This window comes from Streptomyces sp. NPDC051218, from assembly GCF_044455475.1.
Classification (GTDB): Bacteria; Actinomycetota; Actinomycetes; order Streptomycetales; family Streptomycetaceae; genus Streptomyces.
Map to the genome: position 1 here is coordinate 1 of NZ_JBITEU010000011.1, position 56113 is coordinate 56113.

General features: G+C 70.9%; 50 protein-coding genes and 1 pseudogene (1 of these 51 cut by a window edge). 23 read left to right on the top strand and 28 right to left on the bottom strand.

The features are described from left to right. Positions 1-309 precede the first annotated feature (309 nt). The 5 genes from ACIBCK_RS30160 to ACIBCK_RS30180 form a co-directional block, all read right to left on the bottom strand. Positions 310-960, bottom strand: a complete 651-nt coding sequence (locus tag ACIBCK_RS30160; protein WP_399395353.1) for a hypothetical protein — start codon at positions 958-960, stop codon at positions 310-312. Between the two features lie 103 nt (positions 961-1063). Beyond that, entirely contained in the window at positions 1064-3514 is a 2451-nt protein-coding gene (locus tag ACIBCK_RS30165) for a glycosyltransferase (protein WP_399395355.1), read from the bottom strand. After that, positions 3511-4224 carry a GntR family transcriptional regulator gene (locus ACIBCK_RS30170; protein WP_399395356.1) on the bottom strand — a complete coding sequence of 238 codons (714 nt, stop codon included), beginning with the start codon at positions 4222-4224 and terminating at the stop codon, positions 3511-3513. The genes ACIBCK_RS30165 and ACIBCK_RS30170 overlap by 4 nt, the downstream gene beginning before the upstream one ends. Positions 4225-4502: 278 nt before the next feature. Next, positions 4503-5870, bottom strand: a complete 1368-nt coding sequence (locus ACIBCK_RS30175) for an aspartate aminotransferase family protein (protein ID WP_399395358.1) — start codon at positions 5868-5870, stop codon at positions 4503-4505. Between the two features lie 174 nt (positions 5871-6044). After that, positions 6045-6539 (bottom strand): hypothetical protein, encoded by a 495-nt coding sequence (locus ACIBCK_RS30180; RefSeq protein WP_399395360.1) that lies wholly within the window; start codon positions 6537-6539, stop codon positions 6045-6047. A gap of 72 nt (positions 6540-6611) precedes the next feature. On the opposite strand from ACIBCK_RS30180, the pseudogene ACIBCK_RS30185 reads away from it, so the two are divergent. Together ACIBCK_RS30185 and ACIBCK_RS30190 are read left to right on the top strand one after the other, a co-directional pair. Continuing rightward, a pseudogene (locus tag ACIBCK_RS30185) lies at positions 6612-7295 on the top strand (response regulator transcription factor); the annotation flags it as partial. Positions 7296-7741: 446 nt separating this feature from the next. Further along, positions 7742-9082, top strand: coding sequence for a sensor histidine kinase (locus ACIBCK_RS30190; protein ID WP_399395362.1), 1341 nt, complete (start codon positions 7742-7744; stop codon positions 9080-9082). On the opposite strand, the gene ACIBCK_RS30195 is transcribed toward ACIBCK_RS30190, so the two are convergent. Further along, complete coding sequence (locus tag ACIBCK_RS30195) at positions 9024-9827, bottom strand: VTC domain-containing protein (protein WP_399395363.1); 804 nt, start codon at positions 9825-9827, stop codon at positions 9024-9026. The genes ACIBCK_RS30190 and ACIBCK_RS30195 overlap by 59 nt on opposite strands. Further along, complete coding sequence (locus tag ACIBCK_RS30200; protein WP_399395365.1) at positions 9824-10489, bottom strand: DUF4956 domain-containing protein; 666 nt, start codon at positions 10487-10489, stop codon at positions 9824-9826. The genes ACIBCK_RS30195 and ACIBCK_RS30200 overlap by 4 nt, the downstream gene beginning before the upstream one ends. A gap of 151 nt (positions 10490-10640) precedes the next feature. On the opposite strand from ACIBCK_RS30200, the gene ACIBCK_RS30205 reads away from it, so the two are divergent. The 3 genes from ACIBCK_RS30205 (at position 10641) to ACIBCK_RS30215 (ending at position 13754) form a co-directional block, all read left to right on the top strand. Continuing rightward, the gene (locus tag ACIBCK_RS30205; RefSeq protein WP_399395367.1) at positions 10641-11237 is read left to right on the top strand and encodes a DJ-1/PfpI family protein; all 597 of its coding nucleotides are present in this window, start codon (positions 10641-10643) and stop codon (positions 11235-11237) included. Then, entirely contained in the window at positions 11234-11731 is a 498-nt protein-coding gene (locus tag ACIBCK_RS30210; protein WP_399395369.1) for a MarR family winged helix-turn-helix transcriptional regulator, read from the top strand. Before ACIBCK_RS30205 ends, ACIBCK_RS30210 begins: the two co-directional genes overlap by 4 nt. A gap of 79 nt (positions 11732-11810) precedes the next feature. Then, a complete protein-coding gene (locus ACIBCK_RS30215; RefSeq protein WP_399395371.1) occupies positions 11811-13754 on the top strand; it encodes a serine/threonine-protein kinase in 1944 nt (647 codons plus the stop codon). A gap of 83 nt (positions 13755-13837) precedes the next feature. Here ACIBCK_RS30215 and ACIBCK_RS30220 read toward each other — a convergent pair whose 3' ends face one another. Beyond that, entirely contained in the window at positions 13838-15121 is a 1284-nt protein-coding gene (locus ACIBCK_RS30220) for an adenylosuccinate synthase (protein WP_399395373.1), read from the bottom strand. A 131-nt stretch (positions 15122-15252) separates the two neighbouring features. Here ACIBCK_RS30220 and ACIBCK_RS30225 point away from each other — a divergent pair, with 131 nt between their 5' ends. After that, on the top strand, positions 15253-16113 hold the full coding sequence (locus ACIBCK_RS30225) for a diacylglycerol kinase family protein (protein WP_399395375.1): 861 nt from the start codon (positions 15253-15255) through the stop codon (positions 16111-16113). Positions 16114-16136: 23 nt separating this feature from the next. On the opposite strand, the gene ACIBCK_RS30230 is transcribed toward ACIBCK_RS30225, so the two are convergent. Beyond that, the gene (locus ACIBCK_RS30230) at positions 16137-16673 is read right to left on the bottom strand and encodes a GbsR/MarR family transcriptional regulator (RefSeq protein WP_399395377.1); all 537 of its coding nucleotides are present in this window, start codon (positions 16671-16673) and stop codon (positions 16137-16139) included. Between the two features lie 93 nt (positions 16674-16766). Here ACIBCK_RS30230 and ACIBCK_RS30235 point away from each other — a divergent pair, with 93 nt between their 5' ends. The 5 genes from ACIBCK_RS30235 to ACIBCK_RS30255 all read left to right on the top strand — a co-directional run bounded on the left by ACIBCK_RS30235 (position 16767) and on the right by ACIBCK_RS30255 (position 22621). Continuing rightward, the gene (locus ACIBCK_RS30235) at positions 16767-17687 is read left to right on the top strand and encodes an ATP-binding cassette domain-containing protein (protein ID WP_399395378.1); all 921 of its coding nucleotides are present in this window, start codon (positions 16767-16769) and stop codon (positions 17685-17687) included. Continuing rightward, the gene (locus ACIBCK_RS30240) at positions 17684-19294 is read left to right on the top strand and encodes an ABC transporter permease (RefSeq protein WP_399395380.1); all 1611 of its coding nucleotides are present in this window, start codon (positions 17684-17686) and stop codon (positions 19292-19294) included. The genes ACIBCK_RS30235 and ACIBCK_RS30240 overlap by 4 nt, the downstream gene beginning before the upstream one ends. 84 nt (positions 19295-19378) lie before the next feature. Further along, the gene (locus ACIBCK_RS30245; protein WP_399395382.1) at positions 19379-20707 is read left to right on the top strand and encodes a sensor histidine kinase; all 1329 of its coding nucleotides are present in this window, start codon (positions 19379-19381) and stop codon (positions 20705-20707) included. Beyond that, positions 20704-21372 (top strand): response regulator transcription factor, encoded by a 669-nt coding sequence (locus ACIBCK_RS30250; RefSeq protein ID WP_367043861.1) that lies wholly within the window; start codon positions 20704-20706, stop codon positions 21370-21372. Before ACIBCK_RS30245 ends, ACIBCK_RS30250 begins: the two co-directional genes overlap by 4 nt. Before the next feature lie 40 nt (positions 21373-21412). Next, the gene (locus ACIBCK_RS30255; RefSeq protein WP_399395384.1) at positions 21413-22621 is read left to right on the top strand and encodes a cytochrome P450; all 1209 of its coding nucleotides are present in this window, start codon (positions 21413-21415) and stop codon (positions 22619-22621) included. Between the two features lie 8 nt (positions 22622-22629). Here ACIBCK_RS30255 and ACIBCK_RS30260 read toward each other — a convergent pair whose 3' ends face one another. The 10 genes from ACIBCK_RS30260 to ACIBCK_RS30305 form a co-directional block, all read right to left on the bottom strand. Beyond that, the gene (locus ACIBCK_RS30260; RefSeq protein WP_399395386.1) at positions 22630-23508 is read right to left on the bottom strand and encodes an alpha/beta hydrolase; all 879 of its coding nucleotides are present in this window, start codon (positions 23506-23508) and stop codon (positions 22630-22632) included. Positions 23509-23631: 123 nt separating this feature from the next. After that, a complete protein-coding gene (gene kynU / locus ACIBCK_RS30265; RefSeq protein ID WP_399395388.1) occupies positions 23632-24843 on the bottom strand; it encodes a kynureninase in 1212 nt (403 codons plus the stop codon). Then, positions 24836-25657: a tryptophan 2,3-dioxygenase family protein gene (locus ACIBCK_RS30270; protein WP_399395390.1), complete on the bottom strand. Its 822-nt coding sequence runs from the start codon at positions 25655-25657 to the stop codon at positions 24836-24838. Before ACIBCK_RS30270 ends, kynU begins: the two co-directional genes overlap by 8 nt. Before the next feature lie 167 nt (positions 25658-25824). After that, entirely contained in the window at positions 25825-26238 is a 414-nt protein-coding gene (locus ACIBCK_RS30275) for a DUF3151 domain-containing protein (RefSeq protein WP_361829148.1), read from the bottom strand. Positions 26239-26316: 78 nt separating this feature from the next. Further along, positions 26317-27348 (bottom strand): class II fructose-bisphosphate aldolase, encoded by a 1032-nt coding sequence (fbaA, locus tag ACIBCK_RS30280; protein WP_399395392.1) that lies wholly within the window; start codon positions 27346-27348, stop codon positions 26317-26319. Positions 27349-27462: 114 nt separating this feature from the next. After that, positions 27463-28017 carry an orotate phosphoribosyltransferase gene (gene pyrE / locus ACIBCK_RS30285; protein WP_249588748.1) on the bottom strand — a complete coding sequence of 185 codons (555 nt, stop codon included), beginning with the start codon at positions 28015-28017 and terminating at the stop codon, positions 27463-27465. 30 nt (positions 28018-28047) lie between these two features. Then, positions 28048-28836 (bottom strand): aldose 1-epimerase, encoded by a 789-nt coding sequence (locus ACIBCK_RS30290; RefSeq protein WP_399395395.1) that lies wholly within the window; start codon positions 28834-28836, stop codon positions 28048-28050. 207 nt (positions 28837-29043) lie between these two features. Then, positions 29044-29808 carry an SRPBCC family protein gene (locus ACIBCK_RS30295; RefSeq protein WP_399395396.1) on the bottom strand — a complete coding sequence of 255 codons (765 nt, stop codon included), beginning with the start codon at positions 29806-29808 and terminating at the stop codon, positions 29044-29046. A gap of 46 nt (positions 29809-29854) precedes the next feature. Then, entirely contained in the window at positions 29855-31423 is a 1569-nt protein-coding gene (locus tag ACIBCK_RS30300; RefSeq protein ID WP_399395398.1) for a polyamine aminopropyltransferase, read from the bottom strand. A gap of 107 nt (positions 31424-31530) precedes the next feature. Then, a complete protein-coding gene (locus tag ACIBCK_RS30305) occupies positions 31531-32049 on the bottom strand; it encodes a DUF2617 family protein (protein WP_399395400.1) in 519 nt (172 codons plus the stop codon). Positions 32050-32807: 758 nt separating this feature from the next. On the opposite strand from ACIBCK_RS30305, the gene ACIBCK_RS30310 reads away from it, so the two are divergent. Continuing rightward, positions 32808-34016, top strand: coding sequence for a pyridoxal phosphate-dependent aminotransferase (locus ACIBCK_RS30310; protein ID WP_399395402.1), 1209 nt, complete (start codon positions 32808-32810; stop codon positions 34014-34016). 93 nt (positions 34017-34109) lie between these two features. Here the strand turns inward: ACIBCK_RS30310 and ACIBCK_RS30315 are convergent, their stop codons facing one another. Both ACIBCK_RS30315 and clpB read right to left on the bottom strand, forming a co-directional pair. Further along, positions 34110-34652 carry a YbjN domain-containing protein gene (locus tag ACIBCK_RS30315; protein WP_399395404.1) on the bottom strand — a complete coding sequence of 181 codons (543 nt, stop codon included), beginning with the start codon at positions 34650-34652 and terminating at the stop codon, positions 34110-34112. Between the two features lie 83 nt (positions 34653-34735). Beyond that, positions 34736-37333 carry an ATP-dependent chaperone ClpB gene (clpB, locus tag ACIBCK_RS30320; RefSeq protein ID WP_399395406.1) on the bottom strand — a complete coding sequence of 866 codons (2598 nt, stop codon included), beginning with the start codon at positions 37331-37333 and terminating at the stop codon, positions 34736-34738. A 198-nt stretch (positions 37334-37531) separates the two neighbouring features. Between clpB and ACIBCK_RS30325 the strand changes: the two genes are divergently transcribed. Continuing rightward, complete coding sequence (locus ACIBCK_RS30325) at positions 37532-37969, top strand: pyridoxamine 5'-phosphate oxidase family protein (protein WP_399395408.1); 438 nt, start codon at positions 37532-37534, stop codon at positions 37967-37969. Between the two features lie 111 nt (positions 37970-38080). Here ACIBCK_RS30325 and ACIBCK_RS30330 read toward each other — a convergent pair whose 3' ends face one another. Continuing rightward, complete coding sequence (locus ACIBCK_RS30330; protein WP_399395409.1) at positions 38081-38455, bottom strand: hypothetical protein; 375 nt, start codon at positions 38453-38455, stop codon at positions 38081-38083. Between the two features lie 322 nt (positions 38456-38777). Between ACIBCK_RS30330 and ACIBCK_RS30335 the strand changes: the two genes are divergently transcribed. The 5 genes from ACIBCK_RS30335 to ACIBCK_RS30355 are packed head-to-tail and all read left to right on the top strand — an operon-like array spanning position 38778 to position 43246. Then, the gene (locus tag ACIBCK_RS30335; RefSeq protein ID WP_399395941.1) at positions 38778-39743 is read left to right on the top strand and encodes a helix-turn-helix transcriptional regulator; all 966 of its coding nucleotides are present in this window, start codon (positions 38778-38780) and stop codon (positions 39741-39743) included. 27 nt (positions 39744-39770) lie between these two features. Then, complete coding sequence (locus ACIBCK_RS30340) at positions 39771-40544, top strand: helix-turn-helix transcriptional regulator (protein WP_399395411.1); 774 nt, start codon at positions 39771-39773, stop codon at positions 40542-40544. 56 nt (positions 40545-40600) lie between these two features. Further along, positions 40601-41377, top strand: a complete 777-nt coding sequence (locus tag ACIBCK_RS30345) for an ATP-binding cassette domain-containing protein (RefSeq protein ID WP_399395413.1) — start codon at positions 40601-40603, stop codon at positions 41375-41377. Continuing rightward, positions 41371-42621, top strand: coding sequence for an ABC transporter permease (locus tag ACIBCK_RS30350; RefSeq protein WP_399395415.1), 1251 nt, complete (start codon positions 41371-41373; stop codon positions 42619-42621). The genes ACIBCK_RS30345 and ACIBCK_RS30350 overlap by 7 nt, the downstream gene beginning before the upstream one ends. Continuing rightward, complete coding sequence (locus ACIBCK_RS30355) at positions 42608-43246, top strand: hypothetical protein (RefSeq protein ID WP_399395417.1); 639 nt, start codon at positions 42608-42610, stop codon at positions 43244-43246. The genes ACIBCK_RS30350 and ACIBCK_RS30355 overlap by 14 nt, the downstream gene beginning before the upstream one ends. A 5-nt stretch (positions 43247-43251) precedes the next feature. Here the strand turns inward: ACIBCK_RS30355 and ACIBCK_RS30360 are convergent, their stop codons facing one another. The 6 genes from ACIBCK_RS30360 to dnaK all read right to left on the bottom strand — a co-directional run bounded on the left by ACIBCK_RS30360 (position 43252) and on the right by dnaK (position 48617). Then, complete coding sequence (locus ACIBCK_RS30360; RefSeq protein ID WP_399395943.1) at positions 43252-43728, bottom strand: nucleoside deaminase; 477 nt, start codon at positions 43726-43728, stop codon at positions 43252-43254. Then, positions 43728-44231 carry a hypothetical protein gene (locus ACIBCK_RS30365; protein ID WP_399395419.1) on the bottom strand — a complete coding sequence of 168 codons (504 nt, stop codon included), beginning with the start codon at positions 44229-44231 and terminating at the stop codon, positions 43728-43730. The genes ACIBCK_RS30360 and ACIBCK_RS30365 overlap by 1 nt, the downstream gene beginning before the upstream one ends. Before the next feature lie 91 nt (positions 44232-44322). Beyond that, positions 44323-44787, bottom strand: coding sequence for a heat shock protein transcriptional repressor HspR (locus ACIBCK_RS30370; protein WP_367043844.1), 465 nt, complete (start codon positions 44785-44787; stop codon positions 44323-44325). Position 44788: 1 nt separating this feature from the next. Next, positions 44789-45994, bottom strand: a complete 1206-nt coding sequence (dnaJ, locus tag ACIBCK_RS30375; RefSeq protein ID WP_399395421.1) for a molecular chaperone DnaJ — start codon at positions 45992-45994, stop codon at positions 44789-44791. A 41-nt stretch (positions 45995-46035) separates the two neighbouring features. Next, positions 46036-46752, bottom strand: coding sequence for a nucleotide exchange factor GrpE (grpE, locus tag ACIBCK_RS30380; RefSeq protein WP_399395423.1), 717 nt, complete (start codon positions 46750-46752; stop codon positions 46036-46038). After that, a complete protein-coding gene (gene dnaK, locus ACIBCK_RS30385) occupies positions 46749-48617 on the bottom strand; it encodes a molecular chaperone DnaK (RefSeq protein WP_399395425.1) in 1869 nt (622 codons plus the stop codon). Before dnaK ends, grpE begins: the two co-directional genes overlap by 4 nt. 323 nt (positions 48618-48940) lie before the next feature. Here dnaK and ACIBCK_RS30390 point away from each other — a divergent pair, with 323 nt between their 5' ends. The 5 genes from ACIBCK_RS30390 to ACIBCK_RS30410 form a co-directional block, all read left to right on the top strand. Next, positions 48941-51223, top strand: coding sequence for a (Fe-S)-binding protein (locus ACIBCK_RS30390; protein WP_399395427.1), 2283 nt, complete (start codon positions 48941-48943; stop codon positions 51221-51223). A gap of 184 nt (positions 51224-51407) precedes the next feature. Then, on the top strand, positions 51408-52745 hold the full coding sequence (locus tag ACIBCK_RS30395) for an FG-GAP repeat domain-containing protein (RefSeq protein WP_399395429.1): 1338 nt from the start codon (positions 51408-51410) through the stop codon (positions 52743-52745). A 176-nt stretch (positions 52746-52921) separates the two neighbouring features. Continuing rightward, positions 52922-54295 carry an FG-GAP repeat protein gene (locus ACIBCK_RS30400; protein ID WP_399395431.1) on the top strand — a complete coding sequence of 458 codons (1374 nt, stop codon included), beginning with the start codon at positions 52922-52924 and terminating at the stop codon, positions 54293-54295. Between the two features lie 72 nt (positions 54296-54367). Further along, entirely contained in the window at positions 54368-55837 is a 1470-nt protein-coding gene (locus ACIBCK_RS30405; RefSeq protein WP_399395433.1) for an FG-GAP repeat protein, read from the top strand. Between the two features lie 113 nt (positions 55838-55950). Beyond that, a protein-coding gene (locus tag ACIBCK_RS30410) for an FG-GAP repeat protein (protein ID WP_399395435.1) crosses the window boundary here: on the top strand, positions 55951-56113 show its start. The gene runs 1313 nt beyond the window's last position; 163 of the gene's 1476 nt are visible here — the first part of the coding sequence; it begins with the start codon at positions 55951-55953; the stop codon falls past the right edge of the window.

Consider the following 56113-nt stretch of genomic DNA (forward strand, 5'->3'; position numbering starts at 1 on the left):
CCCGAAACTGGGGCTCCGCCCCAGACCCCGCTCCTCAAACGCCGGAGGGGCTGAAAAATCACCCCCGGCTGCCGGGTGCCGGGTGGGTGGGTGGGAAAGGGGCGGGCCAGCCGGGCGGGGCTGGGCTGCTGCCGGGCCGGCTCAACGCGGAGGGCTGCCGCCGGGTGTCGGGTGGGTGGGTGGGAGAGGGGTGGGCCTGCCGGGGAGGGCGAGACGGCGCTTCCGGCAGGCCCGCGGTCCAGGGCCCAGGGCCAGATGCCAGCAGGCCCGAGGTCCAGGGCCCGCGGTTCAGGGCCCAGGGGCCAGGAGTCAGCTGTAGATGATCATCGAGCCCTGCGCCAGGCTTCGGGTGGTCGCCGCGTGCAGGCCCAGCCATACGTGGCGCTCCCTCGCGAAGGGGCTGTCGTCCGGCGGAGCCGGAGCCGCCGGCTCCTCCAGGGACGTCGGCGCCTGAGGCGGAGTCGGCGGGCGAGGAGGGTTGGACGCGTCGATACCGATCGACGGAGCCACGAACTCCAGTTCCCGCAGCAACGCCTGGGAAGAGCCCAACGGCCCACCGCCCGACAGAAGTTCGTCGTTCGAGAGCGGCGCGGGGAAGTCGACAGGAACGTACGCCCCGGCATGGTCGTAGTGCCAGACCAGGTGCGACTGCTGAGCAGTCGAGTCGAACATCTCCAGCAACTGCTCGTAGTCCCCGCCCAGTTCGTCCACCGGCGTGACCTCGAGGCCGCAGACCTGGAGCAGATACGCCCGGCGCAGGAAATGCAGCGCGTCGTAGTCGAAGCCCGCGACCGGGGCCACGTCCCCGGAGAGGCCCGGCATGTAGGCGAAGACGGGGACGGGGGGCAGTCCTGCCTCGTGCAGTGCCTTGTCGTACGCCGCGATCTCCTCCGCAAAGGGATTGTCGGGGCTGTGGCACAGCACGTCGACGAGCGGGACCAGCCACAGATCACAGGCCAAGGGTGCTCCTCAGGTCGGGCTCATAAGCGGTCTCGTACCGGGACGGCATATCGGACGTCGGATGTGCCTCGCGTTCAGGCAGCGTAGTGCGGGCGGAGGGCCCCTAGCTCCCCTTGTGCAGATCCCAGATCCACACCCCGTCTACCCACTTTCCGGGGCGGTCAAGGAGTTCCTGCACTGTCACCCGCAGTTCCGCGTCATGCTCCTGCGGCGCGAGGACCACGACGCCCGCGTTCCAGTGCGCCAGGTCCGCCCGCGCCGCCCTGCGCCACGCGTCCGTGATCTGCGGGGCGCGGCCCGCCGAGCGGACGTCCCGCAGGAGGGTCGACAGATTGCGGGGCGGCGCCCCGTAGATGCCCACGCGGTCCGGGCCCCACGGCCCGTTGAAGTAGCCGCCGGGCAGGGAGAAGCCCAGGTCGGCCGTGGTCTGCCAGTGCAGGGCCTCGGCGCCCGCCGGGTCCGGCAGTGGTACCGGTACGAGCGACTCGCCCTCTCCCAGGTACTGCCGCCAGGTCCCGTCGGCGATGAACTCGGGAGGCTCGGCCCGCTCCACCGCCCGCAGCGGCGCCGGCACGATCGGCAGCAACGCGAGGACGACCGCGGCCACGCCCGCGTACCGCGCGGCCGTCATCCCGCGCGCCGGAGCGACGAGCCCGGCCAGCGCGAGCGCCACCAGCATGCCGAGCGCCGGGGCGCACACCATCGCCACCCGCGACTCGATGACCGACTCGAAGAGCGGGGCATGCGAGAGGGGCGCCCAGGGGCCGGGCAGCACGATGTCCGTCAGCGGGATGCGGAACTTCGGGCCCAGCGAGAGGAAGGCCGCCGCGAGGACCGTGCACGCCAGCGCCTTCACCACCGTCCGCTCCCACAGCCGTACGACGATCGCGAAGGCCAGCGCGACCAGGGGCCAGCCGTAGAACGCGTTCTGCTCGGTGGGGTTCTGGGAGAGCGCGTTCGCCGTCTCCTCGTTGCCCGCGAGTGAGCGTTCCGCGAAGGAGATGAGCGCCAGCGGACTGTTGCCCGCGTTGTCGCCGTGCAGCACGCTCGTGTAGCTCTGCGGCCCGAAGAACTGCCAGTAGAGGGGGAAGGCCACCAGGGGGACGGTGACCGCCACGGCCACCCCGAGGCCGCGCGCCAGGGGGCGGATCGCCGCCCGCGCCACGTCCCTTCGCACCACCCCGTACGCCACCGCGAACAGCAGCATGCCCACCGCGGCGAGCAGCAGCGGCTCCTCGCCGAGGAAGATCTGGTACGTCGTGAAGAGCCCGAGGACGACCCCGTCCCGTACGACCCGGGCGCCCGCGCCCCCGCCCCCGCCCCCCTCGCAGAGCCGCAGCGCCCTGTCGATGATCAGCGGGATCATGAACAGGACCATGAAGTTCGGGTGCGCGTGCGCGTGGCTGATCATCGGCGGCGCGAAGGCGGCAAGCGCCGCGCCGACGGCCGCCGCGCCCCGGTGCCGTACGAGACGCCTGCGGATCAGCCAGTACCAGGCGACCGCTGTTGCGGCCAGGCCGAGCGTCATCGCCGCGTTCAGGGCGATTGCGGGGCCGAGGAGCCAGGTCACGGGGGCGAAGGGGACGGAGAGGCCGAGCATGACCGTGTTGGCCATGAGGTTCACGCCGTCGGGTTGGTTCTGGAGGGTCGTGAAGAGGGGGTTCTGGAGGTGGCGGATGTTGTCCGCCGTCACCGCGAAGAACCACTCCCACTGGTTCTGGTCCTGGAGCGAGTCCGGGAGATAGCGCTCGCCCGGTGCCACCCAGCGGCCCGAGTAGAGGGTGATCGCCATGGCCAGGAAGAGCGCCGCGACGAGCAGGTCCATCGGGCGGACGGCGCGGGCCTTGAGCGCGGTCAGTTCGGCCAGGACCTTCAGGTAGTCGAACGGCCGGAGCTTCGAGCCCTCCTGGTGCGCCCAGCGCACCGGCACCTCGGCGACCGGCCAGCCCGAGCGGCGGAAGTACTGCAGTATCTCGACGTCTATCCCCCAGCCGCGCAGGCGCGACGCGGCGAAGGCCTCACGTGCACGGTCGCCGTCGAAGAGCTTGAAGCCGCACTGGGTGTCGCGGACTCCGGGGACGGCGACCGTTCGTATCAGGAAGTTGCCGCTGCGGCCGAGGAGTTCGCGCACGCGGTGCTGGTGCGCCTCGATCGTGGCGTCCGCTCCCGCCCGGGAGCCGATCGCCGCCGCGTGGCCGTCGGCGAGCGCCTTGTCGAGGCACTCCAGCTCCTCGATGGGGGTGGCCAGATCGGCGTCGGTGACCAGGACGCGGTCGCCGTGCGAGGCGAGGACGCCCATGCGCAGGGCGTGGCCCTTGCCGCGGTTGCGGTCGGAGTGGATGAGCCGGACGCGGGGGTCGGCGGCCTCGGCGTCGGCTGCGATGTCCAGGGTGCCGTCGGTGGAGCCGTCGTCCACGACGATCAGCTCCCACCGGAGGTCCCGGTCGCCCCCTTCGGTACCGCCCTCCAGATACGCCCGTATCGCGGCGAGCGTGGGGGCCAGGCGCCGCTCCTCGTTGTAGGCGGGGACGACGACGGTCAGATCCACGCTCATGCAGCTGCCAGCCGCTCGATGAGGGCGAGGGAGTGGGCGTTGTACTCCTCGACGATCGCGTGCGCGGCCTGGGGGTCGCGGTGCGCGAGGGCGTCGACGAGCTCGGTGTGCCGGGCCCAGAGGGTGCCGCGCAGGTCGCCGTCGCCGCGTTCGGCGGCGCGGCGCAGGTAGGTGACGGCGCAGACCCAGGCCTGGACGCGGATGCGGTGCAGGAAGTCCGAGAGGTAGGGGTTGCCGAAGAGGGCGCTGAGCTCGCGCCAGAAGCGCAGGTCGTAGCCGATGAGGACGTTCAGGTCGCCCGCGCAGGCGGCGCGTGCGGCTTCCTCGCCCCGGCGGCGTACGGAGACGAGGGCGGCGGAAGCTTCCTGCTGGCCCTTGGGCCCGAGCGGGGTGCCCTTCTTCACGAGGTCCCGGAAGATGCCGTCGGCGACGAGGCCGCGCGCCTCCAGCATGCCGCGGTAGTCGGCGAGGGAGTGCTCGCGCACGCGGTAACCGCGGTGCTGGTCGGCGTCGAGGAGGCCCTGCGCGGCGAGGTTCACCAGGGCCTCGCGCACCGGGGTCGCGGAGACGCCGTACTGCTCGGCGATCTCCTTGACCGTGAACTCCTGGCCCGGCTCCAGACGGCCGCCGAGGATCTCGTCGCGCAGCGCGTCGGCGATCTGCTGGCGCAGAGTGCTGCGGATGACGGCGGAGCCGTCGGTGCCGGGCATCTGGGTTCCCTCGCGGAGTCGTCTAGGTGGTCGTCGTTCGCTTACGAGCACGTCAGACTACGCGGTCGGGGTTCCGGGGGGCCGGTGGGCGCTTTCGGGTGCGGCGCCGTCTGCGCCTGTGCCGTCGCCGCGCGGCGAATCCTTCCCGCCCGCCCACTCGATCGCCCGGTGGGGTCATGGGTGGGCGGGTGGGGTGATCCGTCGCGCAGCGGCGGGCGAGGTGGCGGGCGAGTGGCTGCACGTCGCCGACAGCCCAGGGTGAGTGTCGGACCCCCGGGTCAGGACACGTGCTCGTCCGCCACGCTCAGCGCGGCGTCCAGCGCCGCGAGGCCCTCCTTCGCCTCCGTCTCCGTGATGTTGCACGGCGGGACCACGTGGGTGCGGTTCATGTTGATGAACGGCCACAGGCCCTGCTTCTTCGCGGCGGCGCCGAATGCGGCCATCGGGGCGTTCGCCTCGCCCGTGGCGTTGTACGGCACGAGCGGCTCGCGGGTCGCCTTGTCCTTGACCAGCTCCAGGGCCCAGAACATGCCGAGCCCGCGTACCTCGCCGACGCTCGGGTGCCGCTCGGCGAGGTCCGCGAGGGCAGGGGCGATGATCTCCGAACCGACGCGGGCCGCGTTCTCGATCACTCCCTCGCCCTCCATGACGTTGATCGTCGCGACGGCCGCGGCGCAGGCCAGCGGGTGCCCGGAGTAGGTGAGACCGCCCGGGTAGGGCCTGCGGGCGAACGTCTCGGCGATGGCGGAGGAGATCGCGACACCGCCGAGCGGTACGTAACCGGAGTTCACGCCCTTGGCGAAGGTGAGGAGGTCGGGCACGATGCCGCCGTCGAAGTGGTCGGCGGCGAACCACTTGCCGGTGCGGCCGAAGCCCGCCATCACCTCGTCCAGGATGAAGACGATGCCGTGCCGGTCGCAGATCTCGCGTACGCCCTTGAGGTAGCCCGGCGGCGGGATCATGATGCCGGCGGTGCCGGGGACGGACTCCAGGATGATCGCCGCGATGGTCCCCGGGCCCTCGAAGGCGATGGTCTCCTCGAGGTGCTGGAGGGCGCGCTCGCACTCCTGCTGCTCGTTCTCGGCGTAGAAGGCGCTGCGGTAGAGGAACGGCGCCCAGAAGTGGACGACGCCCGCCGAGCCCGTGTCGGAGGCCCAGCGGCGGGGGTCGCCGGTGAGGTTGATCGCGGTGGAGGTGCCGCCGTGGTACGAGCGGTAGGCGGAGAGGATCTTGGGGCGGCCGGTGTGGAGGCGCGCCATGCGGGTCGCGTTCTCCACGGCTTCCGCGCCGCCGTTGGTGAAGAAGATCTTGTCCAGGTCGCCGGGGGTCCGCTCGGCGATGAGGCGTGCGGCCTCGGAGCGGGCTTCCACGGCGAAGGCGGGGGCGAAGGTCGTCATCTTCGCCGCCTGCTCCTGGATCGCGGCGACGACCTTCGGGTGCTGGTATCCGATGTTGGTGTAGACGAGGCCGCTGGTGAAGTCGAGGTAGCGGTTGCCGTCGTAGTCCCAGAAGTACGAGCCGTCGGCGCCGGCTACGGCGAGGGGGTCGATCAGCTCCTGTGCGGACCAGGAGTGGAACACGTGCGCGCGGTCCGCCGCCTTTACGGCGGCGCCGACCTGGGGGTTCGGGTTCGGCTGAGGGGTCATGTGGGCGAGGGTAAGTGTCCAGGGTGTGGACTCGACATGGGCGTCCTGTTTTGTGGGGGCGGGGGGTACTGGACAGTGTGTCGGGGCCCTCTCCGGCGCGGGGGCCTTGCGTGCCCACATCACCGGCTTCGCCGAGTTCGTCCTCGAACGCCGGACGGGCTGGGACTCAGCCCCTCAGTCATCCGCCACCACCCTCGCCCGCGGCTCGCCCCCCTCCCCGCACCTGATCTCGTACGGCAGATCGTCCCGCTCGTCGTCGTCATCGCTCGGTTCCGCCTCCAGGCGGGCCACCGCTGCCGGGCCCCGTGCCACGTCGTCGTCGATGTGGAAACCGTCCGCCGGGCTCCACGAGACGAGGTAGACCGTCCCGTCGTCCCGGCATTCGACCGTCGCCGTCCCTCCGGTGAAGCGGAGGGTGGAGCGGTCGGGCGGCGACTTCGAGGGCGTCGCGGACGGTGATGGTGTCGGTGACGTGGGCCGGGAGGAGGTCCGCGGTGACGCCGACGTCGCCGCCAACGCCCTCTCCACCGCGCCTTCGTCCAGGGGCCGGCTGTGCGCCGCGCCTCCCCCGCTGTCCGACGTGGCCAACTGCCAGGCGCCGAGCGCCCCGGCAGCCGTGCCCACCGCCACCCATGCCGCGGTCACCACCGCGCTCCGCCACTTCCTCATCCGGCCACTGTGCCGCACAGTTTCCTAACGCCCGGTTAAGGGCCGCCCAAAGCACCTGACTACGGTGGATGTATGGCCCATCTTCTCGTCGTGGAGGACGATCCCCAGCTGCGCGGCGCCCTGGTGCGGGCGCTGCGCGACAAAGGGCACGCCGTCGCCACCGCGCCCAGCGGCATGGCAGGTCTGGACGCGGCGGTCACCAACCGCCCCGACCTCGTCGTGCTCGACCTGGGGCTGCCGGATGTCGACGGTGCCCAGATCCTCCGTATGCTCCGCGCCGTCAGCGACGTACCCGTCATCGTCGCGACCGCGCGTGACGACGAACCGGAGATGGTGGCGATCCTGGAGGGCGGGGCCGACGACTACATCGTCAAGCCGTTCGGCGCCGCCCAGTTGGACGCCCGCGTCAAGGCGGTCCTGCGTCGCCTCGGCGCCGCCGATGCCGCGGAGGAGCCGCTGCGCGTCGGAGGCCTGGCCATCGCCCCCGCCTCCCGTGAAGTCACCCTGGACGACGCCCCCGTGGACCTCACCCCCCGTGAGTTCGACCTCCTCGCCTACCTCGCCCACCGCCCCGGCCAGGTCGTCTCCCGCCGCGAACTCCTCGCCGAGGTATGGCAACAGCCCCTCGGCGGCGCCGACAAGACGGTCGACGTCCACCTCTCCTGGCTCCGCAGAAAACTCGGCGAGACGGCCCAGTCCCCTCGCTACCTCCACACGGTCCGCACGGTAGGAGTCAAACTCACACCCCCTGACGAGACCCCGGCCCCCACATCCCCGCAGTCGCGCGACGCACGCGGGGGGACGGGCCGGTATGTCCGCCCGGAGCACAGCAAGCAGGACTCCCCAGCCGAAGCACGCGACGCCCGGACCGAGACAGCGAGGACGGGCATACCGGCGCGGCCCCGCCCCCACGACAACGGCCCGCCCCAGAACGAACGCGAGGCCCCCCACGCCGACGAGGCCCCCCACCACATCGAGGACCCCGCCAACAGCCAGCCGCCCAGCGACGAAGGCCCCTGCCTCGGCGAGGGGCCCAGCGACGACCAGGCGTCCGGCCCCGCAACACCCGGCCACAACCCGGCGCCCGACGGCGCCGAGGGGGCCAGCACCCACGAGGCGCGCAGCCGCAGTGGCGAGTCCTCGCGCGGTCCGGGCGCCAGCAACCGCGGCGGCGAGTCCGCCCAAGGCCCAGGGGCCAGCTGATGCGGCGGACGTTTCTTCTTCTTACCGCTGCCACCACCGCCCTCGTGCTGACCGCCCTCCTTGTTCCCCTCACCCTCCTCACCCGTTCGCACGCCGCCGACCGCACCACCGCCGAGGCCACCGCCCGTGCCCAGTGGGTGGCGCATGCGCTCGGGCCCGCTCTCGCCACGGCGGACGAGCGGGAGACCGCCGAGCAGACCGTGGAGAGCGTCAACGCGCGGAATCTGCCCGTTACTTCGCTCGTGCTCGGGGACGGGACCGTCATCGGGCCGAGCCCTGGGCGGCACCGGGCTCGTGTCACCGATGCCATCCGGCTCGCGCGTACCGGGCGGGCCTTCACCTATGAGCCCTCGACGGGCGGGCGGCAGGTCCTCGTACCCGTGCAGGGCGCGGCCGGTGGTACCGCCGTCGTGCAAGTCGCCGTCACCGAGCGGCAGTTGTACGCCGGGACCATGACCTCCTGGCTCGTACTCGCCGGGATCGGGGTCGGTCTCGTTCTCATCGGGCTGCTTCTGGCCGACCGGCTCGGCGCCCGGCTCGTCGGCGCCACCCGACGGCTCGCCGGCACCGCGGACCGCCTCGCCGCCGGTGACCTCACCGCCCGCGCCACGCCGGAGGGGCCGCCCGAACTCCGCCTGGTCGCGGGCGAGCTGAACCGCCTCGCCGCCCGCATCGACGAACTCCTCACCGCCGAGCGCGAGAACGCCGCCGACCTCGCCCACCGCCTGCGCACGCCCGTCGCCGCCCTCCGCCTGGACGCCGAGACCCTGCGCGACTCCGAGGAGGCGCACCGCATCGCCGTGGACGTCGCCGCCCTGGAGCGCAGTGTCGACGACGTGATCCGCAAGGCCCGCCGTCCTTTCCGCGACGCCCCGTACGCCGACCTGGCCGCCGTGGCCCGCGAACGCGCCACGTTCTGGCTGCCGTTGGCGGAGGATCAGGGGCGGGCGGCGGAGACGTCGGCCGGGCAGGATTCGGTTCCCGTGCCCGTCCCCGAGGACGACCTCACCGCGGCCATCGACGCCCTCATCGGGAATGTCCTGGACCACACCCCCCAGGGCACCCCCTTCCGCATCGCCGTCCGCACGACCCCGGAGGGCACCGCCGAACTCACCGTCGCCGACGAAGGCCCCGGCCTCCCGCCGACCTACGCGGCGGAACGCGGCACCAGCGGCGGCGGATCCACGGGACTCGGCCTCGACATCGCACGCCGGACGGCGGAGGACGCGGGCGGCACCTTCGCCATCACCTCGGACGCGGCCCGCGGCACCGAGGTGTCCCTCACTTTCCCCCGGGCGCCCGCGGAAACGCGACCCGGACGGCCCGAGCCCACCGGTTGATCCCCAGCTCGGGCCGCAGCGCCGCGAACCCACCGCAGTACTTCGTGAACTCCGCGGCCCGCACCCCGTACCGGTGCAGGACCCGGTCCGCCTCCGTCAGGTGCCCCTGGGTCTTGGTCTCCACCAGGACGAGACCGGAGTCCGCCTCCACCGAACGGCCCGTGGCCACGTCCCGCACCACGAGCCCCGCGTCGCACGTGATCCGCTGGCCGTCGGCGACGAACGTCGCCCGCTGGTACTCGGTGACCAGCGCCGTGGTCAGACCGCCCGGCGCCTCGATGCCGTACGACCCCCTCAGCACCCCCGCGAGGAAACCCTGCCGCTCGGCGTCGAGCACGCGGTCGTCGCCGTCAAGACGCTGACGGTGCTTGACCGTCTCGCCGCGGCCGCTCTTCAGCTTGATCTCGAACTGCCGCTCCCCGCTGTCCTGGTAGACCCGCTCCCGGATGCGGTAGCGCAGCCGCCTGCCCTGCCGGTGGTGGTGGTAGGTGAGCAGCTCAGGAGTGTCGTAGTACGTCGAGTGGTAGCTGAACCAGCGCTTTCCGCCGATGCTCAGCGCCCGGAAGGGCCCCGACGCGCGGCGCGGATCGGTCAGGAGCGCCGCCAGGTCGTCGAAGATCTCGACCGGCACGAGATAGCTGTTGTCGTAGCGGGCGAGCAGCTCCGCGCGCGCGTTGACCTCGTCGAGCGAGATGGGGTGCGCGGCGAGCGCGGCGCGTCCGATGGCGCGTACGGCGGGGTTCACACGGTCTCCTTCTGGTGGGGGACGGCAGGCGTGCGTGACCGGGTCGTGCGGCGTCGTGGTGCTGTCCGTATGAACTCCCCGGCCCGCTCGGAAGGTTCCGGCTGCCGGAAGCGGACTTCCAGAACCATCAGGTCACGTACGTAGTCGATCTCCTGGACGGTCCAGCCGAGCGGCTCCCCCAGGCGCCGCGCCAGCTCCGCACGGAGCGCGCTCTCCTCGCGGTACACGGCGTCCAGGGTGATGACCGCGCGCCGGTCACCGGCGAAGAGGCGGGGATGGTCGGCCCCGTACATCACCAGGAGCAGCACGGCCGCGAGCCCGGCGGCGACCGGCAGGTCGAGGCCCGGAAGGCCGCAGAGCAGGCCGAGGACGAGGGTGATGAAGTAGTACGCGACTTCCTGGTGCTGCACGGCGTCCGAGCGCAGCCGCACGATCGAGAGCACCCCGAAGAGCCCGAAACCGAGCGCGAGCCCGCCGTTGCCGCCGGCGCTCGCCAGGGCGGAGACGACCGCGAAGAGCGCGACGTTCAGGGCGAGATAGGCGGGGACCAACTCCCTTCTGCGGTGGCGTGGATAGAAGACCCCGAAGGTCAGGAGGGTCACGGCCACCAGGTCGAGGCCGAGGTGGGCCGCCATCTGTCCGAGGTTCTCTGCGCTGTCCATGACCAGGACGCTAGGGATCGGCGGGTTAAGGCCGCCCCCGGTGAGGGTTAACGAGCCGGAGCCGGCCCGTGGGTACTTATTGACAGCATGCTGTCTTGATGACAGCATGCTTACATAAGCGCACCACGGAGCCCGTCCAACGGAGGCAGCCATGTCCCGCAAGCCCGTGCACCTCGCCGTCTACGACACCCTCGCCGACTGGGAGCCCGGTCACGCCACCGCGTACCTCGCCCGCGCCGGGTACGAGATCCGCACCGTCGCCGCGGACTCCCTCGACCCCGTCACCACGGTGGGCGGCGTCCGCATCCAGCCCGACCTGACCCTCGCCGAACTGCGGCCCGAGGACAGCGCGCTCCTGATCCTGCCGGGAGCCGACCTGTGGGACACCGGCGACGACCTGGCACCCTTCGGCCGCACCGCCCGCGCCTTCCTCGACGCGGACGTGCCGGTCGCCGCGATCTGCGGGGCCACCGCCGGGCTCGCCCGGGAGGGGCTCCTGGACGAGCGCGCGCACACCAGCGCGGTGTCGTTCTACCTCGCGGCCACGGGATACAAGGGCGGCGAGCGGTACGTGGACGCGGACGCCGTCACCGACGGCGGGCTCACCACGGCGGGACCGACCGAGCCGGTGGCCTTCGCCCGCGAGATCCTCGGGCGGCTCGGCGCCTTCGAGGGCGCGAAGCTCGACGCCTGGTACCGCCTGTTCCACGACTCGGACGCGTCCGCGTACGAGGTGCTCGAATCGTGAGCGCCGACCGCGAGCGCGTTCATGAGGAGCGGGTGCGGGAGCAGCAGGACCTGTTCTCCCGCACCGCCCTCGGCGTCTTCCGGCTCAACGGCCAGTTCCTCTCCGTGGCCGACGAGTTGGCAACGGCGGGCGGACTCACCGCCGCCTGGTGGCAGGTACTCGGCGCCGTCCTGCGCGAGCCGCTGCCCGTCGCCGGGATCGCCCGTGCGATGGGCATCACCCGGCAGAGCGTGCAGCGCGTCGCCGACCTCCTCGTGCGGCGCGGCCTCGCCGAGTACGTGCCGAACCCGGCCCACCGCCGCGCCAAGCTCCTGCGCCCCACGGACGAGGGCCTGGCCGCCGTCAGGAAGATCGACCCCGGCCACGCGGAATGGGCCGCCCGGCTCGCGGAAGCGCTCGGCGACGAGGAGTTCGCCGAGACCGTACGGGTGTTGGAGCGGCTTTCCGACGTCCTGTCCGACGTGGATACGGAACAACCCGTTACGGAGCCGTAGCAGGCAGTCCGTGCCCCGATGTCCTACCGCCGCACTATCCTCGATCTGTTGCACACCAACGGGGGAGGTCGGCGCGGCGATGGAGAAGCTCGGGCCCGGGGACCCACAGCGAATAGGCGCCTATCGGCTGCTCGCGCGACTCGGCGCGGGCGGCATGGGGCACGTCTATCTCGCCAGGTCCGACCGGGGACGTACGGTCGCGGTGAAGCTGGTGCGTGAAGAGCTCGCCGAGCAGGAGGAGTTCAGGAACCGCTTCCGGCAGGAAGTGCAGGCGGCACGGCGGGTCGGCGGCGCGTGGACGGCGCCGGTGCTCGACGCGGACACCGAGGCGACGATCCCCTGGCTGGCCACGGGCTATGTCGCGGGGCCCTCCCTGCAGAGCGTCGTCTCGCACGACCACGGGCCGCTGCCCGAGCGGTCGGTGAAGATACTGGCGGCCGGGCTCGCCAACGCCCTCAAGGACATCCACGCGGCGGGCCTCATCCACCGCGACCTGAAACCGTCGAACGTCCTCGTCACGATCGACGGGCCCCGCGTCATCGACTTCGGCATCGCCCGCGCGCTCGAAACGGTCACCGACGGCGGCCTGACGCGCACCGGAGCGCTCGTCGGTTCGCCCGGCTTCATGGCGCCCGAGCAGGTGCGCGGCGACCGGATCACCCCGGCCTGCGACGTGTTCTGCCTGGGATCGGTCCTCGCGTACGCGGCTTCGGGCGCGCTGCCCTTCGGCACGGCCAACAGCGGTGTGCACGCGCTGATGTTCCGTATCGCGCAGGAGGAGCCGGACCTGGAGGGGCTGCCGGAGGAGCTGGCCGAGCTGGTCGGCGACTGCCTGCGCAAGAACCCCGCGGACCGCCCTTCGCTGGAGCAGATCCTTGAGCGGACGGGGGCCGAGGACACACTCGGCGACGGCGGCCGGACGCGGGACCCGTGGCTTCCGGGCGCGCTCGTGGCCCAACTGGGGCGCCACGCAGTGCAGTTGCTGGACACGGAGAACCCGGACGAGGGCGGGGGCGCAGCTGGAGGCGGCGCACCCAAGGCGGCCGTCGCGGAGGCCGAGGCGGCGGCTGCCGCTGCTGGTGCCGCTGCGGCCGGCGCCGCAGCCGCATCTCCCCCTCCCCCTCCCGCTTCTCCTCCCTCCCCCTCCCCAGAAGGCAACGGAGCCAGGCCCGCCCCCGCCGTCGGCGATACTCCACCGCCGCCCGGCAGACCGGGCGAGGCGGCCCCCTTGGACCATCTCCCCACGATGATCACCGGCCAGACACCGCCGCCCACTCCCCCGCCGAACTCGGCGTACGGCTATCCCCAACAGCACCCGCAGCCACACCCGCAGCAACCCCCCTCCGGCTACGGCTACCCCCAGCAGGGCCCGTACGGCCCCACGCCTCCGTACGGCCCCCTCGTCCACCCCCAGGGCGAGCCCCCGCGCCGCAGCGGGCGGTCCACCGCGGCGCTCATCGCGGTGGCCGTCATAGTGGCCATAGGAGCGGGCGGCACGGTGTACGCGGTGATGAAGGGCGACGGCTCCCCCAAGGCGGGCGGCACGAACTCCAAGTCTCCGTCGAGCAACGCGCCTTCGACCCCGGGCACGCCGAGCGATGACGGGTCGTCGGAGCCCGGGACCACGCCCACCTCCCCGGCGTCCAAGGACGACGAAAAGAACGACGAGGGCACGGTCCCGGACAAGTTCCTCGGCACCTGGAACGGCTCCATCCAGAACAACCTGGGCAGCAACTCACGGCGCCTCGTCCTCCAGCAGGGCGACGTCGGCGACACCGTCGTCTCGATCACCGCCGACGGCCCGACCGACACGGGCGGCACGTATCACTGCGTGTTCCAGGGCAAGTTGGTCTCGGCGAGCGGGAACACCCTGCGCATCGGCCCGACGGACGTGGTCGTCGGGCAGCCCGCGAGCTCCTGCAGACCGGGCCAGCCGAGCACGGTGACGCTGCTCCCGAACGGCAGGCTGCACCGCGAGAACACCGGCACCGACAAGGGGCTGACGTACGACAAGGAGGGCTGAGCCTCCTTGACGACGCGCTCGCCGAAGACGGAAGGGGCGCCCCGGCTCGGCCGGGGCGCCCCCTTCTCGTACAGCGGCGGCTGCTAGATGAACGAGTTGATCTCGATCGTCTCCGTGCGGCCCGGACCCACGCCGATCGCGGAGATCGGGGCGCCGGACATCTCCTCCAGGGCCTTCACGTAACCCTGCGCGTTCTTCGGCAGGTCGGAGAAGGTCTGGGCCTTGGTGATGTCCTCGGACCAGCCGGGGAGGTACTCGTAGACGGGCTTCGCGTGGTGGAAGTCCGTCTGGTTGTACGGGAGTTCCTCGACGCGCTTGCCGTCGATCTCGTACGCGACGCAGACCGGGATCTGCTCCCAGCCCGTCAGGACGTCCAGCTTCGTGAGGAAGAAGTCCGTCAGGCCGTTCACGCGGGTCGCGTAACGGGCGATCGGCGCGTCGAACCAGCCGCAGCGGCGGTCACGGCCGGTGGTGACACCGCGCTCGCCACCGATGCGGCGCAGGTCCTCGCCGTCCTGGTCGAACAGCTCGGTCGGGAACGGGCCCGCGCCGACACGCGTGGTGTACGCCTTCAGGATGCCGATGACGCGGCTGATCTTCGTCGGGCCGACGCCCGTACCCGTGCAGGCGCCGCCCGCGGTCGGGTTCGAGGAGGTGACGAAGGGGTACGTGCCGTGGTCCACGTCCAGGAGCGTGCCCTGGCCGCCCTCGAACAGGACGACCTTGTCCTCGTCGAGCGCGTTGTTGAGGATCAGGGTGGTGTCGGCGACGTACCGCTTGATGTTCTCGCCGTGCTCAAGGAGCTGCTCGACGATCTGGCCGACCTCGATGGCGCGGCGGTTGTAGAGCTTGGTGAGGAGCTGGTTCTTGATCTCGAGAGCCGCCTCGACCTTCTGCTCCAGGATCGACTGGTCGTAGAGGTCCTGGACGCGGATGCCGGTGCGGTTGATCTTGTCGGCGTACGTCGGACCGATGCCACGGCCGGTCGTGCCGATCTTGCGCTTGCCGAGGAAGCGTTCCGTCACCTTGTCGACGGTCACGTTGTACGGCGTGATGATGTGCGCGTTACCGCTGATCAGCAGCTTCGACGTGTCGACGCCGCGCTCGTTCAGACCGCTCAGCTCGGAGAGCAGGACCGACGGGTCGACGACGACTCCGTTGCCGATGACAGGCACGCAGTCCGGGGAGAGAATCCCGGAAGGGAGGAGATGCAGCGCGTACTTCTGGTCGCCTACGACGACCGTGTGGCCGGCGTTGTTGCCGCCCTGGTATCGCACTACATAGTCCACGGAGCCACCGAGCAGGTCGGTGGCCTTTCCCTTGCCTTCGTCACCCCACTGAGCACCGAGCAGCACAAGTGCGGGCACAGGCGTACACCCCTTCCGGGCGGGGCATGTCCAAGGTCAGGGGCCGTAGCCGCCATATGGGTGTGCCTTGGATGCTGCCCCGGAATAGACGAAGCCCCTGGCGCAATAGCGCAAGGGGCTCTTGCACAAAGATGCTACCCGAGGTCTCAGAAAAGGGGCGCACGTTGTCGGCTCGCGACCAGCTGCTAGTCGTCATCGACCCGGTCGCCCGGCGCACGGACGGTGAGTCGGTCAGGATCGCGAAGGATGTGCTCGGCGCGGGCGCCTCCGTTCGCGTCTGCCTGCCCGAAAGCCCCGAAGACTTCGCGAAAGCCCTGGCCAGGCGGGGTGCGCGGCGTCCTGTGGTGATCGGGGACGACCGTGCTCTCGCACGGGCGGTGGGGTTCCTCCACCGGGAGCGGGAGTTCGCTCGATGCGCACTCTCCGTAGTTCCCGTAGGTGCGTCGCAGACTCTCGCGCGGGCGCTCGGAGTGCCCGCCGGGGCGGTCGCGGCGGCGCGGGCGGTGCTCGAAGGGGCCGAGCGGCGGCTGGATCTGCTCGTCGACGACCGGGACGGGGTGGTCATCGGGGAGCTGCGCATCCCGCCGGTCGCCGCCTCGGCCGCCGGGGGCGTGCCGATGGACGGCCACCCGTGGCTGCGGACCTGCCAGTCCCTCGTGCGCACGCTCGCCGCGCGGCCCTCCCGGGTCGCCTCGGCGCCGGGGCCCGCTCCGGCGCGGCTGCGGGTGGAGGCCGACGGGGTGGTCGTGGTGGACCTCGACCAGCCGGTGGAGGGGGTCGCGGTGAACCCCGCCGAGGACGGTTTCGCCGAGGTGGAGGTGCGCCCCTCGTCGGTGGGCGCCGAGGCGTCGCCGCTGCGGGTGCGGGCCCGGACGGTGACGGTCTCGGGGGCGGATTTCCGCTACCGGGCGGACACGGTGGTGGGGGGTCCCGTGCGCACGCGTACGTGGTCGGTGCGGGCCGGGGCCTGGGGCTTGACGCTGCCTCGCTGAGGGCGGCGCGACGGGCGGCCGGGCTACTCGCGCCGGGGGGCCTGCTTGCCGAACAGGCTCTCCCGGTGCACCCGCCAGCGTTCCAGCATCTGCGCCAGTTCGTGCTCGACGAACTCGAAGAAGGCGAGCGTCTCGGCCAAGCGGCGGCCCGCCGGGGTGTCGGCGCCCAGGCTGGCGACACCGTCGCTCAGGGCGCTCTCCCAGCGCTTGAGGATGCCGTCACGGTTGGCCAGCGCCTCGTACCACTGGTTGCTGTGCACCCGGAAGATGTCCCGGCGCGAGCCGGGTTCGCGCTCCCGGGACACCATGTGCTGCTGCGTGAGATAGCGGACCGCCCCCGAGACGGCCGCGGGGCTCACCTGGAGCTGCTCGCCCAGCTGGGCCGATGTCAGCGCGCCCGAGTCCGCGGCGAGGAGCGCCGCGAAGATCCTGGCGGGCATCCTCGGCATTCCGGCCTCGACCAGCTGCGAGGCGAACTGTTCGACGAACCGGCCGACGCGCTCGCCGTCACGGTCACGGTCACGATCACGATCGCTCGGCGGCGCTGACTCCTTGGGCATCTGCTGATCATCTCCCCTGTGCGGTCCTTCGCCGCCGAGTTTATACGCTTCCTTAACTTCACAACTTTGTGAAACTAGCGTAGATTCCAAAACATGACGAAGGCAATCACCGTCTCCGGGCTGCACAAGTCGTTCGGCCGGACCCACGCGCTCGACGGTCTCGACCTCGATGTCGAGGCCGGCGAGGTCCACGGCTTCCTCGGCCCCAACGGCTCCGGGAAGTCCACGACCATCCGCGTCCTGCTCGGCCTGCTCCGCGCGGACTCCGGCGCCGCCCAGCTCCTCGGCAAGGACCCGTGGCACGACGCGGTGGAGCTGCACCGGCGCGTGGCGTACGTACCGGGTGACGTCACCCTGTGGCGCAACCTCTCCGGCGGCGAGGTCATCGACCTGTACGGGAAGCTGCGCGGGGGCCTCGACCGGGCGCGCCGGGCCGACCTCGTCGAGCGGTTCGAACTCGACCCGACCAAGAAGGGGCGTACGTACTCCAAGGGCAACCGGCAGAAGGTCGCCCTCGTCGCCGCGTTCGCGTCGGACGTCGACCTCCTGATCCTCGACGAGCCCACATCCGGGCTCGACCCGCTCATGGAGGAGGTCTTCCAGGCGTGCGTCGAGGAGGAGCGCGACCGGGGCCGCACCATCCTCCTGTCCTCGCACATCCTCAGCGAGGTGGAGACGCTCTGCGACCGCGTCAGCATCATCAGGAAGGGGCAGACCGTCGAGAGCGGCTCGCTCGCCGACCTGCGCCATCTGACGCGGACCAGCGTCACCGCCGAGCTGGCCGGGCCGCCCAATGGGCTCGCGCGGCTGCCCGGTGTGCACGACGTCGACGTGTCGGGGCAGGGTGACGCGGGCGGACATCGCGTCAAGCTCCAGGTGGACACCGACAAGCTGGACGCCGTGCTGCGTTCGCTCACCGAGTCCGGGGTCCGCTCGCTGCTCTCCACGCCGCCGACGCTGGAGGAACTCTTCCTGCGGCACTACCAGGACGACGCGGGGGCGGTCGCGCGATGACCGCCGTCACCGGAGCACCGGGGTTCGCTCCCCGCGGCTCACGTCAACTCGCGGGCACCGGCGCCCTGTTGAGGCTCGCTCTGCGACGCGACCGCGTCATGATGCCGGTCTGGGTCCTCGTCGTCGCCGGCCTGGTCCTCGCGATGCCGGGTTCCCTGGAGCAGACGTACGGCACCGCCGCCGAGCGGGCCGACGCCATGCGGTCGATGAACGCCAACTCCTCGATGCGGGCGCTGTACTCGCCGGTCTTCGGGGACTCGATCGGCGCGCTCTCCGCCTGGCGCATCGGTGTCTACGCAGCGATCCTCGCCGCCGTGATGAGCCTGATCATCGTCGTACGGCACACGCGCGAGGAGGAGGAGACCGGCCGCCAGGAGATGATCTCCGCCGCGATGGTGGGGCGGCGTGCGCCGCTGACCGCCGCGCTGCTCGCCGCGTTCGTGGCGAACGCGGCCGTGGGGCTGCTCATCGCCGGCGGGATGGCCGGGCAGGGCTCGGCGGGGGCGCTCGCGCTCGGGCTCGGCGTCGCGGGCACCGGCATGCTCTTCGCCACCGCGGCGGCGGTCGTCGCCCAGTTCACGGAGAGCGCGCGGCTCGCCAAGGGTCTTACGTCCGGGGTGCTGGGAGCCGCGTACGTGCTCAAGGCCGCGGGTGACGCCGGGAGCGAGCGCGGGCAGTCCGTGCTGACCTGGCTCTCGCCCCTCGGCTGGACGGAGAACCTGCGGGCCTACGCCGGTGAGCGGTGGTGGGTGCTGCTCCTGATCGCCGCCGCGATCGTGGTGCAGGGGTCTTTCGCGTACGGCCTGGCGGGTCGGCGCGATGTCGGGATGAGCTTCCTGCCGACCCGGCCGGGGCCCGCGAAGGGTGCGATCGGCACGGCGGGCGGGCTCGCCTGGCGGTTGCAGCGGGGCAGCGTGCTCGGCTGGACGCTCGGGTATCTGGTCGCCGGTGTCGTCTTCGGCGGGATGGTCGAGGGGGTGGCGGACATCGTCGGCGACAACGCCGGTACCCGGGAGATCATCGAGCGGATGGGAGGGCAGTCCGGCCTCACGGACGCCTTCCTCGCCACGATGGTCGGCCTGCTCGGGATGGTCGCCTCGCTGTACGTCGTCGCCTCCGTCCTGCGGCTGCACGGCGAGGAGACGTCACAGCGGGCGGAGCCGGTGCTCGCGGGCGCGGTGGGCCGGCTCCGCTGGGCCGGGGGCCACCTGGTCATCGCCTTCGGCGGGGCGGTGCTGCTGATGCTGGTGGGCGGGCTCGGTCTCGCCCTCGGGTACGGGAAGGACCTCGGGCCGGTCCTGGGGGCGTGCCTGGTGCAGGTGGCGGCGGTCTGCGTGCTCGGCGGGCTCACGGTACTGCTGGTGGGGGCCTTCCCCCGGGCGGCGGTGGCGGCCTGGGGGGTGGCAGGGCTCTGCCTGGCGCTCGGCTGGATCGGCCCGGCCCTGGACCTTCCCCCGGTGGCGCTGGACGTGTCTCCTTTCGGCCACCTCCCGAAGGTGCCGGGTTCTGCGATGGCCTGGGGGCCGGTGTGGACGCTCCTCGCCCTGGCGGCGGCCCTGACGGCCACGGGCCTGGCGGGCCTGCGCCACAGGGACCTGACCACGTAGCCCCACGTAGTACCTGCGACGGACCCCCGAGGACCCCTCCCTGGCGGGACGACCTCCCTCCCCCGTCCCCGTACCTTCGTATGCGTGACTGACGCGACCAAGAACGCCCCCAGCAGCAACCGCAGCCCGGAGTACCGCCTGGCCGTGGGTGCGCTCGGGGGGCTTCGGCAGGACCTCTTCCGGGGCGCCTTCGACTACCGCCCGCTGCAAGCGATGCGTACGGACGGGCCCCTCACCCGGCGCCTCCCGGCCCGCATACGCCAGTACGCCGGCTGGGCCCCGCACGCGGCGGTCCTGACGGCCGCCTTCTTCACCTTCCTCGTCGCGTACGCGGACGACTCCGGCGGCCTCGACTACGTCCTCACCGGGCTCGTACCGGCCGCCGCCGTCGCCATGACCCTGCTCAGGCCCATCGCCGCCTGGTGGGTCCTGGTCGCGAGCACGCCCTTCTCCGGCGCCATCGGCAGCCACTGGGACAGCGGCTATCCCTGGGCCGACAGCGTCTTCATCGCGCACCTCACCGTGATGACGGTGATCACCCTGCGGACCCGCCCCCGCACCGGCGCCTGGATGTGGGTGGGCACGGCCCTCTACGGCATCGCCGCCGAGGTCTTCCTCAGCCCGGGGTACTCGACCAACCTGCCGGAGATGCTGTTCTTCTCCGCGCTCGCCCTCCTCGCCGCCTCCCTCGTGCACATCCGCCGCGAGGCCAAGCACGAGGTCAGCGTCCAGCGGACGGTCACCGAGATGGAGCGCGGCAAGCGCACCCTCCTGGAGGAGCGGACGAACATCGCGCGCGAGCTGCACGACGTGGTCGCCCACCACATGTCCGTGGTCGCCATCCAGGCGGAGGCCGCGCCCTACCGCGTCGAGAACCCGCCCCCGGAGCTCGAGCAGGCGTTCGTGACGATCCGCGAGAACGCCGTGGCCGCGCTGACGGAGCTGCGCCGCGTCCTCGGTGTCGTACGCGCGGAGGACTACGAGGCCCCGGACGCCCCGCAGCCCACGCTCGGCGACCTCGACCGGCTCATCGCGAACGTCCGCGAGACCGGCCTCGACGTCGAGAAGGTCGTCACCGGAGCCGTCCGCGAACTCCCGCAGGGCGTCGAGCTCTCCGCGTACCGCATCGTGCAGGAGGCGCTGAGCAACACCCTGCGCCACGCGCCCGGCGCCACGGCCCGTGTCGAGGTCGGTTATGTGCTGGGCGGCCTTGGGCTGCGCATCGTCAACGGGCCCGCGACCGGCCTGGTCAAGCCCTCGCCCGGAGCGGGGCACGGCCTCACCGGCATGCGGGAGCGTGTCACGATGCTGGACGGCGAGATGACGACCGCGGAGACCGCCGACGGGGGCTATGAAGTCACCGTCTTCCTGCCGGTCGCGTCCGCGTCGGAACCCACCGGAGGCCAGGAATGACGATCCGCGTACTGATCGCCGACGACCAGATGATGGTCCGCGAAGGCTTCTCCGTCCTGCTCAACGCGATGCCGGACTTCGAGGTCGTCGGCGAGGCCGTCAACGGCCGCGAGGCGGTCGACCGCGTCCGCGAGCTCAGCCCGGACGTCGTCCTGATGGACATCCGCATGCCCGTGCTGAACGGTATCGAGGCGACCCGCGAGATCGTCGCGGCGGACGTCACGTCGAAGGTCCTCGTCCTCACCACCTTCGACCTGGACGAGTACGTCTACCAGGCGCTGCGGGCGGGCGCTTCCGGCTTCCTGCTCAAGGATGCCTCCGCGCGCCAACTCGCCGACGGGGTACGGGTCGTGGCGGCCGGCGAGGCCCTGCTCGCGCCCTCCGTGACGCGCCGCCTCATCACGGAGTTCTCCAAGCTGGGCGAGACGCCGCGCCTCTCGGCGACCGCGCAGGCCCAGGCGTACGGCGAGCTCACCGAGCGTGAGACGGAGGTGCTCGTCCTCATCGCCCAGGGCCTGTCCAACGGGGAGATCGCCTCGCGCCTCGTGGTCGCCGAGTCCACGATCAAGACGCACGTGAGCCGCATCCTGGTGAAACTGGGCCTGCGGGACCGCACCCAGGCGGCGGTCTTCGCGTACGAGGCGCGGCTGGTCACCCCGGGCTGACCTCTTCCGGGGCGGGCCCGCCTGCGACTAGCGTCCCTCCATGGACGCCCCTCTCGCCGACTTCGCCCCCTGGTCCCCGGAGTTCATCGCCGACCCCTACCCGGCCTACGCACGGCTGCGGGACGCCGGGCGCGTGCACTACTTCGGGGCCACCGACCAGTGGCTGATCCCGCACCACGCGGACGTGTCCACGCTGCTGCGGGACCGGCGGCTCGGGCGGACCTATCTGCACCGGTTCACGCACGAGGAGTTCGGGCGGCAGGCACCGCCACCCGAGCACGAGCCGTTCCACGTCCTGAACGACAACGGCATGCTCGACCTGGAGGCACCCACCCACACCCGCATCCGCCGCCTGGTGTCGAAGGCCTTCACGCCTCGCACCGTGGAGCAACTCAGGCTGTACGTCGAGGAGTTGGCCGACCGGCTCGTACGGGACATCGTGGCCGACGGGGGCGGCGACCTCGCCGCCCGCGTCGCCGAGCCGCTGCCGGTCGCCGTCATCGCGCAGATGCTGGGCATCCCGGAGACCGACCGGGAGCAGCTGCGGCCCTGGTCGGCCGACATCTGCGGGATGTACGAGCTGAACCCGTCCGAGGAGACCGCGGGGCGCGCGGTCACAGCCTCGCTCGAATTCTCCGCGTACCTGCGCGAACTCATCGCGGTGCGCCGCGAGAAGCCCGGCGACGACCTGATCTCGGGGCTCATCGCCGCGTACGAAGGAGGGGAGTCCCTGAGCGAGCAGGAGATGATCTCCACCTGCGTGCTGCTGCTCAACGCGGGGCACGAGGCGACGGTCAACGGTTGGTACGCGCTCTTCCGCAACCCGGCGCAACTCGCCGCCCTGCGCGCCGATCCCGGGCGTCTGATCCCCACCGCCGTGGAGGAGTTGATGCGGTACGACACCCCGCTCCAGCTCTTCGAGCGGTGGGTTCTGGACGACATCGAGATCGACGACACCGTGATTCCGCGCGGCAGCGAGGTCGCCCTCCTCTTCGGATCGGCGAACCACGACCCTGCGGTGTTCACCGCCCCGGCCGAGCTGGACCTGGCCCGCGCCGAGAACCCGCACATCTCCTTCAGCGCGGGCATCCACTACTGCATCGGCGCACCCCTGGCCCGCATAGAACTCGCGGCTTCGCTGGGTGCGTTGCTGCGCCGGGCGCCCGGCCTGACGCTCGCCGCCGAGCCGGAGCGCAAGCCCAACTTCGTGATCCGGGGGCTGCGGGAGCTCCTCGTACAGGTCCCGTAGCCCCCCTCTCAGAACGCCAGCTGCGCGATCTCCTCCGCCACCACCGCGCACGCGTCGGCCGCCGGGTCGATGAGCGGGAAGTGGCCCACGTCCTCCAGGAGCGTCAGCCCCACCACCTCGCCCGCCTTGGCCGCCGCGTCGGCGTACGCCTCGGCGACCGCCTGCGGCACGACGATGTCCGTACGCCCCTGGACGACGGTCGTGGCGATACCGGTCGGCAGCAGAGCCGCGGGGTCGGCGTGCGGCAGCCGCTCCTCGAACTTGTCCTTGCCGCCGAGCAGTTGCAGGGAGGCGTCCGAGCAGACGCCGAGCTCCTGCGCCGCGCGGAAGTCGGCGATGGGCGCGAGAGCGACGACACCCCGGAAGGGGGCGGGCCTGCCGATGCGCCAGGGGGAGCCATCGGGCAGCACATGCCGGGCTCCGGCCCACAGGGCGAGGTGGCCGCCCGCGGAGTGGCCGGTGACGACGGTGCGGCGCGTGTCGGCCACCGGCAGATGCTCCCGTACGAGACCCGGCAGCGCGTCGAAGGCGGCGGCCACGTCGTCGAAGGTCTCGGGCCAGCGCCCCGCGACGGGCCCATCGCCCTGCGCGGGGATCGAACTGCCGCGGCGGTACTCGACGTTGGCCACGGCGAAGCCGCGCCGGGCGAGGAAGTCCGCGAAGGGCGTGATGTGCAGGCGGTCGTACGGAGCGCGCCAGGCGCCCCCGTGCAGCACGACGACCAGCGGGGCCGGGGCTTCACCGCCGGTCCGGGGCTCGTAGAAGTCGACCACCTGGTCGGGGTGCTCGCCGTACGCGGCGGTGGCGTCGGGCGTCACCGCGGGGTGCGACAAGGCGGCGGCGGCCTCGGCGGCATCGCGGGCCACGGCGGCGGCGTCGTCCGGCATACGAGGGCCTCTCTGCGGGGTGGGGTGCCAGGAGCTGGGGCGGGGGGTTCGTCCGGCCTCCCCAGCGGGGTGTCCGTTTGATCTTCCCCTACCCCGCCCCTGCCCGGGAACGGCCTGTCGCCGTCAGCTCGCGGAGTCGCCCAGTGTCCGCGCCAACACCCCTGCGGCCCGCTCCACATCGGCGAAGCCGACGTACAGCGGCGTGAAGCCGAAGCGGAGCACGTCCGGCGCCCTGAAGTCGCCGACCACGCCCTGCTCCACCAGGCGCCGCATCACGTCACCCGCGTCGTGGCACCGCAGCGCGACCTGGCTGCCGCGCTCCGCGTGGGCGGCCGGGGTGAGCACCTCGACCCTGCCATCGGGGACGTAGGCGCTCACGCACTCGACGAAGAAGTCCGTCAGGGCGAGGGACTTGGCCCGTACGGCCTCGATGGACACCCCGTCCCACACGTCGAGGGCGGCGTCCAGGGCCAGCATCGACAGGATGTCGGGCGTACCGACCCGGCCCCGCACGGCGCCGTCCGCCGCCTCGAACTCCGGCCGCATCCCGAAGGGCTCGGCGTGCGAGTTCCAGCCGGGCAGCGGGGAGTCGAAGCGGGGCTGAAGGTCCGCCCGTACGTAGAGGTAGGCAGGTGAACCAGGCCCCCCGTTCAGGTACTTGTACGTGCACCCGACCGCGAGGTCCACACCGTGCGCGTCGAGCCCGACGGGCAGCGCACCGGCGGTGTGGCACAGGTCCCAGACGACCAGCGCGCCCGCGTCGTGCACGGCCGCCGTCAGACCGGGCAGATCGTGCAGGCGCCCGGTGCGGTAGTCGGCGTGGTTGAGCAGGACCACGGCCGTGCGCGGGCCGAGGACGCCGCGCACCTCACCCGGGGCGACCGGCACCAGACGGCAGTCCGTCATCCGCGCCGCGGACTGGGCGATGTACCCGTCCGTGGGGAACGTCGTCGCGTCAACGACGATCTCGTCCCGCCCCTCGCCCGAGTCACGGGCCATGCGTACGGCGGCCACCAGGGCCTTGAAGACGTTCACGCTCGTCGAGTCGCCGACGACGATCTGGCCGGGGGCGGCGCCCACGAGCGGGGCTATGCGGTCGCCGATCCGCTCGGGGGCCGTCCACCAGCCGCTCTCGTCCCAGGAGCGGATGCGGAGCTGGCCCCACTGGCGGGATATGACGTCCGCGACCCGCTCCCGCACGACCGCGGGCAGGGCGCCCAGCGAGTTGCCGTCCAGGTAGACGGTGTCGTCAAGGACGAACTCCGCGCGCTTGGGGCCGAGTTCGTCGTCAGCGTCCCGCTTCGCCGCTATCGCCTTGAGGTCGGCCTCAGACATGGCTCCTCGCAGTCCACAGCTCGGGGAACACGTTCTTCGTCGCGCGCTTCTCCAGCCACGCCACGCCCGCCGAGCCGCCCGTGCCCGTCTTGGAGCCCATCGCGCGCCGGGTCGCCACCAGGTGGTCGTTGCGCCAGCGCCACACGAGCTCGGCGACATCCGTCATCACCTCGCCCAGGCGGGCGAGTTCAGCGCTCTCGTCACCCGAGTAGAGGTCGGTCCACACCTGCTCGACCTCGGGCGACGGCTCGTACTTCTTCGTCAGGTCACGCTGAAGCACGGCGTCCGGGACGGCGTGTCCGCGGCGGGCGAGCAGGGCGAGCACCTCGTCGTACAGGCTCGGCTCGTGCAGCGCCTTCTCCAGCTCCGCGTGGACGCGCGGCGCGCCCCGGTGCGGCACCAGCATGGACGCGGACTTGTCGCCGAGCAGGAACTCCATGCGGCGGTACATCGCGGACTGGAATCCGGATCCCTCGCCGAGCGAACCGCGGTAGGAGTTGAACTGGGCGGGGGTGAGCTGCGCCAGCGGGCGCCAGGAGGCGTTCAGCGCCTCCAGCTCGCGCAGGCTGCGCTTGAGGGCGGCCACGGCGGTGGGGATGTCGTCGCGGCGCAGGGCGTGCGACGCGGTCTCCCACTCGTGCACGATGACCGTGAACCACAGCTCCATCACCTGGGTGGTGACCAGGAAGACCATCTCTCCGGGATCGTCGGAGCGCAGGTGCTGGAGGTGCGTGAGGACGTCCGCCTGGACGTAGTCCTCGTAAGGGGTGGTTCCTGCGAAGTCGAGGTTCGGGGTGTCCGCCTCTTGGGACATCGCGATCTCCTTGATACGTACTCCGGGTAGCGGTCCGCCCCTGCCGTTACCGACACGGGGGCCCCGGTCCCCAACGGCATCCTCCGCAACATCCCACAAAACGGCAAGACCTGCCTGGTCACAGCGGCGTCCAGGCAGGTCAGGCACGTCCTCGGGGCGGGCCGGGGCTAACCCAGGGTGTCCGCCGCCGTCTGGGAGGAGTCCCGCAGGAAGCCGGCGCAGCGCTCGTACTCCTCCTGCTCACCGATCGACTGCGCGGCGCGTGCGAGGCCGTGCAGGGCCCGCAGGAAGCCGCGGTTCGGCTCGTGCTCCCACGGCACCGGGCCGTGGCCCTTCCAGCCGCTGCGGCGCAGCGAGTCGAGGCCGCGGTGGTAGCCGGTGCGGGCGTACGCGTACGACTCGACGACGCTGCCGCGCTCGAACGCCTCGTCGGCGAGCTGCGCCCAGGCGAGGGAGGAGGTGGGGTACTTCGCGGCGACGTCGGCGGGCGCCGCACCGTTCGCGAGCAGCTCGCGCGGCTCCGGGTCGTCGGGCAGGTGGGTCGGGGGCGGTCCCCCGAGCAGATCCTTGTGAATGGCCATGGGTTCCAGTCTGCTCCATACGCGCACGGGCCCGGCACCCAGGGAAGGGTGCCGGGCCCGTGCGGACCGCCGGGGCGGTTACTTCAGCTTCGTGCCCGTGGAGCGCAGGTTCGCGCACGCCTCGGTGACGCGCGTGGCCATGCCCGCCTCGGCGGCCTTGCCCCAGGTGCGCGGGTCGTAGGTCTTCTTCGAGCCGACCTCGCCGTCGACCTTCAGGACGCCGTCGTAGTTCTTGAACATGTGGTCGGCGACGGGACGCGTGAAGGCGTACTGCGTGTCCGTGTCGAGGTTCATCTTCACGACGCCGTTCTCCAGGGCGGTCGCGATCTCCTCGGCGGTGGAGCCGGAGCCGCCGTGGAAGACGAAGTCGAACGGCTGCGCGCCCGCGGCCTTGCCGTGCTTGGCGGCGACGCCCTCCTGGAGGTCCTTGAGGAGCTCGGGGCGCAGGACGACGTTGCCCGGCTTGTAGACGCCGTGGACGTTGCCGAAGGACGCGGCCAGGAGGTAGCGGCCCTTGTCGCCCAGGCCGAGGGCCTCGGCCGTACGCAGCGCGTCGTCCACGGTGGTGTAGAGCTCGTCGTTGATCTCGTGCGTGACGCCGTCCTCCTCACCACCGGTCGGGGTGATCTCCACCTCAAGGATGATCTTCGCGGCGGCGGCCTTCGCGAGCAGCTCCTGGCCGATGGCCAGGTTGTCGGCGAGGGTCTCGGCGGAGCCGTCCCACATGTGCGACTGGAAGAGCGGGTTACGGCCGGCCTTGACGCGCTCCGCGGAGACGTCGATCAGCGGACGGACGTACGTGTCCAGCTTGTCCTTGGGGCAGTGGTCGGTGTGCAGCGCGACGGTGATGTCGTACTTCGCGGCGACGATGTGCGCGAACTCGGCGAGGGCCACGGCGCCCGTCACCATGTCCTTGTTGTGCTGGCCGCCCAGGAACTCCGCACCACCGGTGGAGATCTGGATGATGCCGTCGCTCTCGGCCTCCGCGAAGCCGCGCAGTGCGGCGTGCAGCGTCTGCGAGGAGGTCACGTTGATGGCCGGGTAGGCGAACTTGCCTGCCTTCGCCCGGTCCAGCATCTCGGCGTAGACCTCGGGGGTTGCGATGGGCATGTGTCCGCTCCTTGTGATGTGCGGGTGTGTGCTTGGCCCTGACCTAAGGGGGCGACGTCATCGTCGCCCCCATCTTTCCAGATCCGCCGGGCGGCTCGGCCCGGACCGGGTTCCTCAGTCGCTGAGGCCGAGATCGTCCTTGGAGTACGCGAAGAGGTACGGCACCCCGGCGCCCTCGGTGATCTTCTCGCCGGCCCCGGTGGCACGGTCCACGATGGTCGCGACGCCGACCACCTCGGCCCCGGCCTCGCGCACGGCCTCGACGGCGGTGAGCGGGGAGCCGCCGGTGGTGGAGGTGTCCTCGACGACGAGAACGCGACGCCCCTTGATGTCCGGGCCCTCGACGCGGCGCTGCATGCCGTGCGCCTTGGCGGCCTTGCGCACGACGAAGGCGTCGAGGCGCTTGCCGCGCGCCGCGGAGGCGTGCAGCATCGCGCCGGCGACGGGGTCGGCGCCCATGGTCAGGCCGCCCACGGCGTCGAAGTCGAGGTCGGCGGTGAGGTCGAGAAGCACCTGGCCGACCAGGGGGGCGGCCTCGCCGTCGAGGGTGATGCGGCGCAGGTCGATGTAGTAGTCGGCTTCGAGACCCGAGGAGAGGGTCACCTTGCCGTGCACCACGGCCTTGTCCTTGATCTGCTGCAGCAGGGCGCCACGTACGTCGTCAGTCATGCCTGTCAGCTTAAAGCCGCGTCCAGTGGCTCAGAGCCGCGTCCAGGTCCAGGTCGTCGACGCCTCGAGGGGCTCGATGGGGGTGACGAGGCGGGGCAGGGTGTTGAGCCCGTTCGGCGGCCCTGTCTGCGGCTCCACGCACACGGCGGCTTCCTGCTCGTCGTAGACGACGACCCACTGCTCACGGCTCTGCACCGTGAGCGCCAGCTGCTCGGGCCAGGTCAGGGTGACGTCGACGCCGTCCGGCATCCCGAAGCAGTCGTCCCAGGGGCCGGGGGTGGGGGCGATGCGGTGGCCGGTGGGCAGGTGGTCGTCGCCCCGCTCCTCCTGCCAGGCGGGACTGAAGTCCACCTGTACGTTCTCGCCGCCGATGCTGCGGTTGAACCAGGGGTGCCAGCCCACCTGGGCGGGGAAGCTGTCGCCGTACGTCTCGATGCCGAGCGTGAGGGTGAGGGAGTCCTCGGTGAGCGCGACGATCTGCGTGACGCGGCCTTCGTAGGGCCAGGGATCGGTGAGGTCGTACGTGAACGCGGCCTCGCTCTTGCCGGCGCGGGCGGTGCGCCATGGCGCGTCCCTGGCGAAGCCGTGGATGGCGTGGGGCGGGGAGTTGAGGGGCATCTGGTGGGTCGTGCCGCCGTTGCGGAACCTGCCCTCGCGGATGCGGCCGGCCCAGGGGGCCATGGGGAAGCAGCCGTAGCGCGCTCCCTGCCTCAGCAGTTCCCTGCCGCCGAGCTTGAGGCTCCCCACTCGGCAGCCGTTGCCCGGCTGCACAACGACTTCCGCGTCGCCCGCGGTCAGTGTCACGTCTTCGATACTCACGGATGTGACCCTACGGGCAGGGACATTTCCCCAACCCCGCCCCTTCCCGGCTGCATCTGTTGGCGGCTGCGCCGCGCAGGGGGCTCCGCCCCCAGACCCCCGCTCCTCAAACGCCGGAGGGCTGGAAGAACCAGCCCGTCCGGCGTTTGAGGACGAACTCGGCGGAGCCGGTGATGGCGGCACGCAAGGCTTCGGGGTGGCCCGTTCTCAGCGCCTGCGGCGAAGCGCTCGCCCCGCCACGATCGCCGAGGCCAGCACCACCGCCGCAGCGGGCGCAGCCCACCGCAGCGTGGCGGAGGTGGACAGCGACTCCGCGGCGGGCGCGGGGGCGTACCGCCCCCGGGGCGGCGCGTGGTCGACCTCCTCGGCGCTCCGGCCGATCATCGTCCGCCGGGCATGCGCGGCCTCAGCGGGAGGCACCACGACCTCGTCCACGACATCCTCGGCGGTCTCCTCGAACGACGGCGGCACCTCCGTCTCGAAGACGGTCGCCGCCTCGACGGGCTCGGGTTCGGGCGTCACGGGCTCAGGCTCCGGCTCGGCCGCCCGGCCGAGCCCCTCCGCGAACCGCTCCAGGAGCCGCCGCACCGCCCCCTCCACAGCCTGTGGAGAAGCCTCCGTGACGCGCCCCTCCCCCGCACCCGTCCCGGAGAAGACCAGCTGGGTCCCCGCACCGTCCTCGGCGGGATCGAGCCGCACCGTGAGGGAGAGCTTCACGGAGCCGCCGCCCCGCACCTCCACGCCCTCGCCCTCGATCGCGTACGAACCGTCGCCGCGCGGAGCGACCCGCGCCGCGCCGCGGTACGTGATGGTGTGACCGCCGACCCGCACCTTGAGCCGGCCGGAGAGCGGCGACGCGGTGCCGTCCGCGTCGCGCTGCAGTCCGGGCACCGCCCCAGCGACCTGCTCGGGGTCGCTCAGCACCTGCTGAAGACGGTCGGCGGGAACCGGAACGAACACCTCATGCTCCATGGCAGTCGAGCCTACCCACGTGGCCGAGAACATGTACGCCTGTTCGTCAGTTCGTGTACCGCGGGTGCACCAGTGTGGAGGGTGCGAGGCCCCGCATCCGCGTCCGTTCGGCGGAGGCGACGGCCACCCGCGGCAGCGCCGCCATCCCGGGCGGATCGAGGGCCGGGCGGGATCTGGCCGCCAGGACGAAGCCCCAGTCACGTGGCCGGGACGAACCCTCCGCCGCCCGGTCGGGGCCCGCAGCGAACGCGGAGAGCCTGCTCCCGACGCCGTACGGCTCCGTCCGCAGACCCGCCGCCCGCAGCGTGGCCTCCACCGTCCAGAAGACGTGGGGCCTGGACGTCATCGGCCCGGCGTGCACGGCCAGGCGCCCGCCGTCGGCCAGGGCCCGCGACGCGAGGCCGTAGAACTCCTGGGAGTAGAGCTTGGTGCTCGCGGTGATGCCGGGGTCGGGCAGATCGGAGATCACCACGTCGTACGTACGAGGGGGTGAGCGCAGCCAGTGGAACGCGTCGGCGTGCACCACCCGCACCCGGGGGTCGCCGTAGACCCGCCCGTTCAGTTCGCTCAGCGCCGGGTCGTGGCGGGCCAGCCGCACCACCCCCGGGTCGAGTTCGACGACGTCCACCCGCCGCACCCCCGGATGGCGGAGCACCTCGCGCGCGGCGAGGCCGTCACCACCGCCGAGGATCAGCACGCGCGCGTGGCTGCCGCTCATCGCGGGGCCGACGAGCGCGCGGTGGTAGCGGTGCTCGTCACGGCCGCTGACCCGCAGGCGACCGTCGAGGTAGAGGTCGAGAGAATCGTGCCTGCCACCGGTCAGGACGACTTCCTGGACGCCGGTCTGCACGGCGACCCGTACCTCCTTGCCGTAGACCGCCCGGCGCGCGGCCGCCTCGAAGTCACCGACCAGGACGGCGGCCGACGCGAGCAGGCCGAGGACGGTGACGTTCGCGACGATCAGGATCCACCGGCCGCGCACGCTCAAGTCGTGCCGGAACAGGCCGAATACCAGCGCGCCGCCCGCGACCGCGTTGACCGCGCCGGTGATCAGCGCCCCGGTCAGCTGGCCGAGCAGGGGGAGCAGGAGGAAGGGAAAGGCGAGGCCGCCCACCAGCGCGCCCACGTAGTCCGCGGCGAAGAGGTCCGACACGGCGCCGCTGGGGTCCTGCCGTCTGATCCGCTGGATGAGCACCATGAGCAGCGGCACTTCGGCGCCGATGAGCAGACCGATGGCGAGCGAGAAGGCGACGAGGAGATAGCGCGAGCCACCCGCCCAGACCTCGCCCCGGTCGCCGGTCCAGGCGAACGCGGCGTACAACGCCATGGCGCTCAGTCCGCCGACCAGCGCGAGCGCCGCCTCGACCAGGCCGAACCCGGCCGCGGCCCGGCGCCGCAGCCGCTTGGCGAGCAGGGAGCCGAGGCCCATGGCGAAGACCATCACCGAGAGGACCACCGACGCCTGGGTGACCGAGTCACCGATCAAGTACGAGGCGAGGGCGACCAGTTCGAGTTCGTACACCAGACCGCAGGCCGCGCAGACGAAGACGCCCGCCAGGACGAAGAACCGTCCGGTCCGGGGCGTCACCGGTAAGTGCGTTGACGGCTCCATCATCCTGGGAACGCTACGTCACCGAACACACACATCAGGTCACCCACAAGGGTGCACCTGAGCGCCAGAGGTGTAGCTGGGGCGCGACGGTCAGGAGCGGCCGGCGGCCCTCAGAGCACCGCCGGCATGCGCACACCCACCCGCGTGCGGGTCGCCACGAGTTGTCCGTCCTGCGGGTAGGCGTGCCAGGTGCGCCATTGCACGGCCCCTTCGTGCCGCTGCGCCAGCATGGCCGTGAACGCGTGCGGGCTGCCCGGGAACACCCCGGCCAGACCGTGCGGGTGCTCGGCCACCAGGGCGAGCAATTCCTGTGCGCGGCCCGCGAACTGCCCGCGCGAGAGGGTCTCGACGCGCGCCGCGAACTCGTACTCCCACTCGCCGAGGCGCTTGGAGACGCCGAGCGGAAGTGGCGTACTGCTGCCGGGGATGCAGGCGACGGTCTCGGAACAGGTGCCCTGCTCCTCTTCGAGGATCACCTGGTGCGATGCCCCGAGGAGCCGCAGCTCCATTTTCGCGTCGGCAAGCTCCAGTTCGAGTGTGGCGAGCGCGGGCAGCGGCTCGCGCCCCAGGGTCCAGGCGAGGTCCGCGGCGCACGTGTCGGTATAGACAGTCTTCAGGGTCGTGAGCATGGGTCGGCTCCGCTAACACGCAATGGAGGTGGTGCCGGCGCACCCGGTCGGAGACCGGGAGGTCGGAATGCCGGCTCGTGCCCACGAGAACGTCCTTGATGTCCAAGTCGTCCGTCCGAGGGCGGTGCTGACGGTTAAGAGGGAATCATGGACTGCTGCACTGCCACTGCGCTTTTACCCAACTTCGGAGGGTTTCCACCCCCGCGGGGGCTGCACAGTTCAACTGTTCAATGACTCAACGACGAAGTGCCCGACAGGAGTTGCCTCCTGCCGGGCACTTCAACAGATGGACGGACCAGCTGCCCCGTGTCAGCTGCCTCCTCCACCGCCGCAACCGCCACCGCCACCACCGCCGCCGCACGAAGAGCCGCCGCCGCAGGACGAACCGCCGCCGCAGGAGCCACCTCCGTGGTGACCGCCACTGTCGCCACCGCCGACCCACCAGCTGCCGCCGGAACTCGCCGCACCGGCCCCGCCGGCCCCGCGCGAGCGACCGCCGCGCCCACGTGAGCCGCCCTTGGCCACGAGTGCGACGACGACTACGACCAGACCGACAAACACGAAGACCCCAGTCATGACGTCCACGCCCCTTTCCGTTCCCCCGAAGCAGGCCCCCCGTGGGTCCGCGTTCTTGTGTGCTGTTCTGGTGTGCTGTTCTTTTGCGCTGTTCCTTGCGTGCTGTTCTTGCGTGACAGGGAAATGCCCCCGCGCATGCCGACCCAAAGCAGAGTTGAGGAAGTCCAGAGGTTCGGCGCAGGATGGCGGCCATGACCTCCACATCCGGAAGCGGGCGGCCGCTGCTCAACCGCCGCCTCGCCGAGTTCGGTACGACGATTTTCGCCGAGATGTCCGCGCTTGCCGTGAAAACGGGCGCGATCAACCTCGGCCAGGGCTTCCCCGACACGGACGGTCCCGAGGAGATCCGCGAGGCCGCGGTCCGCGCCCTGCGTGACGGCCGCGGCAACCAGTACCCGCCGGGCCCCGGCGTCCCCGAGCTCCGCGCGGCGATCGTCGCGCACCAGCAGCGCAGGTACGGTCTCGCGTACGACCCCGACCGCGAGGTCCTGGTCACGGCGGGCGCGACCGAGGCGATCGCCGCGTCCCTGCTCGCCCTGGTCGAGCCGGGCGACGAGGTGATCGCCCTGGAGCCGTACTACGACTCGTACGCGGCGTCGATCGCCCTCGCCGGCGGCAAGCGGGTCCCCGTGACGCTGCGCCCGGACGCGGCGGAGGGGCGCTTCCGTCTCGACCTGGACGAGCTGCGCGACGCGATCACGCCGCACACGCGGCTGCTACTCCTGAACACCCCGCACAACCCGACCGGCACGGTCCTGACCCGCGCCGAGCTCGCCGAGATCGCTAAGCTCGCGGTCGAGCGTGATCTGCTCGTGGTCACGGACGAGGTGTACGAGCACCTGGTCTTCGACGACGGCGAGGGCACGGAGCACATCCCGCTCGCCTCCTTCCCCGGCATGCGCGAGCGCACGGTCACGATCGGCTCGGCCGGCAAGACGTTCTCGTACACCGGCTGGAAGGTCGGCTGGATCACCTCGTCGCCGGAGCTGGTGACGGCGGTCCGTTCGGCGAAGCAGTTCCTCACCTATGTGTCGGCGGGCCCGTTCCAGTACGCGATCGCGGAGGCCCTGGCCCTGCCCGACGCGTACTTCACGGGCTTCGCCGAGGGCATGCGCGCCAAGCGGGACCTCCTGAGCGAGGGCCTGACGGCCGCGGGCTTCGACGTCTACCGCCCGGCGGGCACGTACTTCGTCACGACCGACATCCGCCGCCTTGGCGAGTCGGACGGCTTCGCGTTCTGCCGGGCCCTGCCCGAGCGCGTCGGCGTGGTCGCCATCCCGAACGCCGTCTTCTACGACCACCGGGACGCCGGTGCGCCGTTCGTGCGGTTCGCGTTCTGCAAGAAGGACGAGGTCCTCGCCGAGGCGGTCTCCCGGCTCAAGTCGCTGTAGTTCCTGTCATGACGGTCGTGACCGTGATGACCGTCATGACGAGAGCCCGGCCGGGGTGACCCGGCCGGGCTCTCGGTCTCGCGTGGTCCAGGCCTAGGCCTGGTCGTCGCCGGGCTTCTCTTCACCCTCGGTGCCGTCGACCTCGGCCTCCAGGCCGAGCTGCTCGACCAGCCAGCGGTCGAACTCGATCGCGGCGCGCACCCAGCTGACGGTGGACGACACGAAGTGCTCGAGCGCGACGCCCGTGCCGATCAGCATCTGCGCCTCGCCGATGAGGCGGACGGTGCCGTCGTCGTGGGTGTGCGTGTAGACCTTCGGCCACAGGGTGCGGCGGTTCCAGTCGTCGATCGCTTCGAGGATCTGGGCCTTCTCCTCGATGCCGTGCGCGCGGTCGTAGAAGGTCCGCACCGAGAAGACCTGCTGGTCTCCCTCGCCACGGAACATGAAGTACGTGCGGAACTCCTCCCACGGCGCCGCGAGGTCACCCTCTTCGTCGACGACGTGCTTGAGCTCCATCTGGTCCAGGAGCTGCTTGACCAGGTCCTGGTCGGGGACAACGGGGCCCGCCGGTCCATCGCCCTGCTGCGGTTCGGGCTGTCCCCCGAAATTCGGAATCGAGGACGGGTCGATGCTCACGTGCTTAGTCCCTTCGTACGGATTCCGCCATCCTGCCCCATGTCGGGCGGGGGCCCGCAACCCCCGCCCCCGATGTGACCGGGTTATGCCCTCTCGGCCGTCGCCGGTCCGACGATCAGGCCATCCTCGAAGGTGTCCACGCGGACCGTGTCGCCGTCCTTCACCTCGCCCGAGAGGATCTCCTTGGCGAGCCGGTCGCCGATGGACGTCTGGATGAGGCGGCGCAGCGGGCGGGCGCCGTAGGCCGGGTCGTTGCCCTCGTCCGCCAGCCATGCCAGGGCCTCGGGGGAGACCTCCAGCGTGAGCCGGCGCTCGGCGAGCCGGGCCGCGAGGCGGTCGATCTGGAGCCGGGCGATGTGCGCGAGCTCGTCCTTGCCGAGCGCGGTGAAGACCACGAGGTCGTCGAGCCGGTTCAGGAACTCCGGCTTGAAAGAGGCCCGTACGACTTCCAGGACCTGCTGCTTCTTCTCCTCCTCGGAGGTCAGCGGCTCGACGAGGTACTGGCTGCCGAGGTTGGAGGTCAGGACGAGGATGGTGTTGCGGAAGTCCACCGTCCGGCCCTGCCCGTCGGTGAGGCGTCCGTCGTCGAGCACCTGGAGCAGCACGTCGAAGACCTCCGGGTGCGCCTTCTCCACCTCGTCGAGGAGCACCACGCTGTACGGGCGCCTGCGTACGGCCTCGGTGAGCTGGCCGCCCTCCTCGTAGCCGACGTACCCGGGCGGGGCGCCGACCAGCCTGGCCACGCTGTGCTTCTCGCCGTACTCGCTCATGTCGATACGGACCATGGCGCGCTCGTCGTCGAAGAGGAAGTCCGCCAGGGCCTTCGCCAGCTCGGTCTTGCCGACGCCGGTCGGCCCGAGGAAGAGGAAGGACCCGGTGGGGCGGTCGGGGTCGGCGATCCCGGCGCGCGTGCGGCGCACGGCGTCGGACACCGCCCGTACGGCCTCGGTCTGGCCGATGAGGCGCTTGCCGAGCTCGTCCTCCATGCGGAGCAGCTTCTGCGTCTCGCCTTCGAGGAGCCGCCCGGCCGGAATACCCGTCCAGGCGCCGACCACGTCGGCGATGTCGTCGGGCCCGACCTCGTCCTTGACCATGGTGTCCTTGGAGACCTCCTCCTCGGCCTCGGAAGCGACCTCCAAGTCGTGTTCGAGGGTGGGGATCTCGCCGTAGAGCAGCTTGCTCGCGGTGTCGAAGTCGCCGTCGCGCTGGGCGCGTTCGGCCTGCCCGCGCAGCTCGTCGAGCTTCTCCTTCAGCTCACCGACGCGGTTGAGGGACTGCTTCTCCTTGTCCCAGCGGGCGTTGAGCCCGCGCAGCTCCTCCTCCTTGTCGGCGAGGTCGCGCCGCAGCCTTTCGAGGCGCTCCTTGCTCGCGGGGTCGGTCTCCTTGCTGAGGGCGAGCTCCTCCATCTTCAACCGGTCGACGGAACGCTGGAGTTCGTCGATCTCGAGGGGGGAGGAGTCGATCTCCATGCGCAGCCGGGAGGCCGCCTCGTCAACGAGGTCGATGGCCTTGTCGGGCAGGAAGCGGGAGGTGATGTACCGGTCGGAGAGCGCGGCGGCGGCGACGAGCGCGCTGTCGGCGATCTGGACCTTGTGATGGGCCTCGTAGCGCCCCTTGAGCCCACGGAGGATGGCGATCGAGTCCTCGACGGACGGCTCGTCGACGAGGACTTGCTGGAAGCGGCGCTCCAGGGCCGGATCCTTCTCGATCCGCTCCCGGTACTCGTCGAGGGTGGTCGCGCCGACCATCCGCAGCTCGCCGCGGGCGAGCATGGGCTTGAGCATGTTGCCGGCGTCCATGGCGGAGTCGCCGCCGGCCCCGGCGCCCACGACGGTGTGCAGCTCGTCGATGAAGGTGACGATCTGCCCGTCGCTCTCCTTGATCTCGGAAAGGACGGTCTTGAGCCGCTCCTCGAACTCACCGCGGTACTTCGCGCCCGCGACCATGGCCCCCAGGTCGAGGGAGACGAGCCGCTTGTTCTTCAGGGACTCGGGGACGTCGCCCTTCACGATGCGCTGCGCGAGCCCTTCGACGACGGCGGTCTTGCCGACGCCGGGTTCGCCGATGAGGACGGGGTTGTTCTTGGTGCGCCGGGACAGCACCTGCACCACGCGCCGGATCTCCTGATCCCGCCCGATGACGGGGTCGAGCTTCCCCTCCCTGGCGGCGGCGGTGAAGTCGGTACCGAACTTCTCCAGGGCCTTGTACTGACCCTCCGGGTCCTGGGTGGTCACCCGGCGCCCTCCCCTTGCCTTCTCGAACGCGTCGAGCAGTTTCTTGGCGGTGGCCCCGTGTCGGCTCAGGACCTCCGCTGCGGAGCCGCCCTTGGCGGCGACACCGATGAGCAGATGCTCGGTGGAGAGGTAATCATCGCCCAGCTCCTTCGCGCGCTGCGAGGCGTCGGCGATGACCGCGAGCAGGTCGCGGTTGGGCTGCGGCGGCGCGACGGTGGATCCCGTGACGCTGGGCAGTCCGCTCAGGGTCCGCTCGGCGTCGGCGCGGACGGCGGCCTGGTCGGCGTCGACCGCGGCGAGCAGGTCGGTGATGTTCTCGTTGTCCTGCCCCTCCAGCAGCGCGAGCAGCAGGTGCGCGGGGGTCAGGTCCGGATGCCCGTCCTTCACGGCAAGGCTGCTGGCCGCGTTGATCGCGTCCCGGCTCCTGTTGGTCAGCTCGGCGTCCACGGGTGTCGTCTCCTCCTTGCGTCCGTGCGATCCGTATGACGTACGGGTCGGCGGGGTGGCCTACGGGTCGGCGGGTTCCGCGAACCCACCTGACCTAAACAGCGTACATAAAGTTGAGTCTATTCCACTCAAGGGGCAAGGGAAGCGCGAGACGGCCGAGCGGCTACGCGAGACGTCCGAGCGGCTAAATTCCGTTCCATGGCCATGGACCCGCACCACCCGACCCCCGCCTACCTCAGCTTCTGGCGTGAACGGCACCTGTGCACGCTGACGACGCCGCGCCCCGACGGCACCCCGCACGTCGTCCCGGTCTGCGTGACGTACGACCCGGAGGCGGGTGTGGCCCGCGTGCTCGCCAACAGGTCGAGCGCGAAGGTCCGCCACGTCCTGGCGGCGGAGGGACCGGACGGGGCTGACGGGGCGGGGGCGCGGGTGGCGGTCTGCCAGGTCGACGGGCGGCGCTGGGCGACGCTGGAGGGGTACGCGCGCGTGCGCACCGGGCCGGCGGAGATCGCGGAGGGCGAGCGTCGCTTCGAGGAGCGGTACGGGCGGCCGCCGAGGCCGAATCCGCACCGGGCGCTGATCGAGATCACGCTGACGCGGGCGATGGGCCAAAAGGCGCTGCTCGCCCCCTGACCGCACACCACAGCCTGACCACACACCACAGCGGCGCCACCGTGTTCAGGTCCACGGTGGCGCCGCTGCTGGGGGAAGCACCTGCGCGATGTACAACGACGGGGGATCGCGTCAGGCGCTGCGGGGGGTGGCTGTGATGGCTCTTGTAGTGGTGGAACTCTGCTGGTCCTGCTGCTGTACGCCACCCGGCTGCCCCGGCTCACCGACCAGCTGGTGATCACGCCGGTCGAGATTGACGAAGACCATCCCGTACCGAATGGCACACCGCACGGGCTGGGGGGCGCCACGCGGCTTACGGAGGCACCGGTAGGCCCGGATCTCCTCCTCGTCGTCACGGGTGACGACAACTGGCTCACCGAGGAGCGTGACCATCAACGAGTCGCCGGCGTGGGGTATCGCTGTGGCGAGATCGATGAAGTGCCAACCTGAGCGGTAGGCGGTGGCCATTTCCCGGCGGAAGGTGCGGTCGTCGGGAGGGGTGCTCATGCGTCGCCCCCTGCCGGCGCCACGCCCCAGACGAGATCCCCGGGCAAGGCCGAAACGGAAGTCGCCTTCGCGGGCGCGGACCCCCAGACGAGATCAAACGTACTCACCGCACCCAGGGCCAGTCCTGCGGAGAAGGTGGTGACAAGCACCGAGCGAAGCATGCGCTTAAACATGGTCGGCTTCGTCCTCACTTGGTAGGTTCCTCTCCCCCGGCTCAACAAGACGATGTCTCAATTCAGCACGTCAAAGCCACAGGGTGGATGCATCATGTTCCTGCACGTTCAGGACCCTGGGGGGTGGAGATTTGCTTACAAGAGGCGCAATACCGACACATCCTCACCCCGCAACCCCCCTTTGCGCCGAGGGATCAGAGCTGTATGCCACCGCGCTGCGTACGGGTCGCCTGACACGAGCCGAGGCCGAGAAGGTCCCCTGCCTAGTGGAATCCGGGCTCGTGCACCCGGACCCCGACGACGCGGACTGGCTGCGTCCCGTCCCGCCGTCCGCCGCGCTCGCCCAGCGACTGCACCCCATCGAGCGCGAGATACAGGAACGGCGAAGGATCGCCGTTGAACTGACCGATACCTTCGAGCCATTCATGGCGATTACCTCGCAGGTGGAGCCCACCACCCAGGGGTTCACCGTGCTGGAGGGCGACACCCGCATCGGCGCGGCCATAGAGCGGGCCACGGCGGAGTGCCGTTCGGAGATCCTCACCATCCAGCCGGGCGGCGGCCGCAGCGAGAACGTCCTCAATCTGGCGATGAAACGCGGGCAGACCGTCATCGACCGTGGCATCACCATGCGCACCCTCTACCAGCACACCGTCAGGCACAGCCAGGGAACGCTGGCCTACGCGGCGCGGATGGCCCAGGGAAACGTCGAGGTACGGACGCTGGAGGAGCTGGTCGACCGACTCATGATCTTCGACCGCACCGTCGCCCTGATTCCCGCGCACACCCGTCAGGACGCGGCCCTGGAGCTGCGTCACCCGGGCCTGATCGAGTACCTGGCCAAGGTCTTCGAGCAACTCTGGAGCCGAGCCACCCCCTTGGTCGACGACGTGCCCTACGCGCCACCCACGAACGGCATCACCGGCGTCCAGCGCACCATAGCCAGGCTCCTCATCGAGGGCCACGTGGACGAGGCGATCGCCCGCCGCCTCGGCATGAACGTCCGCACCTGCCGCTCCCACATCGCTAAGATCGCCGCCGCCCTGGGCAGCGGAAGCCGAGCTCAACTCGGTTACCTGATCGCCCAGTCCGGAATCCTGGAGAGGGATCACTGAAGTTGGTCAGGGAGTGAGCGGGACGCGATGACGAAGCCCCACGCGTACGAAGCCGACGACGCGGAGTGGTTGTGTCCCTCCTCCCCCGCCGATGCTTTCGAGCCACCCCCGAAGCGCGACACCCCACGCTCCTCGCGGACGGAGCCTCCTGCGATCACCGCGCTCGACGGCCTCCCCCTCATCAACGATGCCATCGCACGCGCCGCAGCCGAGGCCACGGAGGAATTGCTGACCGTGCAACCGGGAGGGAGCCGCCCGCCCGAGGTCCTCGCCGCCGCCCTGCCCCGGGAGCAGGCCATGCTGTCGCGAGGCTGCCGGATGCGTACGCTCTACCAGCACACCTCACGGCACTCGTTGCCCGTCCTCGCGCACTACGAGCAACTGGACGGGGACGTCGAGGTCCGTACCCTCGACGAGATCACCGACCGCCTGGTCATCCTGGACCGCGCGGTGGCATTCATCCCCGCGCACCGGAGCAACACCCGGGCGCTCGAAGTCCGCCACCCCGCCCTGGTCGGCTACCTCGTGAACGCTTTCGAGCGCCAGTGGCACATGGCCACACCCATGTTCCCCCGGGCCGCACCGCAGCCCTCGGACAACGGCATCACCACCCGCCAACGGGCCGTGGCCGGCCTGCTGATCGAAGGCCACACCGACTCCGAGATCGCCGCCCGCCTGGGCATGAACATCCGCACCGCCCGCGTCCACATCGCCAAGCTAGCCTCCACCCTCGGAAGCCACAGTCGCGCCCAACTCGGATATCTCATCGGGCAGTCAGGGCTCCTGGAGGCAGAGAGCTGAGTAGGACAGCCCGTCGGCTCCGGCGGACCCCGCCCCGTACTTTGGGAAGCCAATCCATGACGACTTGTCCCATCGCCCGGCTCACGGCTCTGACGCAGGGGTACGGCAGCCGCCGTGTCATCGAGGGGCTCGATCTGTCCATCCAGCCCGGTGTCACAGGGCTGTTGGGGCCGAACGGGGCCGGCAAGACCACCCTGTTCCGTGCCCTCGCCACCATCGCACCACCACAGAGCGGCGGCCTGGAACTCTTCGGCAGGGTTGTCCTCGGTGAACGAGATGTGCGGCGCGTCCGCCCTCGCATCGGCTACCTCCCGCAGGACTTCGGCTACTACCCGGCCTTCTCCGTCAGCGATTTCGTCCGCTACTGCGCCTGGTTGCGTGAGGTGCCGTCCAAGGAAGCCGCGTCGGCGACCGAGGAGGCGCTGGCCGCCGTCGGGCTCGCCGGCCGGGCCCGCGACCGTATGAAGTCCCTTTCCGGCGGCATGCTCCGTCGAGCCGGTATCGCCGCGGCCATCGTCGGCTCTCCGTCCCTGCTCCTTCTCGACGAGCCCACCGTCGGCCTCGACCCCGCCCAGCGCCTCGACTTTCGCGACCTCATTCGTTCGCTCGCCCGCGCCGGAGCCGCCGTCGTGCTCAGCACGCACTTGGTCGAGGACGTGGGCGCTGCCTGCGACTCCGTCCTCGTACTCGACGAAGGCCACGTGGTCCACAGCGGTACACCCCAGCAATTGGCGGCACTGTCCACACCGGCAGCCCCCGGAGACAGTCCCCTGGAGCGCGGCTACATGACCGTGCTGCGCGACCGCGGGTCGGCGGAGGGAGCCGCGTGCTGACCGCATTCCGCATCGAACTGCGACGCTCGCCCCTGCTCACCGCGTTCCCCGTGTTGATCGCCGTGGACCTGCTCGTGCTCTTCGGGCGTTCCCGGTACTGGATCGGCGTGTGGCCCGAGGCGAGCGTTGCGGCACAGGTCGTCACGCTCTTTCTGGGACCCGTTCTCGCAGGCGTCTCCGCCTGGCAGGCCGGTCGTTCCTCCCGGGCGGGGATGCCCGAGTTCCTTGTTGCGGCTGCCCGGCCGGGCTGGCAGATCGAGGCCATGAGGCTGGCCGCCACCCTGACGCTCGGATTCCTCGCGTACGGGGTCGGATGCCTCACCGCCGCGGCTGTCTCGCTCGGCGACGCAGGACCGGGCTTCCTGTGGCCGTCCTACCTTCTGCTCGGCGCCTCGACCCTGATCATTTTTGCGTCCGTGGGGCATCTGGCCGGTCGCTGGTGGCCCTCTGCGGGATTCACACCCGTCGTGTGCGCACTGGGCTGCTTCATCAGCATGCTGACCCTGCCGTTCAAGTTCAACGTGCTTGCGGGGCCGCCGGACACCCACGTGAATCCGCTGCCGGTCGCCCTTCGCCTGCTGTGCGCCCTCGCTCTCGCGGTGCTTGCGGTGACGGCACCGCCGCTGAAGGGGAGAGCCGAGCGCCGGACGCCCCGCCGGAACCTGCCACGGCATGTACGCGGCATCGCCGTCGGAGCGGTGGTCTGCTCCCTCACCGCCCTGGCCGCGGTTCCGGCCGCCGGAGAGCTGCGCGTGGAGCGTCCGGCCTCGGCGGCCGCGCCGCTGTGCGACCGTGCCGACGAGGGTGCCCCACGGGTGTGCGTCTGGCCAGAGCACCGGAAGTACCTGCCCGAACTGACGCACATGGCTCGGCATCTCGAACGGACCGGGCTGCCCTGGGTCAAAGTACCCAGCGTCTTCCGCGAGTTCGGCCTTCGGCGGACCGACCTGGGAGACCGAGGCTTCGACATCGCCGAAGGTCACGTACGCACCGCGGCCATCGCCATGGCCGACCAGGTGTTCACTGCTTCCTTCGGCCAGTGCCGCCCGCCCCCGGACGAGCGCCGTGCATGGCAGTCCGTGGACAACATCCACCTGTGGCTCGAATACGAGGCCATGGGACGGGACCCGGCCATCGCCGACGAAGGGCTCCACGTCGAAGGAGTGGACACCGCGTGGGCCGAGCGGGAACGCGCCCGAGTTATACGTGAGAGCTCATGGTGCAAGCCTGATGAACCGCTTTAGCCGCACCAGCGGCGCCGATCTGTTCCGTTACGCAAGAGTGCACCGGGGCGCGGCCGTTCTCACCGGAACCACAGTCGTCGCCCTGCTGTCGGCGCTCTTCGGTGGCACCACCATCGCGCTTCCCTCCATCGGCAGCGGAGGAGTCACCACAGGCGTGCCCTACCGACATGAGCTTCCGCTGCTGTCGGCGGTCTTCCTCTCCGCCGCTCTCGACGGTGCCATGTCGGCCCATGACGCAATGGGCGCGTCCACGATGCATCGATTGCGGGTCGCCTACTGTGTCGCGATCACAGCGACGGTCTGCGCCTTCTCGTTCGGTGCCGAGGCCTTCGTCAACGGCCTGGGCTCCGGGACCGTGTTCGTCCGGTCCACCCTGATCTGGCTGGGGCTCGCCCTGCTGTCGGCCCGTGTACTGGGGCAGCAGCTCGGGTGGGCCATCCCGCTGACGTCGGTTCTCTTCCTGGTGTGGTTCCCCCACGACTGGTGGGACTGGACGGCCAATCCGCCCGGTGACCTCTTCAGCTGGGCTGCTGCCGCGATCGCTCTGGGTCTCGGAGTCACCGCGACCGCGGCAACTCCCTGGCGAAGGAAGACCTTTCTCCGCAGGGCCCGCGACGCCCCTTGAACCCCTCAGCCCCCCACATGCAACCGCCGATGCAACTCCCTGATCTCCGAGGCCAGTTCAGGGGCCGGGCCCTCCACCCTCACCCCCGGTGCGATCTCCCCGATCGGGAGGGGGTTGACCGGGGCCGGTGGGGCGGCCAGTTCCGTCAGCCACTGGGACAGTTGCTGTGATGACGCCGCGTACACGATGCGGCCCAGGCCTGCCCAGGCGTGGGCCGCCGCGCACATGGGGCAGTGTTCGCCCGATGTGTAGACCGTTGCCTTCGCGCGGTCCTCGGGGGGCAGGTGCCGCGCCGACCAGCGGGCCAGTTCGAACTCCGGGTGGCGGGTGTGGTCGCCGCCCGCCACTCGGTTGCGGTCCTCCTTGAGGACCTCGCCGTCCGCCGATACCAGGAGTGAGCCGAAGGGTTCGTCGCCCGCGTCCAGGGCCTCCCGCGCCAGTTCCACACAGCGGCGCAGATGCTTCAGGTCCCGTTCGTCCATCAGGATTCCGTCCACGTTCGTAGTAGGTCCTCGCGTTCCGCCGCCCTCGGCGTCCCGCCCTCGTGGCGCCTGCCCCACTCCGCCATCGCCGCCAGCGTCGTCAGCAGCGTGCCCGCGCCCTGCGTCAGGCGGGACAGGAGCTCGCGGGAGAGTTCGTACTCCGCCCGGGAGTAACCCGTCGCCGCCGCCGTGTACACCGTAAGGTCCGTGTCGCCGTCGGCGTCCGAGACGCGCAGTGTCATCGTCGGCGCCTCGTCGCCCCCGCCCAGGCCCACCGTCAGCGCCAGGCCCACGAGCACGCCCACGTTGCGCTTGAGGGACTTCACGGGGACGTCCCGCGCCACCAGCGCGTGGACGTCCTCCCAGGGCCACAGGCCGTCCTGCTTGTCCCCCAGGGCCACCACGCCCTCCGGCGTCAGCCGCACCCCCGCCGCGAGCCCCGACGGCTTCGCGCCCACGTACACATCGCCCTCGGCGATCCAGAACAGTCCCACCATGGCCATGGTGAGTCCTCCACTTCCCCCGGCAGATAGACATAAAGACGTCGGGGCCGGGAGGTTGACACCTCCCGGCCCCGACAAGAGCGTACGAAATCTACTGCTCCGACGACCTCTTGGGCCGCCACACCACCAGCGCGCTCGCCTGCTGCACGTCCTGGTACGGGACCAGGTCGCGGCGGTACGACGCGTGCACCGCCGCCTCGCGCTGCTGCATCGCCGCGGCGGCGCCCTCCACGGCGGAGGACAGTTCGACCACCCTCGCCTGCAGCGCCGCGACCTGGTTCTCCAGCTCGATGATGCGCTTGATGCCGGCGAGGTTGATGCCCTCTTCCTGCGACAACTGCTGCACCGTGCGCAGCAGTTCGATGTCGCGGGCCGAATAGCGCCGGCCACGGCCCGCCGTGCGGTCCGGGGAGACCAGACCGAGGCGGTCGTACTGGCGCAGGGTCTGCGGATGCAGGCCGGAAAGCTGGGCGGCCACCGAGATGACGTAGACCGGCGTCTCATCGGTCAGTTGGTACGCCCGCCCGAAATTGGACTGTCGACGACGGCCGTCCATCTCATGCTCCCTTCGCGGCCTGGAACAGTTCTGCCCGCGGATCGTCGTCCGCAGTCGCCTCGCGGTAGGTCTCCAGGGCTTCCTTCGCCGTGTCGGAGAGCTCGGTCGGGACCGATACCTCCACCGTCACCAGCAGGTCGCCCCGCGAACCGTCCTTGCGGACCGCGCCCTTGCCCCGCGCCCGCATCGTACGACCGTTGGGGGTGCCCGGAGGCAGCTTCAGGGTGACCGGCGGGCCGCCCAGGGTGGGGACCTTCACCTCGCCGCCCAGTGCCGCCTCGGTGAACGTCACCGGCACCGTCACCGTGAGGTTGTCGCCCTTGCGGCCGAAGACCGGGTGGGTGTCGACGTGCACGACCACGTACAAGTCGCCCGCCGGGCCGCCCCGTTCACCGGGGCCGCCCTTGCCGCGCAGGCGGATGCGCTGGCCGTCCGAGACGCCCGCCGGGATCCGCACCTGCATCGTGCGCGACGACTTCGCGCGGCCCGAGCCCTTGCAGACCTCGCACGGGTCCTGGGCGATGAGCCCACGCCCCTTGCAGTCCACGCAGGGGTCGGTGAGGGAGAATCCGCCGCCGCCTCCCCGCGAGACCTGGCCCGTGCCGACGCAGGTCGGGCACACGCGCGGTGTGCCGTTCTTGTCGCCGGTGCCGGAACAGGCCTTGCAGGGAGCCTGCGATGACATCCGGAGCGGGACCGTGGCCCCGTCCACCGCCTCCGTGAAGCTCAGCGTGACCTCGGACTCGATGTCCTGGCCCCGCCGCGGCTGCGTACGCGTGCCCGCGCCGCCCGCTCCCGTGCCGCCTCGGTTGAACAGGCCCCCGAAGACGTCACCCAGACCGCCCCCGAAGCCGCCGCCGGCGCCGCCCGCTCCCCCGCCCGGGGCGCCGCCTCCGAAGAGGTCGCCCAGGTCGAAGTTGAACGAACCGCCGCCGCCCGCGCCCGGGGGACCGGCCCTGAAGCCGCCGTTGCCGAAGAGAGCACGCGCTTCGTCGTACTCCTTGCGCTTCTTGGGGTCGCCGAGGACGTCGTTCGCCTCGGAGACCTCCTTGAAGCGCTCTTCCGCCTTGGGATTGCCCTTGTTGGCGTCCGGGTGGTTCTCGCGTGCGAGTTTCCGGTACGCCTTCTTGATCTCGGCTTCGGTGGCGTCCTTGGGGACGCCGAGGACCTTGTAGTAGTCCTTCTCGATGAAGTCCTTGGTGCTCATCCCCGACGTCCCTCCTCTCGCTTCACAACAACTCCGATGTGTCAGCCCTCGTCCGGGCCGCCACCGGTCTCCTTGTCCTCCGCCGCGTCGGCGGAGTCCTTGGGAGCAGCGGTCTCGGACTCACCCTTGACCGTCTGCGCGCCCGGCTGCGGCTCGGCCACGGCCACCCGCGCGGGGCGGATGGTGCGCTCGCCGATGCGGTACCCCGGCTGCAGGATCGCGACGCACGTCGTCTCGGTGACATCCGGTGCGTACGAGTGCATCAGGGCCTCGTGGATCGTCGGGTCGAAGGGCTCGCCCTCCTTGCCGAACTGCTGAAGGCCCATCTTGGCGACGACCGTCTCCAGGGCCTCGGCGACCGACTTGAAGCCGCCGACCAGCTCGCCGTGCTCACGGGCGCGGCCGATGTCGTCGAGGCTCGGGAGGAGCTCGGACAGGAGGTTCGCCGCGGCGATCTCCTTGACCGTGACCTTGTCCCGCTCCACACGGCGGCGGTAGTTCTGGTACTCCGCCTGGAGCCGCTGGAGGTCCGCCGTGCGCTCGCCGAGCGCCGTACGCACCTGGTCCAGCTGGGCGATCAGACCCGCGTCCTGGGCGGACTGAGCCGTCGTGCTGCTTGCTGCGTCCCCGGCCGGGGCCGCCGGGCCCTCCTCGGTGGAGGGCTCGGCGGCCTGCGGCGCCGCGTCATCAGGGGTGGCGCCGGAGGGGACGTCAGGCTTCTCGGCGTTGTCGCCGAAGCCCGGAGTCTCCTCGGTCATGCGGCGCCGCCCTTCGAGTCGTTCGGCTTCTCGTCGTCGACGATCTCGGCGTCGACCACGTCGTCGTCCTTGGACATGTTCGGGGCCTCGTCGCCCTCGGCACCCGGGGCAGCGCCCTCGCCGCCGGCGGCCTGCGCGTCCGCGTACATGGCCTGGCCGAGCTTCTGCGAGACGGCAGCGACCTTCTCGGTGGCCGTGCGGATCTCAGCCGTGTCGTCGCCCTTGAGCTTCTCCTTCAGCTCTTCGACGGCCGACTCGACCTCGGTCTTCACGTCACCGGGGACCTTGTCCGCGTTGTCGGTGAGGAACTTGTCCGTCTGGTAGACGAGCTGCTCGCCCTGGTTGCGGGACTCGGCGGCCTCGCGGCGCTTGTGGTCCTCGTCCGCGTACTGCTCGGCCTCCTGGCGCATGCGGTCGACCTCGTCCTTCGGCAGCGAGGAGCCGCCGGTGACGGTCATCTTCTGCTCCTTGCCCGTGCCGAGGTCCTTCGCGGTCACGTGCATGATGCCGTTGGCGTCGATGTCGAAGGCGACCTCGATCTGCGGGACACCGCGCGGGGCCGGCGGCAGGCCCGTGAGCTCGAACATCCCGAGCTTCTTGTTGTACGCCGCGATCTCGCGCTCGCCCTGGTAGACCTGGATCTGGACGGACGGCTGGTTGTCCTCGGCCGTCGTGAAGATCTCGGAGCGCTTGGTCGGGATCGTGGTGTTGCGCTCGATGAGCTTGGTCATGATCCCTCCCTTGGTCTCGATACCGAGGGACAGCGGGGTGACGTCGAGGAGCAGGACGTCCTTGACCTCGCCCTTGAGGACACCGGCCTGGAGCGCGGCGCCGATGGCGACGACCTCGTCCGGGTTCACGCCCTTGTTGGCGTCCTGGCCGCCGGTCAGCTCCTTGACGAGCTCCGCGACGGCGGGCATACGGGTGGAGCCACCGACGAGAACGACGTGGTCGATCTCGGAGAGCTGGATGCCCGCGTCCTTGATGACGTTGTGGAACGGCGTCTTGCAGCGCTCCAGAAGGTCGGACGTGAGCTGCTGGAACTGGGCGCGCGTGAGCTTCTCGTCCAGGTGCAGCGGGCCCTCGGCGGACGCCGTGATGTACGGCAGGTTGATCGTGGTCTCCGTGGAGGAGGACAGCTCGATCTTGGCCTTCTCGGCCGCCTCGCGCAGGCGCTGGAGCGCCATCTTGTCCTTGGCGAGGTCCACGCCGTGGCCGTTGTTGAACTGCTTGACCAGGTAGTCGACGACGCGCTGGTCCCAGTCGTCACCACCGAGGTGGTTGTCGCCGTTCGTGGCCTTCACCTCGACGACGCCGTCGCCGATCTCCAGGAGGGACACGTCGAAGGTGCCGCCACCGAGGTCGAAGACGAGGATCGTCTGGTCGTCCTTGTCGAGGCCGTACGCGAGAGCGGCGGCCGTCGGCTCGTTCACGATGCGCAGGACGTTCAGGCCCGCGATCTCGCCGGCCTCCTTCGTCGCCTGGCGCTCCGAGTCGTTGAAGTACGCCGGGACGGTGATGACCGCGTCGGCCACCTTCTCGCCCAGGTACGACTCGGCGTCGCGCTTCAGCTTCTGCAGGATGAACGCCGAGATCTGCTGGGGGTTGAACCCCTTGTCGTCGATGTCCACCTTCCAGTCAGTGCCCATGTGGCGCTTGACCGAGCGGATGGTCCTGTCGACGTTCGTGACCGCCTGGCGCTTGGCGACCTCGCCGACAAGCACCTCGCCGTTCTTCGCGAAGGCGACGACGGACGGCGTGGTCCTGGCGCCCTCGGCGTTGGTGATGACGGTGGGCTCGCCGCCTTCAAGAACGCTGACGACAGAGTTAGTCGTGCCCAGGTCGATGCCGACCGCACGTGCCATTTCGGTTCCTCCAGATGTACTTCTTGAGTGGATCTGGCTCAAGGATGCATGAGCGCTGCGCTTGCGTCAACAGATGTGAGTCTGGGGGGCTCAACTCTTATCCCGGGCTTACGCGCAACCCGTGCCCCGACACCGAGCCCGCATGCATGCGCCCGCGGCCCCTTCGGGGCACCCCGGCGGCACCGACTCGGCAAGGGTGACCTGAGCGACGCAGATCACCGCCCTGCTGGCTACAGTGCGGCTGAGTAAGTGGGTAGTCTCAGACGGACTGCATAAGTTACCGCTTAGTAATAGTTCGCCTCGCAGGCCCGAGGAGCCCCCAAATGCAACTCGCCGCGATCATCGTGTCGCTGGTCCTAATCGCGGTCGGCGTCGCGCTGTTCGGCCGTGCCATCGTGCAGATCTACCAGTACATGCGGCTCGGACAGTCCGTCCCCGCAGGTACCCGCACCGATCAGCCCGTGCAGCGCACCGTCACCGTGGCCAAGGAGTTCCTCGGCCACACCCGCATGAACCGCTGGGGCGTCGTCGGCGTCGCGCACTGGTTCGTGGCGGTGGGCTTCTTCTCGCTGCTCCTGACCATCGTCAACGCCATCGGCCAGCTCTTCAAGGCCGACTGGATGCTGCCGATCATCGGCGAGTGGGCCCCGTACAACATGTTCGTCGAGTTCATCGGCACCATGACGGTGGTCGGCATCCTGACGCTGATCGTCATCCGGCAGCTGAGCAACCCCGACAAGCCGGGCCGCAAGTCCCGGTTCGCGGGCTCCAAGAAGGGCCAGGCGTACTTCGTCGAGGCCGTCATCCTCATCGTCGGCGTCTGCATCTTCACGCTGCACGCCCTTGAGGGTGCCCAGCACCACGTGGACAGCTACGAGGCGTCGTTCTTCATCTCGTACCCGTTCGTCTCGTGGTTCGGCGGCATGGATCTCTCCACGCTGCAGAACCTCACGTACTTCTTCGCCATGGTGAAGATCGCGACGTCCTTCATCTGGATGATCACCGTCGCGCTCAACACGAACATGGGCGTCGCCTGGCACCGCTTCCTCGCCTTCCCGAACATCTGGTTCAAGCGCGACGCGGACGGCTCCACGACCCTCGGCGAGCTCCAGCCCATGACGTCCGGCGGCAAGCCGATCGACTGGGAGGACCCGGCCGAGGACGCCGTCTTCGGTGTCAGCCAGGTCGAGCAGTTCTCCTGGAAGGGCCTCCTCGACTTCAGTACGTGTACGGAGTGCGGCCGCTGCCAGTCGCAGTGCCCCGCCTGGAACACCGGCAAGCCCCTCTCCCCGAAGCTCCTGATCATGTCGCTGCGCGACCACGCGCACGCCAAGGCCCCGTACCTGCTCGCGGGCGGCGGCAAGGACATGGAGGGCAACGAGAAGGCGACGGAGGAGCAGCTCAAGGACGTTCCCGCCGCCGCTCTCGCCGAGGCCGAGCGCCCCCTCGTCGGCACCGCCGAGGAGAACGGCGTCATCGACCCCGACGTCCTGTGGTCCTGCACCAGCTGCGGCGCCTGCGTCGAGCAGTGCCCGGTGGACATCGAGCACATCGACCACATCGTCGACATGCGCCGCTACCAGGTGATGATCGAGAGCGCGTTCCCGTCCGAGGCCGGGACGATGCTCAAGAACCTGGAGAAGAAGGGCAACCCCTGGGGCCTGGCGAAGAAGCAGCGTCTGGAGTGGCTCAAGGAGCTCGACTTCGAGGTGCCGGTCGTCGGCAAGGACATCGAGGACCTCACCGAGGTCGAGTATCTGTACTGGGTCGGTTGCGCCGGCTCCCTCGAAGACCGCGCGAAGAAGACCACCAAGGCCTTCGCCGAGCTGCTCAACATGGCGGGCGTCAAGTTCGCGATCATGGGCGGCGACGAGAAGTGCACCGGTGACTCCGCACGCCGCCTGGGCAACGAGCCGCTGTTCCAGCAGCTCGGCCAGGAGAACGTGATGGCGCTGAACATGGCGTTCGGCGAGGAGCTGGACGACGACGGCAAGGTCACGCCCGAGACGGCCAAGCCGAAGACCGCGAAGAAGATCGTCGCGACCTGTCCGCACTGCCTCAACACGCTCGGCAACGAGTACCCGCAGCTCGGCGGCGACTACGAGGTCATCCACCACACGCAGCTGCTCCAGCACCTCATCGACGAGGGCAAGCTGATCCCGGTGACGCCCGTCGAGGGCCTCATCACCTACCACGACCCGTGCTACCTCGGCCGGCACAACAAGATCTACACGCCCCCGCGCGAGATCATGTCCGCCGTCCCCGGCCTGCGTCAGCAGGAGATGCACCGCCACAAGGAGCGCGGCTTCTGCTGCGGCGCCGGTGGTGCGCGGATGTGGATGGAGGAGCGGATCGGCAAGCGCATCAACACGGAGCGGGTCGACGAGGCGCTCAGCCTCAACCCCGACATCGTGTCGACCGCCTGCCCGTTCTGCCTGGTGATGCTCACCGACTCCGTCAACGGCAAGAAGAACGATGGCAAGGCCCAGGAGTCCCTCCAGGTCGTGGACGTCGCGCAGTTGCTGCTCGACTCCGTGAAGACCCCGGTGGACCCCGCCGGTGAGTCCGAGACCGCGGACGAGCCGGAGCCCCAGCCGGTGAAGTAGCGAAAACTGTTCGGCTTCAGGCCGGTTCCGCCCCTTGGGCGGGACCGGCCTTTCGTTTGTGACGCATGGGGGAGCATCATGTGCTGGTTGTTGTCGGTTGGGGCGGTCGGGGCGGGTGATGGGCATGCGGAGTGCCGGGATACGTGGCGTGCGCGAGGGCAGACGGACGCGGCGCGGGGGTGTCATGGGCACGGCAGCCGTCGTCAGCTGCGCGCTGCTGCTCGCCGGCTGCGGCGGGGGCGGCGGTGAGGAGGCGGGCAAGCCCGACGCCCGGCACAAGCCCGTCAGCATGGCCGGCAAGGGCGCTCCCCAGCAGCCCGTCCCGCGGGGCAAGGGCAGCAAGGCCGACGACGACTTCAACGGTGACGACGCCCCCGATCTCGTACTCGACCAACTGGTGCACAGCGGCCATGGCGACGACGCGGGCATCGGTGTCGTCTACGGGTCGAAGAGCGGACTGCGCCCCGGGGCCCGGCAGTTGCTGAGCGCGCAGGCCAACGGAGCGCGTACGAAGGGTGAGTTGCCCGCCGCCTTCGAGTCGGAGGCCGCCTGCGACCTCGATAAGGACGGGTTCACCGATCTGCTGGTCTCCACCGACCCGCCCTACGACGGCATCGGCCAGCCGCCCGTGCCCTTGCAGATCCTCTTCGGCTCGGCCCGGGGTCTGACGGGCAAGGCCGTGAAGGTGCAGGTGCCCAAGCAGTCCCGCATCGGCAACGACTGGTCCGACCAGCCGGTGTGCGGCGACTTCGACGGTGACGGTGCGAGCGACCTCGTCCTGCACGCGAGCGGCGCCCGGCTCACGTTCCTGCGCGGCCCCTTCAAGCGCACCGGCGCCCCGCGCGCCGCCGGCAAGCCGCTGGCCGCGCCCGGCAACGACCTCGTCACCGGCAGGGCCACGGACGTCGACCGCGACGGCTACGACGACCTCCTCGTCCGCAAGGCCGCGAACGCGTCCGGCGCTGCCGCCGGAGCCCTCGTCCTGGGCGGCCCGAAGGGACCCGCCGAGACCGGGGTGCTCTTCCCGGCGGGCACGGACACCGCGTTCGGCCGCTTCGGCAAGGGCAAGGGCATGGACGCGGCCGTCGCGGGCCCGGCGGGGGTCGCGCTGCGGTACGACGTGCCCGGCACCCTGCGCTCCACGCTTGAGGCGAAGGACGTGGCCGTGGACGCGGGCGACTTCGACGGGGACGGCCTGAGCGAGCTCGTCCTGAGCGGGGGCGGCAGCGGGAGTGGCGGCGGCGCCGGTGAGGTGCGGGTCTTCCGTGGGCGCGCGGGTGGCCTCTCGGCCGACGCGACGGCGACGGTGACGCCCTCCGAGTCCGCGGAAGGGACCACGCAGGTGCTGGGCGTCGCGGACTTCGACGGTGACAAGCTCGCCGACCTGGTCCTGCGGACGGCTCGGGGAGACGGCGAGGACACCGTGGGGGTGTACCCCGGGGTGAAGGGCGAGTTGGTCGCGCGCAAGCCTCGGCTCACGTTCTCCACGCAGGAGTTCCTGGCCCTCGGGGACGGGGCGTAGGGACGGGGCGTAAGGGCCGGGCGTAGGGGCGAGGCCTAGGGACGGGGCGTAACAGCGGGGCGTAGCAGCGGGGCCCCCGTTCACCTGAACGTCACCTCGTCTCCTCCGTCGCACAACCATTCGTACGCCCCACAAGTCACACCCCCGGAAGAATCCCCCACTCCCGGGAGTCCCACGTGCGCGTACGTAATCTGGCCATCGCCGCGAGCGTGGCGGCCCTTGCCGCCACGGGTCTGACGCTGCCCCTCGCGGGCACGGCGAGCGCCGCGTCCACGCTCCAGGACGACTACAACGGGGACGGCTACCGCGACCTGGCCGTCGGGACGCCCCGCGCCAACTCCGTGACGGTGACGTTCGGTTCGGCCTCCGGGGTCTCCGGGGGCCGCTCCGTCACCGTCACCCAGGACACCGCCGGGGTACCCGGAGTCCTGGAGGACGAGGACGAGTTCGGCGAGAACGTCACCAGCGGCGACACGAACGGCGACGGCTACGCCGACCTGATCGTGGGCTCACCCGGCGAACAGGTGGAGGGCAAGCCGTCCGGCTCGGTCACCGTGATCAAGGGCGGCAGAAACGCCTTCACCTCCGGCGGCCACGTGATCAACGCTCCCGGCGACACCGCGGGCCGCTTCGGCGAGGCCACCACCTGGAGCGACCTCGACGACGACGGCGCGCCCCAGCTTGCCGTGATCAGCGGCGACAACTGGTGGTACTACTCCGAGACGCAGGACCAGGCGTTCGGCCTGGAGGTCGACTTCATCCCCGAGGGCGCCCACCTGGACGGCATGATCGCGGGCAACTTCAAGCGCAAGGACGGCAGCGGATTCGTCCTGTACGGCGAGCGCGCGGACGGCGGCGCCTGGACCGCGCACATGAGCGGCGGCGCCGGTGACTACGGCTACGGGGCCGAGGTCCTCGGCGAGGGCGCCGACCCGACGGCCACGCGCGACGCCGCCGCCACGGGTGATGTCAACGGCGACGGCTACGCGGACCTGGTCACCGGCAACCCCCGTGACGCCAAGGGCGGTTCGGTCACCGTGCGGTTCGGCGGCAGCGGCACGTTCGGCGCCCCCGTGACGTACGACCAGTCCTCCACCGGCATCCCCGGCGCCGACGAAGCCGACGACGGCTTCGGCTGGTCCGTGGCCGCCGGCGACGTCACGGGCGACGGCCTCGCGGACCTCGCGGTGGGCGCGCCCGGCGAGCAGGTCGGCACGGTGGACGGCGCCGGCAGCGTGACGCTCCTGCAGTCCACCGCGGGCAAATTCACCTCGGGCAAGGCCTGGCACCAGGAGACCGCGGGCGTGCCCGGCGTCGCCGAAGCGGGCGACAGCTTCGGTGCGTCCGTACGCCTCAAGGACATCAACAAGAACGGCAAGGCGGATCTGGCCACCGGCGCGATCGGCGAGGACATCGGCACGACGGTGGACGTCGGCGCCGTGTGGGTCCTGCGCGGCACGACGACGGGCCTGACGTCGTCGTACGCGGCGTCCTTCAACGGCACGGACTTCGGTCTCGGCGCCACCAGCTTCGGCGAGACGCTGCGCTGACAGCGCCACCTCCCTCACCTCTGCCTCCCTCACACCTGACCCCCTTACTGCTCAAGCGAGTTGGAGATACCCGTGGCCTCGAAGGCTGACCACGTGCGGAAGCCCGCACGGACCAAGATCCTTTCGGCGGGCGCGCTCTGTGCCGCGACCGTGCTCGGCGTCGCCGGCCTGACCGCCGGTGGCGCGTCCGCCGCCGAGCCCGCCGTTCCGACGGCCGACTACAACAACGACGGTTACGCGGACCTCGCGGTCGGTGTGCCCGGCGCGACCGTCGGCGGCAAGGCCAAGGCCGGTTACGTCAACGTGGTGTGGGGCGGCGCGTCCGGCCTCGGCAAGCACGGCTCGACCACGGTCAGCCAGGCCACGGCGGGCGTGCCCGGCATGGCGGAGGCGGGCGACGCGTTCGGCACGGCCGTCGACTCGAACGACATGAACGGCGACGGCTACAGCGACCTGATCGTGGGCGCACCCGACGAGGACAACGACGCGGGTCTTTCCGCGGGCACCGTCGCCGTGGTGTGGGGCGCCGCAGGCGGTTTCAAGGGCGGCTTCACCGCGGCCAACGGCGCGTTCAGCGGCGGCAGTTACGGCCAGCTGCTCGCCAGCGGCGACTTCGACGAGGACGGCGACAAGGACATCGCCCTCAACACCCACTTCGACGAGACCAGTTCGGTCTCGGTGCGCCCCGGCCCCTTCACCTCGGGCTCTCCCGCAGGCCTGTCCCGGGTCGAGGGCTGGCACTTCGCGGGGCCGCGCGCGCTGGTCGCCGGTGACTTCGACGGGGACGGCGCGGACGACCTCGCGTTCAGTTACGACGGCATGGAGGTCAGCGGTACGGCGGTGAAGAGCCGCGACGCGGGCACGGGCGAGTGGCGGACGACGTGGTCCACGGGCGACAGCACCGACACCGGTCTCGCCACCGGTGACTTCGACGGGGACGACACGGCGGATCTGGCGATCGGCAACGTCCAGCCCAACCCCGAGTCGGAGTCCACGCATTGCGAGGACCGTCTCGGCGGCGCGATCCTCACCGTCTACGGGAAGCAGGGGTCCACGCTGGGCGGGCCCTCCTCCTGCACGACGCAGAGCGGCCCGCAGGTCGGCGGCAGCCCGGAGGCCGGGGACGACTTCGGGGCGCGTCTGGCGTCCACGGACACCGACCAGGACGGCCGCGACGAGCTGATCGCCGGCTCCGAGGCGGAGGCGGTCGGCACCGCCGAGAACGCGGGCACGTTCTGGTTCCTCACCGCGACCGGCACGGGCACGGACCTCGCGGGACCCGCCTTCAGCCAGAACTCCGCGGGAGTGGCGGGCACGGCGGAGACGGGCGACCGCTTCGGCGCGGCGGTCACCGCGGGCGACTACAACGGCGACAGGCTGCCGGACTTCGCCGTGGGCACGCCCGGCGAGGACGCGAAGTCGGGCGGTGTCTGGTACGCGAGGACGCCCACGAACGACCCCGGCCCGGAGATGACCTCGGTGACCCCCGGGAAGCTGGGGCTCTCCGGTGCCAGTGGCTACGGGGCCGTGCTGAGCCGATAGCGAGCGAGCTGAGTTTTCCCGGCCGGGGGAGGTTCTCGCCTCTCCCGGCCGGGGTTCGACCACCCCCCTGAGCAACCAACGAACACTCAACGACCAGCCATCCAGGAGCCCCCGTGCCCAAGCACAAGCGCACCACCCCCACCCACAGACCCGGCCGCCTGGCCGTGGCGACCGCCGCCGCCGCGGCCCTCACAGGCGGACTCCTCACCCTCACGGCGACCACCGCGACGGCGGCCCCCGCGGCCACCCAGCCGGACGACGCCGACTTCAACGGCG

Bases quoted from the DNA above. Each gene is read 5' to 3' on its own strand.
- ACIBCK_RS30225 (WP_399395375.1), top strand. From the start codon at position 15,253: ATGCTACCCGAGGTCTCAGAAAAGGGGCGCACGTTGTCGGCTCGCGAC.
- ACIBCK_RS30240 (WP_399395380.1), top strand. From the start codon at position 17,684: ATGACCGCCGTCACCGGAGCACCGGGGTTCGCTCCCCGCGGCTCACGT.
- ACIBCK_RS30355 (WP_399395417.1), top strand. From the start codon at position 42,608: ATGAACCGCTTTAGCCGCACCAGCGGCGCCGATCTGTTCCGTTACGCA.
- ACIBCK_RS30250 (WP_367043861.1), top strand. From the start codon at position 20,704: ATGACGATCCGCGTACTGATCGCCGACGACCAGATGATGGTCCGCGAA.
- ACIBCK_RS30370 (WP_367043844.1), bottom strand. From the start codon at position 44,787: ATGGACGGCCGTCGTCGACAGTCCAATTTCGGGCGGGCGTACCAACTG.
- ACIBCK_RS30360 (WP_399395943.1), bottom strand. From the start codon at position 43,728: ATGGACGAACGGGACCTGAAGCATCTGCGCCGCTGTGTGGAACTGGCG.
- ACIBCK_RS30255 (WP_399395384.1), top strand. From the start codon at position 21,413: ATGGACGCCCCTCTCGCCGACTTCGCCCCCTGGTCCCCGGAGTTCATC.
- ACIBCK_RS30205 (WP_399395367.1), top strand. From the start codon at position 10,641: ATGTCCCGCAAGCCCGTGCACCTCGCCGTCTACGACACCCTCGCCGAC.
- ACIBCK_RS30295 (WP_399395396.1), bottom strand. From the start codon at position 29,808: ATGGAGCATGAGGTGTTCGTTCCGGTTCCCGCCGACCGTCTTCAGCAG.
- ACIBCK_RS30305 (WP_399395400.1), bottom strand. From the start codon at position 32,049: ATGCTCACGACCCTGAAGACTGTCTATACCGACACGTGCGCCGCGGAC.
- pyrE (WP_249588748.1), bottom strand. From the start codon at position 28,017: ATGACTGACGACGTACGTGGCGCCCTGCTGCAGCAGATCAAGGACAAG.
- ACIBCK_RS30270 (WP_399395390.1), bottom strand. From the start codon at position 25,657: ATGTCCCAAGAGGCGGACACCCCGAACCTCGACTTCGCAGGAACCACC.
- dnaJ (WP_399395421.1), bottom strand. From the start codon at position 45,994: ATGAGCACCAAGGACTTCATCGAGAAGGACTACTACAAGGTCCTCGGC.
- ACIBCK_RS30235 (WP_399395378.1), top strand. From the start codon at position 16,767: ATGACGAAGGCAATCACCGTCTCCGGGCTGCACAAGTCGTTCGGCCGG.
- ACIBCK_RS30275 (WP_361829148.1), bottom strand. From the start codon at position 26,238: ATGGCCATTCACAAGGATCTGCTCGGGGGACCGCCCCCGACCCACCTG.
- ACIBCK_RS30170 (WP_399395356.1), bottom strand. From the start codon at position 4,224: ATGCCCGGCACCGACGGCTCCGCCGTCATCCGCAGCACTCTGCGCCAG.
- ACIBCK_RS30165 (WP_399395355.1), bottom strand. From the start codon at position 3,514: ATGAGCGTGGATCTGACCGTCGTCGTCCCCGCCTACAACGAGGAGCGG.
- ACIBCK_RS30330 (WP_399395409.1), bottom strand. From the start codon at position 38,455: ATGAGCACCCCTCCCGACGACCGCACCTTCCGCCGGGAAATGGCCACC.
- ACIBCK_RS30300 (WP_399395398.1), bottom strand. From the start codon at position 31,423: ATGATGGAGCCGTCAACGCACTTACCGGTGACGCCCCGGACCGGACGG.
- ACIBCK_RS30345 (WP_399395413.1), top strand. From the start codon at position 40,601: ATGACGACTTGTCCCATCGCCCGGCTCACGGCTCTGACGCAGGGGTAC.
- ACIBCK_RS30365 (WP_399395419.1), bottom strand. From the start codon at position 44,231: ATGGCCATGGTGGGACTGTTCTGGATCGCCGAGGGCGATGTGTACGTG.
- fbaA (WP_399395392.1), bottom strand. From the start codon at position 27,348: ATGCCCATCGCAACCCCCGAGGTCTACGCCGAGATGCTGGACCGGGCG.
- ACIBCK_RS30230 (WP_399395377.1), bottom strand. From the start codon at position 16,673: ATGCCCAAGGAGTCAGCGCCGCCGAGCGATCGTGATCGTGACCGTGAC.
- ACIBCK_RS30325 (WP_399395408.1), top strand. From the start codon at position 37,532: ATGGCCATGGACCCGCACCACCCGACCCCCGCCTACCTCAGCTTCTGG.
- ACIBCK_RS30260 (WP_399395386.1), bottom strand. From the start codon at position 23,508: ATGCCGGACGACGCCGCCGCCGTGGCCCGCGATGCCGCCGAGGCCGCC.
- ACIBCK_RS30390 (WP_399395427.1), top strand. From the start codon at position 48,941: ATGCAACTCGCCGCGATCATCGTGTCGCTGGTCCTAATCGCGGTCGGC.
- ACIBCK_RS30395 (WP_399395429.1), top strand. From the start codon at position 51,408: ATGGGCACGGCAGCCGTCGTCAGCTGCGCGCTGCTGCTCGCCGGCTGC.
- ACIBCK_RS30175 (WP_399395358.1), bottom strand. From the start codon at position 5,870: ATGACCCCTCAGCCGAACCCGAACCCCCAGGTCGGCGCCGCCGTAAAG.
- ACIBCK_RS30180 (WP_399395360.1), bottom strand. From the start codon at position 6,539: ATGAGGAAGTGGCGGAGCGCGGTGGTGACCGCGGCATGGGTGGCGGTG.
- dnaK (WP_399395425.1), bottom strand. From the start codon at position 48,617: ATGGCACGTGCGGTCGGCATCGACCTGGGCACGACTAACTCTGTCGTC.
- kynU (WP_399395388.1), bottom strand. From the start codon at position 24,843: ATGTCTGAGGCCGACCTCAAGGCGATAGCGGCGAAGCGGGACGCTGAC.
- grpE (WP_399395423.1), bottom strand. From the start codon at position 46,752: ATGACCGAGGAGACTCCGGGCTTCGGCGACAACGCCGAGAAGCCTGAC.
- ACIBCK_RS30200 (WP_399395365.1), bottom strand. From the start codon at position 10,489: ATGGACAGCGCAGAGAACCTCGGACAGATGGCGGCCCACCTCGGCCTC.
- ACIBCK_RS30340 (WP_399395411.1), top strand. From the start codon at position 39,771: ATGACGAAGCCCCACGCGTACGAAGCCGACGACGCGGAGTGGTTGTGT.
- ACIBCK_RS30310 (WP_399395402.1), top strand. From the start codon at position 32,808: ATGGCGGCCATGACCTCCACATCCGGAAGCGGGCGGCCGCTGCTCAAC.
- ACIBCK_RS30190 (WP_399395362.1), top strand. From the start codon at position 7,742: ATGCGGCGGACGTTTCTTCTTCTTACCGCTGCCACCACCGCCCTCGTG.
- ACIBCK_RS30215 (WP_399395371.1), top strand. From the start codon at position 11,811: ATGGAGAAGCTCGGGCCCGGGGACCCACAGCGAATAGGCGCCTATCGG.